This is a genomic window from Nocardiopsis sp. FR4 (assembly GCF_009830945.1).
Taxonomy (GTDB): Bacteria; Actinomycetota; Actinomycetes; order Streptosporangiales; family Streptosporangiaceae; genus Nocardiopsis.
In genome coordinates this window covers 57,102-114,761 of record NZ_VWVV01000025.1, presented here as the reverse complement: position 1 = coordinate 114,761, position 57,660 = coordinate 57,102, and the positions used below count along the sequence as shown (strand labels likewise).

52 protein-coding genes (1 of these 52 cut by a window edge) are annotated in these 57,660 nt (G+C 73.0%); 25 read left to right on the top strand and 27 right to left on the bottom strand.

The features are described from left to right. The 5 genes from FYW95_RS20750 to FYW95_RS20730 form a co-directional block, all read left to right on the top strand. Positions 1-132 (top strand): biotin/lipoyl-containing protein (locus tag FYW95_RS20750; RefSeq protein ID WP_159943853.1); only part of this gene is annotated, 132 nt, incomplete at its 5' end. Between the two features lie 178 nt (positions 133-310). Then, positions 311-2,002 carry an NlpC/P60 family protein gene (locus FYW95_RS20745; protein WP_159943854.1) on the top strand — a complete coding sequence of 564 codons (1,692 nt, stop codon included), beginning with the start codon at positions 311-313 and terminating at the stop codon, positions 2,000-2,002. Between the two features lie 61 nt (positions 2,003-2,063). After that, the gene (locus FYW95_RS20740) at positions 2,064-3,401 is read left to right on the top strand and encodes a BTAD domain-containing putative transcriptional regulator (RefSeq protein WP_159943855.1); all 1,338 of its coding nucleotides are present in this window, start codon (positions 2,064-2,066) and stop codon (positions 3,399-3,401) included. 543 nt (positions 3,402-3,944) lie between these two features. Next, positions 3,945-5,384, top strand: coding sequence for a dicarboxylate/amino acid:cation symporter (locus tag FYW95_RS20735; protein WP_159943856.1), 1,440 nt, complete (start codon positions 3,945-3,947; stop codon positions 5,382-5,384). Positions 5,385-5,555: 171 nt separating this feature from the next. After that, entirely contained in the window at positions 5,556-6,800 is a 1,245-nt protein-coding gene (locus tag FYW95_RS20730) for a chemotaxis protein CheA (protein WP_159943939.1), read from the top strand. Positions 6,801-6,889: 89 nt separating this feature from the next. Here the strand turns inward: FYW95_RS20730 and FYW95_RS20725 are convergent, their stop codons facing one another. The 3 genes from FYW95_RS20725 to FYW95_RS20715 all read right to left on the bottom strand — a co-directional run bounded on the left by FYW95_RS20725 (position 6,890) and on the right by FYW95_RS20715 (position 9,451). Beyond that, complete coding sequence (locus tag FYW95_RS20725) at positions 6,890-7,531, bottom strand: AAA family ATPase (protein ID WP_159943857.1); 642 nt, start codon at positions 7,529-7,531, stop codon at positions 6,890-6,892. A gap of 33 nt (positions 7,532-7,564) precedes the next feature. After that, positions 7,565-7,927, bottom strand: coding sequence for a TFIIB-type zinc ribbon-containing protein (locus FYW95_RS20720; protein WP_236567911.1), 363 nt, complete (start codon positions 7,925-7,927; stop codon positions 7,565-7,567). A 144-nt stretch (positions 7,928-8,071) separates the two neighbouring features. Further along, the gene (locus FYW95_RS20715) at positions 8,072-9,451 is read right to left on the bottom strand and encodes an NAD(P)H-quinone dehydrogenase (RefSeq protein ID WP_159943859.1); all 1,380 of its coding nucleotides are present in this window, start codon (positions 9,449-9,451) and stop codon (positions 8,072-8,074) included. Between the two features lie 165 nt (positions 9,452-9,616). Between FYW95_RS20715 and FYW95_RS20710 the strand changes: the two genes are divergently transcribed. Beyond that, positions 9,617-10,117: a gamma-glutamylcyclotransferase gene (locus FYW95_RS20710; protein WP_201294959.1), complete on the top strand. Its 501-nt coding sequence runs from the start codon at positions 9,617-9,619 to the stop codon at positions 10,115-10,117. A gap of 73 nt (positions 10,118-10,190) precedes the next feature. Next, entirely contained in the window at positions 10,191-11,012 is an 822-nt protein-coding gene (locus tag FYW95_RS20705) for a purine-nucleoside phosphorylase (protein ID WP_370462413.1), read from the top strand. Between the two features lie 531 nt (positions 11,013-11,543). On the opposite strand, the gene FYW95_RS20700 is transcribed toward FYW95_RS20705, so the two are convergent. The 5 genes from FYW95_RS20700 to FYW95_RS20680 all read right to left on the bottom strand — a co-directional run bounded on the left by FYW95_RS20700 (position 11,544) and on the right by FYW95_RS20680 (position 17,105). After that, the gene (locus FYW95_RS20700) at positions 11,544-12,191 is read right to left on the bottom strand and encodes a PH domain-containing protein (protein WP_159943862.1); all 648 of its coding nucleotides are present in this window, start codon (positions 12,189-12,191) and stop codon (positions 11,544-11,546) included. Then, complete coding sequence (locus FYW95_RS20695) at positions 12,176-13,270, bottom strand: adenosine deaminase (RefSeq protein ID WP_159943863.1); 1,095 nt, start codon at positions 13,268-13,270, stop codon at positions 12,176-12,178. Before FYW95_RS20695 ends, FYW95_RS20700 begins: the two co-directional genes overlap by 16 nt. Before the next feature lie 102 nt (positions 13,271-13,372). Continuing rightward, entirely contained in the window at positions 13,373-14,611 is a 1,239-nt protein-coding gene (locus FYW95_RS20690) for a M20 family metallopeptidase (RefSeq protein WP_159943864.1), read from the bottom strand. Positions 14,612-14,635: 24 nt separating this feature from the next. Next, entirely contained in the window at positions 14,636-15,808 is a 1,173-nt protein-coding gene (locus FYW95_RS20685) for a glutamate--cysteine ligase (RefSeq protein WP_159943865.1), read from the bottom strand. 184 nt (positions 15,809-15,992) lie between these two features. After that, a complete protein-coding gene (locus FYW95_RS20680) occupies positions 15,993-17,105 on the bottom strand; it encodes a YihY/virulence factor BrkB family protein (protein ID WP_159943866.1) in 1,113 nt (370 codons plus the stop codon). Between the two features lie 144 nt (positions 17,106-17,249). On the opposite strand from FYW95_RS20680, the gene FYW95_RS20675 reads away from it, so the two are divergent. Beyond that, complete coding sequence (locus FYW95_RS20675) at positions 17,250-18,371, top strand: galactokinase family protein (protein ID WP_159943867.1); 1,122 nt, start codon at positions 17,250-17,252, stop codon at positions 18,369-18,371. A gap of 151 nt (positions 18,372-18,522) precedes the next feature. After that, positions 18,523-19,785: an LCP family protein gene (locus tag FYW95_RS20670; RefSeq protein ID WP_159943868.1), complete on the top strand. Its 1,263-nt coding sequence runs from the start codon at positions 18,523-18,525 to the stop codon at positions 19,783-19,785. A gap of 516 nt (positions 19,786-20,301) precedes the next feature. Here FYW95_RS20670 and FYW95_RS20665 read toward each other — a convergent pair. Both FYW95_RS20665 and FYW95_RS20660 read right to left on the bottom strand, forming a co-directional pair. Further along, positions 20,302-21,519 carry an NADP-dependent isocitrate dehydrogenase gene (locus FYW95_RS20665; RefSeq protein WP_159943869.1) on the bottom strand — a complete coding sequence of 406 codons (1,218 nt, stop codon included), beginning with the start codon at positions 21,517-21,519 and terminating at the stop codon, positions 20,302-20,304. 189 nt (positions 21,520-21,708) lie between these two features. Then, positions 21,709-22,134 carry a DUF3017 domain-containing protein gene (locus FYW95_RS20660; RefSeq protein WP_159943870.1) on the bottom strand — a complete coding sequence of 142 codons (426 nt, stop codon included), beginning with the start codon at positions 22,132-22,134 and terminating at the stop codon, positions 21,709-21,711. A gap of 523 nt (positions 22,135-22,657) precedes the next feature. On the opposite strand from FYW95_RS20660, the gene FYW95_RS20655 reads away from it, so the two are divergent. Then, on the top strand, positions 22,658-23,263 hold the full coding sequence (locus FYW95_RS20655; RefSeq protein ID WP_159943871.1) for an FHA domain-containing protein: 606 nt from the start codon (positions 22,658-22,660) through the stop codon (positions 23,261-23,263). Positions 23,264-23,403: 140 nt separating this feature from the next. On the opposite strand, the gene FYW95_RS20650 is transcribed toward FYW95_RS20655, so the two are convergent. Then, positions 23,404-23,553, bottom strand: coding sequence for a hypothetical protein (locus FYW95_RS20650; RefSeq protein ID WP_159943872.1), 150 nt, complete (start codon positions 23,551-23,553; stop codon positions 23,404-23,406). Positions 23,554-23,849: 296 nt separating this feature from the next. Between FYW95_RS20650 and FYW95_RS28410 the strand changes: the two genes are divergently transcribed. Beyond that, the gene (locus tag FYW95_RS28410; RefSeq protein ID WP_236567912.1) at positions 23,850-24,098 is read left to right on the top strand and encodes an RNA polymerase sigma factor; all 249 of its coding nucleotides are present in this window, start codon (positions 23,850-23,852) and stop codon (positions 24,096-24,098) included. A 302-nt stretch (positions 24,099-24,400) separates the two neighbouring features. Here FYW95_RS28410 and FYW95_RS20640 read toward each other — a convergent pair whose 3' ends face one another. From FYW95_RS20640 to purN, 3 genes are read right to left on the bottom strand one after another with little or no spacing between them, the layout of a single operon-like run. After that, complete coding sequence (locus FYW95_RS20640) at positions 24,401-25,258, bottom strand: bifunctional methylenetetrahydrofolate dehydrogenase/methenyltetrahydrofolate cyclohydrolase (protein WP_159943873.1); 858 nt, start codon at positions 25,256-25,258, stop codon at positions 24,401-24,403. Between the two features lie 14 nt (positions 25,259-25,272). After that, the gene (gene purH / locus FYW95_RS20635) at positions 25,273-26,841 is read right to left on the bottom strand and encodes a bifunctional phosphoribosylaminoimidazolecarboxamide formyltransferase/IMP cyclohydrolase (protein ID WP_160050661.1); all 1,569 of its coding nucleotides are present in this window, start codon (positions 26,839-26,841) and stop codon (positions 25,273-25,275) included. Continuing rightward, a complete protein-coding gene (purN, locus tag FYW95_RS20630) occupies positions 26,838-27,473 on the bottom strand; it encodes a phosphoribosylglycinamide formyltransferase (RefSeq protein WP_159943940.1) in 636 nt (211 codons plus the stop codon). The genes purH and purN overlap by 4 nt, the downstream gene beginning before the upstream one ends. Positions 27,474-27,921: 448 nt before the next feature. Here purN and FYW95_RS20625 point away from each other — a divergent pair, with 448 nt between their 5' ends. From FYW95_RS20625 to FYW95_RS20590, 8 genes are all read left to right on the top strand, one after another. Next, entirely contained in the window at positions 27,922-28,314 is a 393-nt protein-coding gene (locus FYW95_RS20625; RefSeq protein WP_159943875.1) for a DUF4190 domain-containing protein, read from the top strand. A 173-nt stretch (positions 28,315-28,487) separates the two neighbouring features. After that, a complete protein-coding gene (locus FYW95_RS20620; RefSeq protein WP_159943876.1) occupies positions 28,488-30,551 on the top strand; it encodes a lipopolysaccharide biosynthesis protein in 2,064 nt (687 codons plus the stop codon). Beyond that, a complete protein-coding gene (locus tag FYW95_RS20615; protein ID WP_370462411.1) occupies positions 30,551-31,981 on the top strand; it encodes an O-antigen ligase family protein in 1,431 nt (476 codons plus the stop codon). The genes FYW95_RS20620 and FYW95_RS20615 overlap by 1 nt, the downstream gene beginning before the upstream one ends. Continuing rightward, on the top strand, positions 31,978-33,201 hold the full coding sequence (locus tag FYW95_RS20610) for an aminoglycoside phosphotransferase family protein (RefSeq protein ID WP_159943877.1): 1,224 nt from the start codon (positions 31,978-31,980) through the stop codon (positions 33,199-33,201). Before FYW95_RS20615 ends, FYW95_RS20610 begins: the two co-directional genes overlap by 4 nt. A 104-nt stretch (positions 33,202-33,305) precedes the next feature. Next, positions 33,306-34,181: a sulfotransferase domain-containing protein gene (locus tag FYW95_RS20605; RefSeq protein ID WP_160050660.1), complete on the top strand. Its 876-nt coding sequence runs from the start codon at positions 33,306-33,308 to the stop codon at positions 34,179-34,181. Beyond that, the gene (locus FYW95_RS20600) at positions 34,151-35,875 is read left to right on the top strand and encodes a lipopolysaccharide biosynthesis protein (protein WP_236567913.1); all 1,725 of its coding nucleotides are present in this window, start codon (positions 34,151-34,153) and stop codon (positions 35,873-35,875) included. Before FYW95_RS20605 ends, FYW95_RS20600 begins: the two co-directional genes overlap by 31 nt. A gap of 147 nt (positions 35,876-36,022) precedes the next feature. Then, entirely contained in the window at positions 36,023-36,481 is a 459-nt protein-coding gene (locus FYW95_RS20595) for a glycosyltransferase family 28 protein (RefSeq protein ID WP_159943879.1), read from the top strand. Then, positions 36,478-38,046 (top strand): glycosyltransferase, encoded by a 1,569-nt coding sequence (locus tag FYW95_RS20590; RefSeq protein ID WP_159943880.1) that lies wholly within the window; start codon positions 36,478-36,480, stop codon positions 38,044-38,046. The genes FYW95_RS20595 and FYW95_RS20590 overlap by 4 nt, the downstream gene beginning before the upstream one ends. Before the next feature lie 3 nt (positions 38,047-38,049). On the opposite strand, the gene FYW95_RS20585 is transcribed toward FYW95_RS20590, so the two are convergent. Next, entirely contained in the window at positions 38,050-39,192 is a 1,143-nt protein-coding gene (locus FYW95_RS20585; RefSeq protein ID WP_236572264.1) for a glycoside hydrolase family 26 protein, read from the bottom strand. Positions 39,193-39,329: 137 nt separating this feature from the next. Continuing rightward, a complete protein-coding gene (locus tag FYW95_RS20580; protein ID WP_159943943.1) occupies positions 39,330-40,220 on the bottom strand; it encodes a sulfotransferase in 891 nt (296 codons plus the stop codon). 144 nt (positions 40,221-40,364) lie between these two features. On the opposite strand from FYW95_RS20580, the gene FYW95_RS20575 reads away from it, so the two are divergent. Continuing rightward, positions 40,365-40,556 carry a hypothetical protein gene (locus FYW95_RS20575; protein ID WP_160050658.1) on the top strand — a complete coding sequence of 64 codons (192 nt, stop codon included), beginning with the start codon at positions 40,365-40,367 and terminating at the stop codon, positions 40,554-40,556. 179 nt (positions 40,557-40,735) lie between these two features. Here the strand turns inward: FYW95_RS20575 and cysN are convergent, their stop codons facing one another. The 7 genes from cysN to FYW95_RS20540 form a co-directional block, all read right to left on the bottom strand. Further along, a complete protein-coding gene (cysN, locus tag FYW95_RS20570; RefSeq protein WP_159943882.1) occupies positions 40,736-42,004 on the bottom strand; it encodes a sulfate adenylyltransferase subunit CysN in 1,269 nt (422 codons plus the stop codon). A gap of 107 nt (positions 42,005-42,111) precedes the next feature. Next, on the bottom strand, positions 42,112-43,044 hold the full coding sequence (gene cysD, locus FYW95_RS20565; RefSeq protein ID WP_159943883.1) for a sulfate adenylyltransferase subunit CysD: 933 nt from the start codon (positions 43,042-43,044) through the stop codon (positions 42,112-42,114). 47 nt (positions 43,045-43,091) lie between these two features. Then, positions 43,092-43,883, bottom strand: a complete 792-nt coding sequence (locus FYW95_RS20560; RefSeq protein WP_159943884.1) for a 3'(2'),5'-bisphosphate nucleotidase CysQ — start codon at positions 43,881-43,883, stop codon at positions 43,092-43,094. A gap of 3 nt (positions 43,884-43,886) precedes the next feature. Further along, positions 43,887-45,269, bottom strand: coding sequence for a sugar transferase (locus tag FYW95_RS20555; RefSeq protein WP_236567922.1), 1,383 nt, complete (start codon positions 45,267-45,269; stop codon positions 43,887-43,889). A 529-nt stretch (positions 45,270-45,798) separates the two neighbouring features. Then, a complete protein-coding gene (locus tag FYW95_RS20550; RefSeq protein ID WP_160050656.1) occupies positions 45,799-47,115 on the bottom strand; it encodes an SGNH/GDSL hydrolase family protein in 1,317 nt (438 codons plus the stop codon). Positions 47,116-47,135: 20 nt separating this feature from the next. Continuing rightward, the gene (locus tag FYW95_RS20545) at positions 47,136-47,894 is read right to left on the bottom strand and encodes a polysaccharide deacetylase family protein (RefSeq protein ID WP_160050655.1); all 759 of its coding nucleotides are present in this window, start codon (positions 47,892-47,894) and stop codon (positions 47,136-47,138) included. Positions 47,895-48,021: 127 nt separating this feature from the next. Then, positions 48,022-49,038 (bottom strand): LacI family DNA-binding transcriptional regulator, encoded by a 1,017-nt coding sequence (locus FYW95_RS20540; protein WP_159943888.1) that lies wholly within the window; start codon positions 49,036-49,038, stop codon positions 48,022-48,024. Positions 49,039-49,201: 163 nt separating this feature from the next. Between FYW95_RS20540 and FYW95_RS20535 the strand changes: the two genes are divergently transcribed. Next, positions 49,202-50,341, top strand: a complete 1,140-nt coding sequence (locus FYW95_RS20535) for an endo-1,4-beta-xylanase (RefSeq protein WP_159943889.1) — start codon at positions 49,202-49,204, stop codon at positions 50,339-50,341. A gap of 97 nt (positions 50,342-50,438) precedes the next feature. Here the strand turns inward: FYW95_RS20535 and pth are convergent, their stop codons facing one another. The 4 genes from pth to glmU form a co-directional block, all read right to left on the bottom strand. Further along, positions 50,439-51,086 carry an aminoacyl-tRNA hydrolase gene (gene pth, locus FYW95_RS20530; RefSeq protein WP_159943890.1) on the bottom strand — a complete coding sequence of 216 codons (648 nt, stop codon included), beginning with the start codon at positions 51,084-51,086 and terminating at the stop codon, positions 50,439-50,441. 95 nt (positions 51,087-51,181) lie between these two features. Then, entirely contained in the window at positions 51,182-51,805 is a 624-nt protein-coding gene (locus tag FYW95_RS20525) for a 50S ribosomal protein L25/general stress protein Ctc (RefSeq protein WP_159943891.1), read from the bottom strand. 398 nt (positions 51,806-52,203) lie between these two features. Then, positions 52,204-53,172 (bottom strand): ribose-phosphate diphosphokinase, encoded by a 969-nt coding sequence (locus FYW95_RS20520; RefSeq protein ID WP_159943892.1) that lies wholly within the window; start codon positions 53,170-53,172, stop codon positions 52,204-52,206. Positions 53,173-53,189: 17 nt separating this feature from the next. Next, positions 53,190-54,650 carry a bifunctional UDP-N-acetylglucosamine diphosphorylase/glucosamine-1-phosphate N-acetyltransferase GlmU gene (glmU, locus tag FYW95_RS20515; RefSeq protein ID WP_159943893.1) on the bottom strand — a complete coding sequence of 487 codons (1,461 nt, stop codon included), beginning with the start codon at positions 54,648-54,650 and terminating at the stop codon, positions 53,190-53,192. A 655-nt stretch (positions 54,651-55,305) separates the two neighbouring features. On the opposite strand from glmU, the gene FYW95_RS20510 reads away from it, so the two are divergent. The 4 genes from FYW95_RS20510 to FYW95_RS20495 form a co-directional block, all read left to right on the top strand. Next, positions 55,306-56,268, top strand: a complete 963-nt coding sequence (locus FYW95_RS20510) for an acyl-CoA desaturase (RefSeq protein WP_159943894.1) — start codon at positions 55,306-55,308, stop codon at positions 56,266-56,268. Positions 56,269-56,282: 14 nt separating this feature from the next. Then, on the top strand, positions 56,283-56,939 hold the full coding sequence (locus tag FYW95_RS20505; RefSeq protein ID WP_201294957.1) for a TetR/AcrR family transcriptional regulator: 657 nt from the start codon (positions 56,283-56,285) through the stop codon (positions 56,937-56,939). Between the two features lie 83 nt (positions 56,940-57,022). Beyond that, positions 57,023-57,526, top strand: a complete 504-nt coding sequence (locus FYW95_RS20500; RefSeq protein WP_159943895.1) for a MarR family winged helix-turn-helix transcriptional regulator — start codon at positions 57,023-57,025, stop codon at positions 57,524-57,526. Between the two features lie 94 nt (positions 57,527-57,620). Further along, positions 57,621-57,660 carry the start of a GDSL-type esterase/lipase family protein gene (locus FYW95_RS20495; RefSeq protein WP_159943945.1) on the top strand. The gene runs 884 nt beyond the window's last position, so only the first 40 of its 924 coding nucleotides appear in the window; its start codon is at positions 57,621-57,623; the stop codon falls past the right edge of the window.

Genomic DNA, 57,660 nt, shown 5'->3' with positions numbered 1-57,660 from the left:
GTCGTGATCGAGGCGATGAAGATGGAGCAGCCGCTGAACGCGCACAAGGCCGGGACGGTGACCGGGCTGAAGATCGCCGCGGGCGAGACCGTGGGCAACGGCGCGGTGGTCTGCGAGATCAAGGACGCCTAGCGTCCGGGCCGGGCGGTCCAGGCCGCACGCCCACGGAGGGGGAGGCGCCGGTGCGGCGCCTCCCCCTCCGTGTTCCCCGCGCCCCGGGCCGCCCCCGGCGGCGGCCGCGACCTCGCGCTTCACCGCCCGCGCTCCCGGGCACAGGTTTCGTGAAGGCGCCTCCTCCATCCTGGCACCCATGTTCAACCACAGCAGATCCCCCGGCGGCACCGGAGACGCGGTGCCGCACCCCCTGCGGCGGACCTCCCGGATACTCGCCGCGCTGGCCGCGCTCGCCACCGCGCTCGTGCTGACCGTCACCGTGCAGGCGCCCGCGGAGGCCGCCATCGGATTCCCCGCCACCGCCGACCTCAACGGCCGCTCGGGCAAGTCCCTGACCGCGCCCGTGGTCAGGGTGGACATGTACCTCAGCGGACAGACCGTCAACGTGGTCTGCCAGGACCGCGGCGAACTCGCCTACGGCTCCTACATCTGGGACAGGACCACCGACGGCGTGTGGGTCCCCGACACCTACGTGAGGACCGGTTACAGCGGCTTCCACCCGAGCCTCCCCCGGTGCTCCGACATGGGCGGCGACGGCCGGACCTTCACCGCCAAGGCGGACCTGAACGGGCGCAGCTCCCCCTCGCTCAGCGCGCGCGTCGTCCAGGAGGACATGTACCGCAGCGGGCAGTCCCTCAACGTGGTCTGCCAGACCACGGGCGGCAACGCCTACGGGTCCACCATCTGGGACAAGACGAGCGACAACGTCTACGTCCCCGACCACTACGTCCAGACCGGTTACAGCGGCTTCCACCCGAGCCTCCCCCGGTGCCAGGACGGGGCCCCCGGTTCCCAGGGTTTCACCGCGAAGGTGGACCTGGCCGGGCGCGACGCCAGGAGCACCTCGGCCACCGAGGTCAAGACCTACCCCGCGGGCAGCGCCGTGAGCATCGTCTGCCAGGCGATCGGTGAGAACGCCTACGGCTCCAACATCTGGGACAAGACCAGCGACGGCCTCTGGGTCGCGGACCACTACGTGAAGACCGGGTACTCCACCTTCCACCCCGACCTGCCGCGCTGCGACGACGGCGGCTCCGGCGGCGGGGGCGGGAACTACACCGCGAAGGTGGACCTGGCCGGGCGCGACGCCAAGAAGACCTCGGCCACCGAGGTCAAGACCTACGCCGCGGGCAGCACGATCGACATCGTCTGCCAGGCCTACGGGGGCTACGCCTACGGCTCCTACATCTGGGACAAGACCAGCGACGGCCTGTGGGTGGCCGACCACTACGTCAAGACGGGCACCGACGGCTTCATCTCCGGCATGCCCCGGTGCGACAACGACCAGCCGACCCAGCCCGACGGCGGCACGGCCCCCGAGCCCGGGGACTGCAGCATGGGCCACGGGCGCATCAACGGCCCGCGCGGCTCCACCGCGGGCACCCGCCAGGAGAGGATCGACCGGGTGGTCAGCACGGCGCGCGCGATGACCGGGCGGGGCTACGAGTACTCCTGGGGCGCCGGCGGCAAGGGCGGCGTGGCCTGCGGCAGCGGGGCGATCAGCCCCGGCGGCTACAACGACTACAACCGCCTGGGCTTCGACTGCTCGGGGCTGACGCTGTACGCGTTCTGGAAGGGCGCGGGCATCGACATCGGCTCCTACACGACCGCGCAGTACCACAGCTCCTACGGCACCAAGATCCCCTTCGACCAGCGCCAGCCGGGCGACCTGATCTTCTGGGGGGCCAACGCCTCGGCGCACGTGGCCATCTACATCGGCGACGATCAGATGATCGAGGCGGCGCCGCCGCGCAACGGCAACAGCGTGCACGTCACCAGCGTCTACCAGGGCAACCAGCGCATGCCCTACGTGGTCCGCTACATCTAGACGGCTCTGACTGTTTCGTCCACGCCGAAGACCCTCTGTCCGCTGTGGCAGGATCTTCGGCGTGGACTTCCTCGTACTCGGCCCCCTGCGAGTGACGCACGGTGACGCCTCCGTGTCCCCCGGCCCCGCCAAGGACCGGGTCTTCCTCGGCGAGATGCTGGCGCACGCGGGCACCAGGGTCTCCGTGGCGCACCTGACCTCCGCCCTGTGGCCGGAGCGCCCGCCCGCCAACCCCGCCAACGCCGTCCAGGTCCGCGTCTCGCGCCTGAGGGCGATGCTGCGCTCCGTGGGCGGTCCGGAGGAGGTCCGCGAGATCCTGCGGACCGACTCGGGGGGCTACCTGCTCGCCCGCGGCCCGGGGGACCTGGAGCGGCTGAGGGAGACGGTCCGCTCGGCCGGGGAGTCCCCCGAGGCGCGTCGCGCGCTGGGGGAGGCCCTGGCGCTGTGGCGGGACGAGCCCTTCGCCGACGTACCGGACACCCCCTGCGTCGTGGCCGAGCGCGAGCGGGTCCGCGGTCTGCGGCTCACCGCGCTGGAGCTCTACACCGACCTGTGCCTGCGTGAGGGGGACCCGGGGGCCACCCTCGCCCTGGACCTGGTCGAACAGGCCGCGCTGCATCCCCTGCGGGAGTCCCTGCACGAGCGCCTCATCCGCCTCCTGCACGCCACCGGCCGGTCGGCGGAGGCCCTGGAGGCCTACGAGGGGCTGCGCCGGACCCTCGCCGAGGAACTGGGCTGCGACCCCGGGTCCAGGCTCCAGGAGCTGCACCAGCGGATCCTGCGGGAGCAGTACGCGGCGGCGCCGGAGGGCTCCGCGGCGCCAGCACGGGGCACCGGCGCCGGGGAGGCCCCCTCCCCTCCCCAGCACGCGTCGCCGCCCCCGCGCGCCCCGGAGCCCGCGCGGAGCAGGACCGGCCGGAGCGGCTCCCTCGGCGGCGCGGTCGTGGGCGCGTTCCTGAGCCTGGCGGTGCTGGCGCAGGCCGACGGTCCGGTGGAGCAGGGCCCCACGGCGGCCGAGGGCTCCGTCCGCCCCGTGCCGGGGGACAACTCCCGCTTCGACGGCGACATCACCTTCCCCGACGGAAGCCTGGTCGAACCGGGGCTGGAGTTCGTCAAGGTCTGGCAGATCAGCAACACGGGCTCGGTCCCGTGGCACGAGCGGTACCTGACCGCGCAGGAGGAGAGGCGCGTCGGCTCCTGCAACACCCCCGAACGCGTTCCCGTCCCGCCAGCCGCCCCCGGGGAGTCGGTGCTGGTGAGCGTCACCGTCACCGCCGCCTCGGAGCCGGGACAGTGCAAGGTGGTGTGGAAGATGACCGACGCGGACGGCAGGTTCTACTTCCCCCAGCTGAAGGGGATCTTCTTCGACGTCACGGTCACCGGGGAGGACGGACTCTGACCGGGGAGCGGGCCGCCGGGCCCCGGGCCCGCTCGGAGGAAACGGATGCCCGCTCGGAGCCCTCAGTGGCGTGGCAGCCTGGTCAGGTCGACGTCCAAGGCACAGGGGGGCACTGGCCGTGAGGCGTTTGCGGTACACGGTGAGGCCGCCGTACACGCCTCGAACGGGGTCGGGCTCGGACGTGATCCTCACCGCACCCGCCGGGGGGAAGACGCACCACAGTGCCCGTGTGGTGGACGATGTGGCGCCAGGGACAGGAAGTTGTCGGCGTTCACGTATGGAATAGGTAAGAAACGAACGTTATTGTCCTTGATCGTGACGAACATCTGGGGACTGACGCGACGGTGGCACATCGACCTGTGCCGCCGCGGCTGTCAGGCGTGTAGCTAGGTCCACGCGCGCCCGTCCGGGCAGCGCGCCGCACACCCTTTCCCGTCACCTTCCCCGGTGATAGCCCGACATTCCCCGAGCCGGAGCCCCGCGGAGCCGACCGCGCTCCGCGCGCCCCCTCCGGCTGCCTTCACCACCTCTGGAGTCCCTTCCGTGTCCGCACAGAGCACAGGTGCGCCCACAAGGCGCAGAACCCTCCGTTTCCCGTTCGCGGCCCAGGTCCTCACCGGTCTGGTCCTCGGCGTCCTGCTGGGCGTCGTCGCCCTCCAGATCGGCCCGGTCGGCGACGGTGAGCCCAACTGGCTCGCCGTCACCCTCCAGACCATCGGCTCGACCTTCGTCACGCTGCTGCGGACGATCGTGCCGCCGCTGATCGTCCTGGCCGTCATCTCCTCCATCGCCAACCTGCGCAACGTGACCAACGCGGCGCGGCTGGCCTGGAAGACCCTGCTGTGGTTCGCCGGCACCGCCCTGATCGCGGTGGCCATCGGCATCACCCTGGGCCTGGTCCTCCGGCCCGGCGTCAACAGCGCCGTGGACGCCTCCACCGCCGCCGAGCCCTCCGGCACCGGTTCCTGGATGGCCTTCATCGAGAGCATCGTCCCGGCCAACTTCCTGGGCCTGGGCGCCAGCGCCTCCGCCGCCGACGACGGCTCCCTCAGCGCCTCGCTGGAGTTCAACGTCCTCCAGCTGATCGTCATCGCCATCGTGCTGGGCATCGCGGCGGTCAAGGTCGGCAAGGCCGCCGAGCCCTTCATCGCCTTCGCCGACTCCGCCCTGCAGGTCGTGCTCAAGGCCCTGTGGTGGGTCATCCGCCTGGCCCCGATCGGCACCGTGGGCCTGCTGGGCAACGCCGTGTACAGCTACGGCTGGACCACGATCGGCGCCCTCGGCAAGTACGCGCTGACCGTCTACATCGGCCTGGCGCTGGTGCTGTTCGTCGTCTACCCGCTGCTCACCCGCCTCAACGGCCTGTCCCCGGTGAAGTACTTCAGCGGCGTGTGGCCCGCGGTGCAGCTGGCCTTCGTCTCCCGCTCCTCGATGGGCACCCTGCCCGTCACCCAGCGGGTCACCGAGCAGAACCTGGGCGTTCCGCGCTACTACTCCGCGTTCGCCGTGCCGTTCGGCGCCACCACCAAGATGGACGGCTGCGCCGCCGTCTACCCGGCGATCTCGGCGATCTTCATCGCCCAGTTCTTCCCGGGGATCAGCCTCGGCCCGACCGACTACCTGCTGATCGTCTTCGTGTCGGTGATCGGCTCGGCCGCGACCGCCGGGACCACCGGCGCGACCGTCATGCTGACCCTGACCCTGTCCACGCTGGGCCTGCCCCTGGAGGGCGTGGGCCTGCTGCTGGCCGTCGACCCGATCCTGGACATGGGCCGCACCGCGGTCAACGTCGCCGGCCAGGCGCTGGTCCCGGCCATCGTCGCCAAGCGCGAGGGCATCATGGACCTGGCCCGCTACGACGCGCCGCGCGACGCCTCCGGGTTCGTTCCCCTGGACGAGCCGCACGCCGACGCCGGAACCGAGGCCGCCGCCGAGGACCCGGACACCGCCAAGGTGCCCGCCACGGCCCCCGGCAGGGGCTGAGGCACCGCCCCCCGCCCGGCGCGGCGGCCCGTCGGAACCCTCCGGCGGGCCGCCGCGCCGTAGGGTGGCGGTGAGATCGCGCACACCGGGAACCACGCGGGGCACCCGTTCGTCCTTGTGGTGAGGGAGGCGAGAGGAACCATCATGCTGCGCCGCTTGGTAACACCCACTGTGCTGACCGCCGGGATCACGGCGGCGGTGCTGAGCGCCGCGGCGGCGCCCGCCGCGGCCGACACCCAGCCCCAACTACCGGACACCCAGGACGTCGTCGACGAGCTCCAGGGCGACGGCGTCTACATCGAACCGAGCATCGACCAGATCCCGGCCTCGGACGAGGGGGCCCTGGAGGCGGCCTCCGCGGGCTCCGACGTTCCCGTGTACTACGTGATCATCCCGTCGGGCAACGCCACCTCGGAAGCCGGTGTCGAAGCCTTCATGGACCCCGTCATGGCGGAGGTCGGCGACGGAGTGTACGGCGTGCTCTCCGGCTCCGACCGCTTCTTCGTCACCTCCCCGAACGTCGAGGAGACCGGTGCGATCCGCGAGACCGCACTGGCCAACGGGAACCAGAACCCGATCGACACCCTCGTGGCCGTTCCCGAGGCGGTCGACCAGGTGGAGCAGTCCGAGCAGGCGGGCGCGACCTCCGGCCTGGTACTGCTGGCCCTGCTGCTGGTGATCGTCGCCGCGGGCGGCTGGTTCGTCTACAACAGCCGCAAGAAGCGCGAGGCCGAGAAGGCCAAGCAGCTCCAGGAGATCAAGCAGATGGCCACCGAGGACGTCGTCCGCCTCGGCGAGGACGTCGCCCGCCTGGAGATCGACGTGTCCAAGGTCGACGACGCCACCCGCGAGGACTACTCCCGGGCCATGGACGCCTACGACCAGGCCAAGTCCCTGCTGGACACCATCCGCGAGCCCGAGCAGGTCAGGATGGTCACCGGTGCCCTGGAGGACGGCCGCTACTACATGACCGCCACCCGGGCCCGCATGAACGGCGACCCGGTGCCCGAGCGACGCGGCCCCTGTTTCTTCAACCCGCAGCACGGCCCGTCCGTGGAGGACGTGGTCTGGGCCCCGCCGGGCGGCGCGCCGCGCTCGGTCACCGCATGCGCGACCTGCGCCCAGGCGGTGCGCACCGGCGGCCAGCCGGACGTGCGCCTGGTCGAGGTGGACGGCGAGCGCCGCCCGTACTACGACGCCGGTCCGGCCTACTCGCCCTACGCCAGCGGCTACTTCGGCATGAACATGATGATGGGCATGTTCACCGGGATGATGATGGGCTCCATGATGGGGTCGATGATGGGCATGGGCATGGGCATGGGCGCCGGGGACGTCGGCGCCGAGGGCGACTTCGGCGGCGGGGAGGACTTCGGCGGCGGAGGCGACTTCGGGGACTTCGGCGGCTTCGACTTCTGATCCCGCGTACGCGAAGGGCCCCGGGCGACCGCCCGGGGCCCTTCGCGCGGGTGGAGCAGGCGGGGCGCGGCGGGACCGCGCGGCCCCGCTCAGGAGGCGGCCGCCTCCGCGTGCCGCTCCCCGATCCACCGCGCCACGGCCTCGGCGGTCTCCCGGGGCTCGGCGAGGGTGGTGTCGACCAGGGTGACCGGGGGCCGCAGGCGCGGGGCCTCCTCGGCCAGCCAGGCGGCGAACTCCAGGTTCTCCCGGATCCGCTCCTCGTCCCACTCGCGCCAGGCGGGCCGGGCCCGCAGCCGCTCGGCCAGGGCCCGCGGCTCACAGGTCAGCGCGAGGTAGTGGATGCCGGTGAACAGGGCGCGCTCGGGCAGCGGCTCGAACTCCGGGGGCACCACGGTCCCGCACAGCACGACGGGCCGCCCGCTCTGCTGGACCATGGCCGCCGTACGCAGCCAGGTGGACCGGAACAGCCGGTGGTGGTCGGCGGGATCGCGGAGCCCGCCGACCCACAGGAGGTCCTGTTCGAGGACCACGAAGCGGTCCCGGAGCCGTTCCAGCAGCATTCCGGCGATGGTGGACTTGCCGGTGCCGCTGGGCCCGGAGACGCAGTACAGCGGCAGGCGCAGGAACGGCCGGGTGCGGCCGCAGGACGCGCAGCGCAGCACCGAGGCCCCCGCGGCGGTGTCGGGGGTCTCGTCCAGCTCCCCGCAGTGGACGCAGATCAGCGGGTGCACGGGTGTCCTTGACGGGGTGGGTTCAGGGCCGGATCAGTCGAAGAGTTGTTCCAGGAAGCCCTTGCGGCGGCCGCGGTAGGGACGGGGCGAGTCCCGGTAACCGCCGCCGTAGCCGCGCGGCGAGTCCGGGTAGCCGCCCCGGTAGCCGTGGGGCGAGTCGGGGTAGCCGCCGCGGGGGTAGCCCGGAGCCGCCGGCGGCGCCTGCTGGGGGTAGGCGGGCGGCGGGGCCTGCTGCGGGTACGCGGGCCGGGGGGCCTGGGGGTCCGGGGGCGGAACGGAGCCGTAGTGGCGCTGTTCGGCCTCCATGATGCGTTCCAGCTCGCCGCGGTCGAGGAAGATGCCCTGGCATCCGTCACACCGGTCGATGTGGACGCCCTGGCGGTCGAACGTGCGCATGGTGCTTTGACACTTGGGACAGATCACGAAAAGACGTTACTCGATTCACGTCGGATTCGGGTAAGGGGCGGGGGCACACGGGGTCGCGGGGCCCACCGCGAGCGCCTTGGCCGAGCGCTCGGCGGGCCCCGGGCCGGGCGGGGCCTACTCCGGGGAGGCCAGCATCAGGGAGCGGGCCGCCTCGGTGACGCTGCCCGACAGCGACGGGTACACCGAGAAGGTGTGCGCGAGGTCGTCCACGGTCAGGCGCTGCTGGACGGCGATGGACACGCCCAGGATGAGCTCGCTGGCGCGCGGGCCGACGATGACCCCGCCCAGCACGATGCCCGTGTGCTGGCGGCAGATCAGCTTGACGAAGCCGTCCTTGACCTCGTTCATCTTGGCGCGGGGGTTGGTGTTGAGCGGCAGGGTGACCGACCGGCCGTCGATGCGGCCGCTGCGCACGTCGTCCTCGCTGGCGCCCACCGACGCCAGTTCGGGGTGGGTGAACACGGTGGAGGCCACGGTGGAGAGCTTGAGGGGGGCGACCGCCTCGCCGAGCGCGTGCCACATGGCGATGCGGCCCTGCATGGCGGCCACGGAGGCCAGCATGTTCACCCCGGTGCAGTCGCCCGCGGCGTAGACGCCGGGGACGGTGGTGCGCGAGACCCGGTCCACCTCGACGAACCCGCCGCCGCCCAGGCGGACCCCGGCCTCCTCCAGGCCCAGGCCCTCGGTGTTGGGGATCATGCCGACCGTCATCAGGCAGTGGCTGCCCTCCACGGTGCGCCCGTCGGAGAGGGTGACGAGCACCCCGTCCCCGGTGCGCTCGACCGACTCGGCGCGCGTGCGGTTGAGGACGGTCATGCCTCGGCGCATGAAGACCTCCTCCAGCACCTCGGCGGCGTCGGGGTCCTGGGTGGGCATGACCCGGTCCCGCGAGGAGACCAGGGTGACGTTGGAGCCCAGGGACTGGTAGGCGCTGGCGAACTCGGCGCCGGTGACGCCGGAGCCGACCACGATGAGCTTCTCGGGCAGCTTCTCCATGTCGTAGAGGTGGCGCCAGGTGAGGATCCGCTCGCCGTCGGGTTTGGCGGAGGCCAGTTCGCGGGGGTGGGCGCCCGTGGCGATGAGGACGACGTCGGCGCGCAGGCGCTGCTCGCCCACGGCGACGATGTGCGGGTCGACCAGGCGGGCCTCGCCGCTGATCACCTCCACGCCCTCCTTGACCAGGCGGGCCCGGGTGTCCTCGGACTGCGCTCTGGCCAGGCGCTTGATCCGGGAGTTCATCTGGTCGGTGTCCACCTCGACCGCGGCCTTGTCGTGCGCGTCCGGGATGTGGATGCCGAGGTCCTCGGACTCGCGTACGTACGTGGTGCGGGTGGACGTGGCGATCAGGCTCTTGGAGGGAACGCAGTCGGTCAGGACGCAGGCGCCGCCGATTCCGTCGCGTTCCACCACCGTCACGTCGGCGCCCAGCTGCGCTGCGACCAGCGCCGCCTCGTAGCCCCCGGGCCCGCCACCGATGATCACGACCTTCGTCACGCTGCCTCACTCCCTCTGCGGCTGGGCCGCCACGCGCGTTTCGCGTCCGGGCGATATGCGGGCATGGCGGGGCACCACCTGGTTTTCTCGCTTCCTCCCATTGTCGACCATGCCGACCGGCGGAAATAGCAGGCACCCCGCACCAAGCGGTCTACCATGTTGCCCGTGTCCATCTACGCGGCGTACGGAACCAATCTCGACCCCGGTCAGATGGCCCGGCGGGCCCCCCGCTCACCCCTGCTGACCACGGGTTGGCTGGAGGGATGGCGGCTGACCTTCGGGGAGGGGCTGCCGGTACCCGGGGGCGCGCTGGCGACCCTGGCCGAGGATCCCGGGCAGCGGGTCTTCGTGGCGCTGTACGACCTCATGGAATGGGACGAACCCCACCTGGACTCCTGGGAGGGCGCCGCGGAGGCGCCGCGCGGCGGGCGGGGGTCCTGGGCGGCGGCGGGCAGCGGCCGCTCCTACCGGAAGATGACCGTGCGCGCGCGGACCGCCGACCGGGGCACGGTGGTGGCGTGGGCCTACGTGCTGGACGGCTACGAGGGCGGCAGGCCCTCGGCGCTGCAGCTGGGCCAGCTGGCGGTGGCCGCCGAGAAGGCGGGTGCGCCCGCGTGGTACGTCTCCGACCTGCTCTCCCGGGACTGTCTGCCCACCGACCTCTGAGAACGGGGATCCGGACACACGGGTCCGCGCCTACGGGGCGTTCCGGCTGACCGCGGGTAGCATCCGTCGTGTGATGGAACGAGAGCAGCGGCCGAGGACGACCAGTGGCGCCAAGGAGCTGGCGGCCAGCGCGGCGCACGAGCTCCTCTCCCGCACGGGTGCCGACAGCTTCGACGCGCTGGTGGTGCTCGGCTCCGGGTGGACGGGGGCGGTGGACACGCTGGGCTCGTACGACATCGAGTTCGACGTCACCGAACTGCCCGGCTTCCGCGCGCCCTCGGCGGAGGGGCACTCCCCCAAGGTCCGCAGCATGTGGGTGGGCGACAAGCGCGTGGTGGTGTTCATGGGTCGGATCCACCTCTACGAGGGCTACGACCCGCTGGAGGTCACCCACGCCGTGCGCACGGGCCTGGCGGCGGGTGCCACGATCGCCGTGCTGACGGGCTCGGCCGGATCGCTGCGCACCGACTTCTCACCGGGACAGCCCGTGGTCGTGCGGGACCACATCAACCTGACCGCGCGCTCCCCGCTCACCGGTCCCTCGTTCGTGGACCTGTCCTCGGCCTACAGCCCCCGGCTGCGCCAGGTGGTCCGCGAGGTGGACGTGACCCTCACCGAGGGCGTGTACGTGGCGACGGTCGGGCCGCAGACGCAGACCCCGTCGGAGTTGAAGGTGCTGCGCCAGGCGGGCGCGGACCTGGTGGGGCACTCGGTGGCCCTGGAGACCGTGGCCGCGGTGGAGATGGGCGCCGAGGTGCTGGGGCTGGCGATGGTCAGCAACGACGCCGTGGGGGCGGTGTTCGAGCCCTTCGAGGCCGAGCGCGCCCTGGAGGTCGTCACACAGCGCGCCCGCCGGGTGGGCGAACTCCTCAACCGGGTGCTCACCCAGGCCTGAACCGGCTTCCCCAGGGCGTCCGGGGAGACGGGAGCCCCGTCGGTGCCGTGGGCACGCACCCGGTGCGCCGGATCGGGTCCGGCGTCGGGAGGGAGGGCTTCGCCCCCGGGGCCCGTGCGCGTGACCGCTCGTGAGCGGTGGTGTGTTGGGGCGCCTCCGGCCGGACCGTGTCGGTACCGGCGTGGCGAGCGTACACCCCGAGGCCAGGGGTGGACGGTACCGGCCGCGGTCCGGCCGGAGGCAGTGCTTGCCCCGGTGCCCCGCGTCGCGCGGAATCCCCGCAGATCCCGTTGGACTCGCGACCCGGGCACCTTTCTTCTCTTCTTCCCGTTATTCAGTTGAACCGCGCGCGTCACCCTCGGGGACCCTCCGGGCGGATGGCCATCCGCGCGAAACCCGTCCGACCCGAACCGCCCCCTTAGGTATGCCTTACCTAATCAGAAGTCCGGGTGCGCGTCAACCCCCTCGCCCGGAAACACCGGACCCGGCCGCGCACGGCGGGCCGGGTCGGATCCGGGAGCGGGGAGGTCCTCAGACCAGCAGGAGCACCGCCACGACGAACACCGCGGTCGCGGTCAGGACCACGATCACCTCCAGCGGGACCATGGTCTGCGGCTCGTCCCCGGCGCCCAGGGCGGCCGGTCCGGCCTCGTCCGCGTCGCGGACCGGGCCGCTGAGCGGCCGGGCCTTGTACCGCTCGGCGTCCCGGCGCAGCTGCCGGGCGACCAGGTCCACCGGCCGCATGGCGGCGGGGTTGTCGTCGTCCTCCCCCGGGTCCGCGTAGCCCGCGTCCCGGCGCATGTTGTCCCGGACCCGGTGGCGCTTGGTCTCGCGCAGCGGCCAGGACCGCACGATCCGCCCCGGGGTGTGCACCCGCAGGACGTCGGTGACGTCCACCCAGACCACCGCGGTCCAGGGCACGAAGGTCTCGCGCAGCGGGTTGACCATCCGCAGGCCGCGCTCGGTGGAGACCACGCGCGGGCGCAGCCAGGCCAGGTGGACCACGGAGACCGAGGCGACCAGCACGGCCGCCGCGATCCAGGCCTCGCGGCCCTCCCCCCGCCAGAGGACGTCCAGCAGCAGGAGCGCGGCCACGACGATCCACACGATCGCCGCCACCCGGGTGAAGGTGGAGTAGTGGGTGGTGGGGCGGGGTCTGTCCATCAGGCGGTCGCCCACTTCAACTGCGCGAAGCCCGGTTTGATGATGCCGTTGATCAGCGCCAGGCGCTCGTCGAAGGGCAGGAAGGCCGACTTCATGGCGTTGACCGTGAACCACTGCAGGTCGTCCCAGCCGTAGCCGAAGGCCGCGGAGAGCCTGGCGAACTCCTCCGACAGGCTGGTCCCGCTCTGGAGGCGGTTGTCGGTGTTGACCGTGACCCGGAAGCGCAGGTCGCGCAGGAGCCCGATGGGGTGCTCGGCGATCGACTCGGCCGCACCGGTCTGCACGTTGGAGCTGGGGCACATCTCCAGTGGTACCCGCTTGTCGCGCACGTACTGGGCCAGGCGGCCCAGCCGGGGGGCGCCGTCGCCGGTGGTGATGTCGTCGATGATGCGCACGCCGTGGCCCAGGCGGTCGCACCCGCACCACTGCAGGGCCTCCCAGATGGACGGCAGGCCGAAGGCCTCGCCCGCGTGGATGGTGAAGTGGAAGTTCTCCCGGCGCAGGTACTCGAAGGCGTCCAGGTGGCGGGTGGGCGGGTTGCCCGCCTCGGCGCCGGCGATGTCGAACCCGGACACGCCCGCGTCCCGGTAGCGCACCGCCAGCTCGGCGATCTCCGAGGAGCGCGCGGCGTGCCGCATGGCGGTGACCAGCTGGCCGGTACGGATGGCGTGCCCCTGGTCCGCCGCGCGCTTGCACCCCAGTTCCAGGCCCTCCTGGACGGCCTCGACGACCTCCTCCAGGGTGAGCCCCGCCTCCAGGTGCTGCTCGGGGGCGTAGCGCTGCTCGGCGTAGACCACGCCGTCGGCGGCCAGGTCCTCGACCGCCTCCGCGGCCACCCGGACGAGGGCGTCCCGGGTCTGCATGACCGCCGTGGTGTGCGCGAAGGTCTCCAGGTAGCGCTCCAGGGAGCCGGAGTCGGAGGCCTCGCGGAACCACCGGCCCAGCTCCTCCGGGTCGTAGGTGGGCAGGCCGGTGTAGCCGGTCTCCCTGGCCAGTTCCACGACGGTGGCCGGGCGCAGACCGCCGTCGAGGTGGTCGTGCAGGAGCACCTTCGGCGCCCGTCGGATCTGCTCAACTGTGAGTGGCTGGTTCATGGACTCAGGATGCCACCGGCCGGAGGGGAGGCCCGCCAGGTCACGGCGAAGTTGCCCGGAATCCGGCAGATTCGGACCGGCCGCACGCGGCCGCCCGGACGTTCAGGCCAGTGCCTCCTCGCTGTCCATCCGGTCCCCGGAGCCCCGCAGCTGCGCCAGCGCGGTCAGGGCGGTGGTGGCCATGAAGCGGGTGCCCGTGCCGATGGCGCGCTCGTCCACGTCGAAGGTGCCCCGGTGCAGGTCCAGCATGGGACCCGTCCAGTCCGGGGAGTGGGTGCCCAGGCGGGCCAGCGCGCCGGGCACGTTCTCCAGGTACCAGGCGAAGTCCTCGCCGCCCAGGCTCTGCGGGGTGGGGGCCACCGCCTCCGGGCCCAGGGCCGAGGTGACCGCCTCGCGCATGATGTCCACGCTGCCCGCCTCGTTGATGGTGGGCGGCACGCCCCTGCGGTAGGTCACCTCCGCCTCGGCCCCGTAGGCGGAGGCCACCGACTCCACCAGGCCCTTGACGATGTCGGGGGCCGCGTGCCAGGCCTCGTCGTCCAGGCAGCGCACGGTGCCCTCGGCCACGGCGTCGTCGGGGATGACGTTGGGCGCCGACCCCGCGCTGATCCGCCCCCACACCAGGCTGAACCCGGCCCGGGGGTCGATGCGCCGGGACAGCGCGGCGGGCAGCTCGGTGACGACCTTGCCCAGCGCGTAGACGAGGTCGGAGGTCAGGTGGGGGCGGGCGGTGTGCCCGCCCGGGCCCGACAGGCGGACCATGAGCTGGTCGCAGGCGGCGGTGATGCCGCCGGTGCGCAGCCCGACCCGGCCGGCCATCAGGCGGGGGTCGCAGTGCAGGGCGAAGACGCGGTCCACGCCCTTCATGGCACCGGCGTTGAGCACCTCCACGGCGCCGCCGGGGAGTTCCTCGGCGGGCTGGAAGACGAGCCGGACCCGGCCGGGCAGGGCCCCGGCCCTGTCCAGCTGGGCGAGGAAGATCCCCGCCCCCAGCACGACCGTGGTGTGCACGTCGTGCCCGCAGGCGTGGGCGACCCCCGGCACGGTGGACCGGTAGGGGACGTCCTTCTCGTCGGTCAGGGGGAGCGCGTCGATGTCGGCGCGCAGGGCGACCAGGGGACCTTCGCCGGAACCGACGTCGCAGACCAGGCCGGTCCCCTGGGGCAGTTCCTGCGGTTGCAGGCCGGCGGCGCGCAGGCGCTCGGCGATCCGGCCCGTGGTGCGGTGCTCGGCGAAGGCGAGTTCGGGGTGCATGTGGAGGTCCCGGCGGAAGCCGCTCAGATCCCGCCCATGGCGCGCCAGGAAGGCGGTCAACTGTTCCGGCAGGTCACGTCCCTGCATGCGAGGGTCCCCTCTTCTCCACGTCTACCGCGCGCCGGCTCCGTCGCCGACGCCGACCCGTGCGCGGGCGGGACCGCCGTGCAGCTCGGCGGCGAGCATGTCCACGACGTCGTCGAGGGAGCCGCCCTCGGCGATGACCGCGCGCTGCCGCTCGTAGGAGGCACCCTTGTCCAGGATCTCGGAGATCAGGTCCAGGTCCTCGGCGCAGCCCAGGCGGGCCGCGACCGGTTTCAGCTCGCGGACCAGCTCGTACAGGTCGTCCCGCAGCGGAACGGTGGTTCCGTGCGAGTCCGTGATGACACGAGCGTCGAGTCCGTAGCGGGTGGCCCGCCACTTGTTGTCCTTCACCACCCAGGACGGCGGGCTGGGCAGACCGTACCCGCGGTCGAGCTGGTGATCGAACAGCTCCACCAGGCTCTGGGAGAGCGCCGCGGCCATTCCCACCTCGCGCAGGGTGGGAATCCCGTCGAACATCCGGATCTCGACGGTGCCGAAATCCGGGTGCGGACGGATGTCCCACCACACTTCCTTGATAGAGGCGATGGTACCCGCCTTGAGAAGCGTTTCGAGGTATTCCTCGAAAGCGGCCCAGTGCGGCAGGTTCGGCGGCGGCCCCGAGGTCGGGAGGGTTCCGAAGATCACGGAACGGGAGGAGGCCAGCCCGGTGTCCTGGCCGCCCCAGTAGGGGCTGGAGGCGGTCAGGGCGAGGAAGTGGGGCAGGTACCGGGCCAGGGCGTTGACCATGGGGATGGCCTTGTCCCTGCCGCGCACCCCCACGTGGACGTGGACACCGCAGGTCAGGATGCGCCGGACCAGCCACTGCATGTTCTCGATGAGCTCCCCGTAGCGCTTGCCGGGGCTGATCTCCTGGTCCCGCCAGTCGTCGATGGGATGGGTTCCGGAGCAGATCAGCGTGGTCCCCCAGGGCGCCAGCACCTCGCGCATCCGGTCGATGCTGGCGCTCAGGTCGCCCCTGGCCTCCTCGACCGTCTCGCAGATCCCGGTCACGACCTCGACCTGGGACTGCATGAGCTCGTGGCGCAGCGGGGGCGCATCGACGTCCGAGCTGAGTTCGGGCAGTTCGGAGAGGAGCTTCTGTGCCTGCTGCCTCAGGTGACGACTGCGCTGGTCGACGAGTTGGAGTTCCCACTCCACGCCGATCGTCGCACGCTCGGACGCGTTGAATGCGATTGCCATCTGCCCTCCGAAGGGGGTGTTTGTCGGCTTTTGTGACCGACGCACCGTCGTGTCCCGGAGGAACCGGTCGACCGGGACAGGGGAGGACTACCCCTCACGCCCCGTACACATACGGGGCAAGCGCCACGCAAAAGGCGAATTCCGTGGAAAGAATTTCTGTTTGCGCTCACATGGCGGAACCGGTTCACCTGGACCCGCCGCGGCGGCGCAGCACCCACTCCGCGGCCCCCGCGGCGCCCGCCGCCCCCAGCAGGGACAGCGCCCCGGCGAGCGCGCGCCGCGCCGTCCGGCGCTCGGCCAGCACCCGCTCGGGCGCGCGGGAGGCCGCCGGGCGCGGGCGCGTCCAGTCCATCCCGTTCTCCTCCCGCGAGGGCAGGGAGCCGGTGTAGGGCGGCGGCAGCGGCAGCCACGTGGCCGTCCACGCAGCGCTGAACATGACCAGGCGCATCACCAGGTTGATCCACACCAGAAGCCCAACCAGGACCGCGAAGGAGGCGTAGACCGGGTTGCCGAGCGTCCCGGCCAGCAGCAGCGCGGCGGTGGCCTTGAGGACCTCGAAGCCCACCGCGCCGAGCAGGGCGCCCCGCCACATCATCCGGGCCGGTCGGCCGCTGCCCGACAGGAGCGTGAAAGCCAGCACGAAGATCGCCATGTTGACGCTCACGGCGATCACCAGGGCCAGCAGGCGCAGGGCCAGGTCGGCCGCCAGGGACCCCTCCAGGCCCACCAGCGACAGGAGCCACTGCGTGGCCGCCTGCGCGACGCTGGTGACGGCCACGGTGAGGAGCAGGGCCGCGCCCAGGCCCAGCATGAGGAGCAGGTCCACGGCCTTGCGCAGCAGGAGGTTGGGGCCCTCCCGCAGGTTCTTGAGCCAGATGGAGTGCAGGGCCTCGCGCAGCGCCGCGACGGAGTTCAGGCCCGCGTAGAGCAGGCCGAGCGCGCCGAGGACGCTCGCGCCCACGCGTACCCTGGCGATCTGCTCGACGGGGAGCTGGTCGGACAGGCCGGGCAGCACGTCGTCCAGGGCCTGCTGGAGGTAGTCCCCCACCTCCACCTGCACGGCCGCCAGGTAGCCGACCGCGGCGAAGCCCAGGGCGAGCAGCGGGAAGAAGGCCAGGAAGGTGAAGTAGGTGACCGCCCCGGCGAGCTGGTTGCCGTTGCGGTCGGCGTAGCGCTCGTAGGCGCGCACCAGGTGGTCGACGGCGGGTCTGCGCCTGCGCAGCCCCCAGTAGGCGTCCATGGACAGGTTCCGGTAGTGCCGGGCCGTGTCCCTGAACCGGTCCAGCACCGTGGCCACGTGTCCCCTCCTCCTGCCGTCCGCTGTTGCCTGTCCTGCCCCGAAGACGGTCGGGTAATCGCCCCCGCGGCGGGGGTGGTCCCCGGCACACTCCGGCCTTGGGCACACTGGGAAGGGCAGAGTCGTCCGGGGAGGGAGACACCGGTGGGGGGCGCGGGGGCGCGGCTGCGTGCCGTGTTGGGTGTGCGGTCGTCGGGTCCGTTGGGGGCGTGGCCCGACCGGGCCCCGGACGCGGACGCGCTGGTGCGGGCGTTCGGGGAACGGTTCGGCGAGCCGCCCGCCGGGGTGTGGCACGCGCCGGGGCGGCTGGCGCTCATGGGCGAGCACACCGCGGCCAGCGGCGGCGTCGGACTGTACGCCGCCCTGCCGTGGGGCGTGACGGCGGCCCTGGCCACCGTGGCGGCCCCCGGTGTGCGGGTGGCCGCGCCCGGCGGTCCGCTGCGCCCCCGGGAGGCGGCCGCGCGCGCCGTGGCGGAGGCCGTGGCCGAGGCGCGCCGCACGGGGGCCCTGGACGCCGGCACGGGGGTCCGGGTCCTGCTGGACGCGGACCTGCCCGAGCGCGCCTCCCTCGGCCACTCCGCCGCCGCGGGCACCGCCGTGGCGCTGGCCCTGGCCGACCTGGACGGCGGGCCCCCTCCGGAGGGGGCCACGGTGGACCAGCGGGTGGCGCTGGCGGCCAGGCCCGGGTGCGTGGTCCGGGTCAACCTGAGGACCATGCGCACCACCGTACTGCCCTTCGACCTGGCCGAGGCCGGGCTGCGGCTGGTCGTGGTGGACACCGGCGCCCTGCCCCCGCGCGACCTGCGCGCGGTGCGCTCGGCCGAGCTCAGGCGCGCGCAGGAGACCCTGGGCCCGCTGCGCGCCGTGCGGGACCTGCCCGGCTCGCTGCGGCGGCTGCCGGACCCCGCGCTGCGCCGCCGGGTGGAGTACGCGGTCACCGAGGTGCACCGGATCAACGCGGCGGTCGGGCTGCTGCGCTCCGGCCGGGCCGCGGAGACCGGGCCCATCCTCTCCGCCTCCCACCTGTCCCTGCGCCGCTTCGGGCTGCCCACCCCGGAGGCGGACCTGGCCGCGGAGACCGCCGCCCGGGCCGGGGCGCGCGGCGTGCGGATGTCGGGCTGGGCGGGGACCGTGCTGGCCCTGGCCGCCGAGGAGCGGGTGGACGGGATCCGGGAGGCGCTCGCCGAGGAGTTCCGCGCCCGGGGCTGGGTGCCGCCGAGGGTGCGCGCCGCCCTGCCCTCCGCCGGTGCCCACCGCCTGCGCTGAGCAGGGCGCCCGCCGGATCGCGCCGGTCGGGGCGCCGGGCCCGGCCGGAGGCGGTCGGCGCGAACCCCGCTACCCTTTTCGCGATCCCACGGGGTGGAAGTAGCGACGAGCGACGAGGCGTCCCCCCGGCGCTGAGCAGATAGGCGATGCGATGCCCAACCGAAACGACCACGGGGAGGCCGGCCGGACCGGTGAACACGACAGACAGGGCGTGTTCAGGCGCGGCGGTGCTCCGGGCGTACCCGACGAGTTCGAGAAACTCTACCGCTCGCGTGAGTCCGAGCAGCGGGTGGTCGGCGAGACCCGCCGCCTCCCGCCCGCCGGGGAGGCCCCCCCGCCGCGGTCGGGCCGGCCCCGGCGGCGCACCCACAGCGCGGGCCGCGAGTACGACGGCCGGGGCATCCAGCGCCGCCGCAAGGAGGAGCGCCGCAGGCGGCGCAACACCGTCCTGGTGACCCTGCTGGTCCTGCTCCTGGTGCTCCCCACCGGGCTCTACCTGTGGGCCGACGCGCGCCTGGTGCGGGTGGACGCCCTGCTGGACTACGAGGGCCGCCCGGACGACCAGCCCGGCACGACCTACATGATCGTGGGCTCCGACAGCCGGGACGGACTGGACGACGAGCAGATCCGGGAGCTGGCCACCGGCCGGGCCGAGGGCCGCCGGACCGACACCATCATGGTCCTCTACCTCCCCGACGACGGCGGCGAGCCCACCATCGTCAGCGTCCCCCGCGACTCCTACGTGCCCCTGGCCGTCCCCGGCTACGCGGACAACAAGATCAACGCCGCCTTCGCCGACGCCGTGTGCGGGACCAACGAGGCGGGCGAGGAGGTCTGCGGCGGCCCGGCTCCCCTGGTGGAGACCTTCGAGCGCGCCTCGGGCGTGCACGTGGACCACTACGTGGAGATCGGCATGGGCGGCTTCGTGAACCTGGTGGACGCGGTCGGCGGCGTCGAGCTGTGCCCCGAGGAGCCCATGGTCGACCCCAAGGCCGGTCTGGACATCGAGGCGGGCTGCCAGGAGATGGACGGCGGCACCGCCCTGGGGTACGTGCGCACCCGCGCCACCCCCCGCGCCGACCTGGACCGCATCGCGCGCCAGCGCGAGTTCTTCTCCGCCCTCGTCCAGGAGGCCAGCGCGCCCTCCACCCTGCTCAACCCGTTCAAGTCCGTGCCGCTGGTGCTCGCGGGAACGGACACGTTCATGGTGGACGAGGGCGACCGCCTGCGGCACCTGGCCACCATGCTGCTGGCGATGCGCGGGGGCACGCAGACCACCGCGATCCCGGTGGGCGGCACGCCCACCCTGGCCGGGGTCGGCTCGGTCGTGGTCTGGGACGAGGTCCGCTCCGAGGAGATGTTCGCCGCCATGCGCGCCGGTGAGCCGATCCCCGAGACCGCCTTCCAGGAGTAGGGCACGCGGGACCCCGTTCCCCGGGAAGCGGGGTCCCGGGAAAGGCGAAGGGCCCGTCGCCGAGGCGACGGGCCCTTCTTCGTGACGTTCCGTACTGTGCGCGCCTACCCCCCAGCGGGCGCACGGCCGGCACGTCGGTCCTTGTGGCAGAGGGGCGGAAAACCCGCTCTGGCCTGCCGGTTCTCACCGGCACGACTCCACAATAGGTCAAAGTTCGCTTGGGGTGCGAATCCTGGCCACGTGGCCTATGTCGCACCGGGAGGCCGCACCGGCTGTCCGGCAGTGCCATCCTCCCATCATCACCCCCCGGATGTACGCCGAACACGGGAAACGTGCTGGAAAACTTCACGTGTCACGATCCCCCAGATCCTGCCAAAGGGCACTTTTCGGACATCCCACCGCTGCGGGCGTCCGGACACGACGACGCCCGGGCGGTCCCTCGGGACCGCCCGGGCGTGGCGCACCTCTCACCGCCCTCCGACACCCGGGGTGACCGGCTCGGAACGGCGGCCCGGGTCAGGCCAGGCGCTTGGCGAGGTTCTCGTCCAGGGCGGCGAGGAACTGCTCGGTGGTGAGCCACTCCTGCTCGCCGCCGACCAGCAGCGCGAGGTCCTTGGTCATCTGGCCGCCCTCGACGGTCTTGATGACGACGTCCTCCAGGGTGTTGGCGAACTCGACGACCTTGGGGGTGTTGTCGAGCTTGCCCCGGTGCTCCAGACCGCGGGTCCACGCGAAGATGGAGGCGATCGGGTTGGTGGAGGTGGGCTTGCCCTGCTGGTGCTGGCGGTAGTGGCGGGTCACCGTGCCGTGGGCGGCCTCGGCCTCGACCGTGCGGCCGTCGGCGGTGCGCAGGACCGAGGTCATCAGGCCCAGCGAACCGAAGCCCTGCGCGACGGTGTCGGACTGCACGTCGCCGTCGTAGTTCTTGCAGGCCCAGACGTAGCCGCCCTCCCACTTGAGCGCCGCGGCGACCATGTCGTCGATCAGGCGGTGCTCGTAGGTGAGGTTGGCGGCCTCGAAGCGCTCCTTGAACTCGGTGTCGTAGATCTCCTGGAACACGTCCTTGAACATGCCGTCGTAGGCCTTGAGGATCGTGTTCTTGGTGGACATGTAGACCGGGTAGTTGCGGTCCAGGCCGTAGTTCAGGCTCGCGCGCGCGAAGTCCTCGATGGACTTGCGGAAGTTGTACATGCCCATCGCGACGCCGCCCGCCTCGGGGAAGTTCGCGACGTCGAACTCGACCGGCTCGCTGCCGTCGGCCGGGGTGTAGGTCATGGTGACCGTGCCGGGGCCGGGGACCTTGAAGTCGGTGGCCTTGTACTGGTCGCCGTGGGCGTGGCGGCCGATGATGATCGGCTTGGTCCAGCCCGGGACCAGGCGGGGCACGTTCTCGCAGATGATGGGCTCGCGGAAGACGACGCCGCCGAGGATGTTGCGGATCGTGCCGTTGGGCGAGCGCCACATCTTCTTGAGGCCGAACTCCTCGACCCGGGCCTCGTCCGGGGTGATGGTGGCGCACTTGACGCCGACCCCGTGCTCCTTGATGGCGTTGGCCGCGTCGACGGTGATCTGGTCGTCGGTGCGGTCGCGCTCCTCGATGCCCAGGTCGTAGTACTTCAGGTCGACGTCGAGGTAGGGCAGGATCAGACGGTCCTTGATGAAGGACCAGATGATCCGGGTCATCTCGTCGCCGTCAAGCTCGACTACGGGGTTCTCGACCTTGATCTTGGCCATGGCTGTGTGGCTGTCCCTTCAGTCTTCGCTACCGCCTCGTGCGACGCGGCACGGCGGCCGGTTCGTGGCCGGAGCCGGTCCGCGCGCGGCGATCAGCGGCAATCACCTGGTCCGCCCCGGGGTCCGTGCTCCCCGGGGAGGCGGTGCTTGTCAGTGTCGCGGTATCTCGACGTCAAGCTTATTCGACGCCTAGGAGGAGAGTTGCGGCGCCACCCATGCCAGGACGATCAGCAGGACCGCCAGGGTGACCAGGGTCAGCAGGTCGATCCAGCGGCGGCGCACGGCCAGGATGCCGACCCAGTCCTCGGGCAGCAGGAGCCGGAAGGCCGCCGCCAGCAGCAACGCGCCCGCGATGATGGCCGGACCCCGCTTGAAGTAGGCCGCGGCCACGACCACGGTCCCCGCCGCGAGCGCCGACAGCACGAGGAAGTAGGGCACCTGGGCGAGCCAGTACGGCACCTCAGGCCGCGCCGCCTCCGGGCCGCCGTCCGCGGCCTCGCCGGGTCCCTCGGCCTCCTCGCGGCCCTCCCCGCCGGGGGCCGCCTCCTCGGGCGCCCTCTCCTCCGGCGCGCCCTCGTCCGCGTCCGCCAAATCCGTCCGCCCCGCCTTGTCCACCGCGTCCCGACCCGTTCGGTTGAGAATTGTCTGGCCGCCTCGCGGCTCTTGCACGTCATCCCCGGGAACTGGCCCAGACCGGCCACCCGCTGGAGCCAGGGGTGTCCGAAACCGAACAGCGCCGTGGGAGGCTCACTTCCCCCAGGTGTTCGGTGGTGCCGCGCGGGAAGCGAGGCTTCCCGTCCGGGTGAGACGCGCCCATTGTAGTGATCCGCGCAGCCGAAGCCCCAGGGCTCACGGAAACGGTCCGCTGCCTGCCCGGACCCCTTGGGGACCGTTTCCCGCTTGCGGTTCGGTCACAGAGACGTATTCACCCGCCTTGTCCGTCTAACTCCGGAGTAAGAGCGTAGAACGCCGACCAGCCGGGTAACCAAGCTGGAGATGAGTGCCACGGTGAGCGAGGACCACCCCCATGAAGCCCACTCAACGCGCAGACCGAGCCATCGTCCCCCGACAACCGTCCCTGCACCACCGTCGTTCGCACCCCCACCGGCAGCGCCACCCCACCCCGGGAGGATTCACCGTGGACGGCCCCTACCTCCGGGTCGAAGAGACCGGGGACACCCGCCAGCTCACCGGTGAGGTCACCACGGTCGGCCGCGGTGAGGGCGCCGACATCCGCCTCGACGACCCGAGCGTCTCCCAACTGCACGCCGAACTGGTCCGCCGCGGCCCCTACGTCTACGTGGTCGACCTGGGCCTGTCCCGCAACGGCACGCGGGTGAACGGCCGGCCCATCGCCCGCCGGGTCCTGGAGGAGGGCGACGTGGTGACCTTCGGCACCGCCCGGTGCCGGATCGGCGGCCTGCCCCAGGAGCAGATCAGCCCCGACGTCGAGCTGCGCCGCGGCGCCGCCCCCGAGCTCACCCGCAGAGAACTGGACGTGCTCACCGCCCTGTGCCAGCCCGCGCTGTCGGAGGAGGCCTTCGTCGCCCCGGCCACCGCCCGCGACATCGCCGAGGCGCTGGTGGTCACCGAGGCGGCGGTCAAACAGCACCTGCTGCGGCTCTACCAGAAGTTCCGCATTCCCGAGGGGCAGAACCGCCGGACCCGGCTGGCCAACGAGGTCGTGGCGCTGGGCCTGGTCCGGCCGATGCCGATGAACGGTTCGAGCCGCAAGGCCAGCTGAGCTGCGGTGCCCCCGCGTGCGCGGGTGGACCGCCGTCAGCCGGCGGAAGCCGCACCCGGCCCCCGCCCGCGGCCCGGCCCCGGACGCGGCGAAGGCCCGCACGCTCCCGGTGAGGGAGGGTGCGGGCCTTCGCCGCCGCCTCACTTCAGGAGGCTGAGCAGATCGAGTTCGCTGAATACGGGCAGCGTCTGGAAGAAGTCGTTGACGGAAGCGGCGGCGGGGCTGGCGGCGGCCAGCGACCCCACCAGCGACAGGGCCAGGACGGCCAGGATCCGGCTGGTGCTCTTCATGGCAGACTCATCACTTTCAGTAGTTATTTACTACTTTCAGTTACTGAGAGTGCCCGGGGACGGTGGCCGCGAAACCCCCACCGCGTCGTCCCGGTGACGTGGGAACGCCACGCCGCACCCGGGAGGGACCCCCTCCGCGCCCGCCGTCGGCCTCCCCCGCCCGACGCGCGGTTCCGCCGCGGAACCGGAGCGCGCACCGGCGCCCGGACGGCGGTTGCCGGGCATGTTCTCGTGCCCCGACCTCACACACGCCTCCCGCGCCGACATAGGTAGGTGAGGGGACGGGAGGTACGCCTATGAGGCGCGGCACGGCCGGGGACCACTCCGATCAGCGCGCCTTCAACGCCCTGTTCGAGGAGCACTACGACAGCGTCTACCGGTACGCGCGACGCAGGGTCGGCCCCGACCACGCCGACGACGTGGCCTCGGAGGCCTTCGTCGTGGCCTGGCGGAGGAAGAGGGGGCACCTGGAACCGGGGCGGGAGCTGCCCTGGCTGTACGCCTGCGCGGGGCGCGGCGCCAGGACCTGGTCGCGGACTCGCTGAGACAGGAGCCCGGGCTTGCCCGGGCGCATCCCGACGACGCCGACCGGGTGATCGAGCGCACCGGGGCCCTGGCGGCCCTGGCACGGCTGACCGAGATCGAACACGAACTCGTGATGCTCGTGACCTGGGAGGGACTCGACAGCCGCCAGGCCGCCGAGGTCGTGGGGTGCACCCGCGTCACCGCCCGGGGGCGCCTGCACCGCGCCCGCCGGAAAGGGCCGCGGTGCGACGGCCGCACACGGTCTTCCGCCGTGTGCGGCCGTCGGCGGTCCCGCCCCGGGGGCCGGTCCGCCGCCGCGGGCCTAGCTGGCGGCGGCCTGGCGCTCGGCGGCCTCGACCACGTTGACCAGCAGCATCGCCCGGGTCATCGGGCCCACGCCCCCGGGGTTGGGGGACAGGTACCCGGCCACCTCGGCCACGTCCGGTACGACGTCGCCGACCAGGCCGGACTCGGTGCGCGAGACGCCCACGTCCAGCACGGCGGCGCCCGGCCTGACCATCTCCTTGGTGATCAGCCCCGGCACACCGGCGCCGGCGACGATGATGTCGGCACGGCGGGTGTGCTCGGCGAGGTCACGGGTGCCGGTGTGGCACAGGGTGACGGTGGCGTTCTCCGACCGGCGGGTCAGCAGCAGGCCCAGGGGGCGGCCCACCGTCACGCCGCGCCCGACCACGACCACCTCGGCGCCCTTGAGGGGCACGTCGTAGCGGGTGAGCAGCTCCACGATGCCGCGCGGGGTGCACGGCAGCGGGGCCTCCTGCATCAGCACGAGCCTGCCCAGGTTGGAGGGCTGGAGGCCGTCGGCGTCCTTGGCCGGGTCGATCAGGCCGAGCACCCGGTTCTCGTCCAGCCCCCGGGGCAGCGGCAGCTGCACGATGTAGCCGGTGCAGGCGGGGTCCTCGTTGAGCTCGCGCACGGCCCGCTCCACGTCCTCCTGCGTGGCGTCGGCGGGCAGGTCGCGGCGGATGCTCGCGATGCCCACCTGCGCGCAGTCGCGGTGCTTGCCGCGCACGTAGGAGTGGCTGCCCGGGTCGTCGCCGACCAGGACCGTGCCCAGGCCCGGGGTGATCCCCTGCTCGCGCAGCCGCGCCACCCGGGAGGTGAGCTCCTCGCGGATGGACGTGGCGACGGCCTTGCCGTCCAGAACGATCGCGCTCATCTGTTGCTCCTCGCTCAGTGGAAGAAGTGCCGGGTGCCGGTGAGGTACATGGTCACGCCCGCGGCCTTGGCCGCGGCGACGACCTCCTCGTCGCGCACGGAGCCGCCCGGCTGCACGACGGCGCGGACCCCGGCTTCGGTGAGGATCTGGAGTCCGTCGGCGAAGGGGAAGAAGGCGTCGCTGGCGGCCACGGAGCCGCCCACCCGCTCGCCCGCGCGGCTGACCGCCAGGCGCGCGGAGTCGACCCGGTTGACCTGGCCCATGCCCACGCCCACGGTGGCGCCGTCGGCGGCCAGCAGGATGGCGTTGGACTTGACCGCGCGCACGGCCCGCCAGGCGAAGGCGAGGTCGGCGAGGACGGCCTCGTCGGCGGGTTCCCCGGTGGCCAGGGTCCAGGAGGCGGGGTCGTCGCCGGGGGCGTCGATGGCGTCGCGGGACTGCACCAGGAGGCCGCCGCTGATCTGGCGCTCCTCCGTGCGCGCCCCGGCTTCGGGGCCCCGGGCCACGAGCAGGCGGATGTTCTTCTTGCGGGTGAGGACCTCCACGGCGTCGGGGTCGAAGGCCGGGGCCACGACGACCTCGGTGAAGATCTCCGCGATCTGCCCGGCCAGCCCGGCGCCCACGGGGCGGTTGGTGGCGATGACCCCGCCGAAGGCCGACACCGGGTCGCAGGCGTGCGCCTTGCGGTGGGCCTCGGCGTTGTCGGCGCCGACGGCGATCCCGCAGGGGTTGGCGTGCTTGATGATGGCCACGCACGGCTCGTCGAAGTCGTGGGCGGCGCGCAGGGCGGCGTCGGCGTCCACGTAGTTGTTGTAGGACATGGCCTTGCCGTGCAGCTGCTCGGCTCCGGCCAGGCCGGTGGCGGGGGCGCCCGCGGGAGTGTACAGCGCCGCCTTCTGGTGCGGGTTCTCGCCGTAGCGGAGCACGTCCCGGCGGTTGTGGGCCACCCCGAGGAAGTCGGGCCAGCCCGTCTCGGCGGCCTGCTCGTCGGGGGCGTAGGTCCCGGAGAACCAGCCCGCGACGGCCGCGTCGTAGGCGGCGGTGTGCTGGAAGGCCAGCCCGGCCAGGCGCTTGCGCTGCTCCAGGGTGAACCCGCCGTCGCGGACGGCCTCCAGGGTGGCGTCGTAGGCGGCCGGGTCGACCACGATCGCCACGCTGCCGTGGTTCTTGGCCGAGGCGCGCACCATGGCGGGGCCGCCGATGTCGATCTTCTCGATGCAGTCGGCCTCGGAGGCGCCGGAGGCGACCGTGTCCCGGAAGGGGTAGAGGTTGACCACGACCAGGTCGAAGGGGGCGATGCCCAGTTCCTGGATCCGGGCCATGTGCTCGGGGTTGCGCTGGTCGGCGAGGAGCCCGGCGTGCACGGAGGGGTGCAGGGTCTTGACCCGGCCCTCCATGATCTCGGGGAAGCCGGTGACGTCCTCGACGGGGGTGACGGGGATGTCGGCCTCGCGCAGCCGCGCGGCGGTGGAGCCGGTGGAGACGATCTCCACCCCGGCCTCGGCCAGGCCGATGCCCAGCTCCTCCAGACCGGTCTTGTCGTAGACGCTGATCAACGCACGCCTGATGGCCTGCTGGGTCACCGGTTCTCCTTCGTTTCGGTCGCGTCGGCGACGCTGTGCTCGGTGCGGCCGAACCGCACGTGCCTGCCGTCGATGGTCCAGCCCTCGCGGGCGAGCCTGCCGACCGTGTCGACCAGCATCCTCCGCTCCACGGCCTTGATGCGCTCGTGGAGGCTGGACTCGTCATCGTCGTCCTCGACGGGGACGGCCACCTGGTCGATGATCGGCCCGGAGTCGACGCCCTCGTCGAGGAAGTGGATGGTGGTGCCGGTGATGCGGACACCGTGGGCGAGCGCGTCACGGACGGCGTGCGCGCCGGGGAAGGAGGGCAGCAGCGCGGGGTGGATGTTGACCGCCGGGTGGCTGCCGATCACCGCGGGGCCCAGGATGCGCATGAAGCCGGCGGAGACCACCAGGTCGGGGTGGTGCTCGCGGATGCGCTCGGCCATGGCGGCGTTCCACCGCGAGCGGTCGGCGAAGGAGCGGAAGGGAACGACGAACGTGGGCACCCCGGCCCGCTCGGCCAGTGCGATACCGCCGGTCCCCTCGCGGTCGGCCCCGACGGCGACGACGCTGGCCCCGTACCCGGGGTCCCTGGACGCCTCCAGCAGGGCGGCCATGTTGCTGCCCGTGCCCGATATGAGGACCACCACTCGCGCGGACAATGCTTCTCCCATTGTGTAGAGAACGGTGCGGGATCCCTCTCCCGCGTCCGGGGGCGCCGGGGGACGGCGCAGCATCCGGTTCTTCGCGTACACCCGGTATGCGCACCGGGCTCGTGCCGGGACGTACCGCGGGCGTCGCTGAGAGCGACCCGCTCGTCCCCCGCGGTACCGCTCCCGGGGGAGGTCGCGCGCCCCGGGGGCGTGCGCCTCGGGGGCCGGCACGGGTGACGAACGGGCTGGCGGGCCCCGCGGAGCCCGCCCGCGCCCCCACCCTATCGGGCCAGGTAGCGTCTACCCACGGGGAGTGCGCGTTGGGACGGCGTGTGACGGGCGTCTCGACGGCCCCCGGACCATCCCCGCCACGACGGCCGGGTAGCCTCCGCGCAGGCGGAAGCGGACCTCGGCGCCCCGGCGGGCGCCCCCGAAGGAGTGAACCTTGACCGACAACAGCCCGGAGCCGCGGACCGACGGGCGGCCGTCCAGAGTCGAACGGGGCGGCCTGTGGGGCCTGTTCTTCGGCGCGGCGGGTCTGCTGCTGCCCCCGTACGGGGTCGTGCTGTCCGTGTTCGGCGTCGTGCAGGGCTTCCGCGCCCGCCGGACCGCGCGGGAGAACCGGACCGAGGCGCCGGGCGCGCTGCTGAGCGTGGTCGTGGGCGTGCTGGGCATCGTGGTGTCGGTGGCGCTGGCCTCGGTGGCCGTGGTCTACCGGGAGGAGCTGACGCGGTACCGCGACTGCTCCGCCCGGGCGCACACGGTGTCCAGCCAGAAGGTGTGCGACGAGGAGTGGACCTCCTCCACCGGCCTGCCGATCACGGCGACCTCGGGCTGAGGCCCGCGCGGCGCTGACGGCTCCGAGGGGGCGGCGGGGGCGCCCCGCCGCCCCCTCGGCGTTCCGCCCCTGCCGGGAGTCGGCGGTTTCCCGCATCGGACACCCCAAGGCACTACACTTAGTATGCAATCAATTACTAAAAGTGCTATCTCTGTCTGTGCGGAGAGGAACCGATGGACACCGACACCCCCGCCCCGGCCGGTCCGGCACTCAGGGAGTACACGGCGCTGCTGCGCCGACGCTGGCGGCTGGTCGGCGCCGGTGTCCTGGGCGGACTGGTCCTGGGCGGCGCCGCGGTACTCGCCCTGCCCGCCTCCTACACCTCCGTCACCGCCGTCCAGGTCCAGCCCACCGGCCTGGGCGAGTTCACCGGCGAGCGCTCCGGACGGCTGACCGGGGACGTCAACCTGGACACCGAGGCCCAGATCCTGGTCTCGGACGAGGTCTCCTCCGTCGTGGCCGGGGCACTGGCGGAGGGGGGCCGCGCGCCCGCGACCGAGGAGCTGCGCGAGCGCGTGGAGGTGAGCGTCCCGCCCAACAGCAACGTGCTGGAGATCGCCTTCTCCGCGCCCACCCCGGAGGCGGCCCGGGCGGGCGCCCGGGGGTACGCCGAGGCCTACCTCGAACTGCGCCGGGCCCAGGTGGACGATCTGGCCGCCAGCCGTCTGGAGGCGCTGCGCGCCGAGCAGGAGAACCTCTACGAGGCCCTGGCCGAGTCCGCCGCCGAGGACCCCTTCTCCCCCGGCACGAGCGCGCGGGTGGACGCGCTGCGCCAGGAGATCACCGAGCTGGGCAACGGGATCAGCCCGCTCAGCGCGCTGCGGGAGACGGTCCGGCCCGGCCGGGTGATCACCCCGGCCGACCTGCCCGAGGATCCCAGCGGACCGGTGCCCGCCCTGTGGCTGGTCGGCGGCGCCGCGCTCGGGCTGCTGGCGGGCCTGCTGGCCGCCGTGTCCCGCGACCGGCTCGACCCGCGCCTGCACGACACCGAGGACACCGCCCGGGTCTCGGGCCTGCCGGTGCTGCTCGACCTGTCCGAGCGGAAGCGCCGGGGCGGTCGCCGTCCCGGGCTGCTGGACGAGGACGACCGCGCGGGGCAGCGGGTCAACGAGTTCACACACCTGGTGCGCGCCCGCCTGACCGGAGCGCCCGCGGACCGGCCCGCCGCGCCCGACCCCCTGGCGGAGGCCCTCGGTGAGGGGGCGGCGGCCGGGCACGTGCTGCTGGTCGCCCCCACCACGCCGGGCCGCGCGGGCTCGGCGGCGGCCGTGAACCTGGCCGCGGCCCTGGCCCGGACGGGTTCGGAGACGCTGCTCGTGTGCGCGGACCCGCGCACCGACACCGTGGGCGAGCTGCTGGGCCTGCCGGAGGGCCCGGGCCTGGCCGAGGCGCTGCTCGACGGAGAGGACCCCGCGGACCTGGAGGTGCGGCCCGACGCGGTGCCCCGCCTGCGGGTGCTGCGCTACGGGTCCCCGGGCATGAACGCGCCGGTGCAGGGCACCGCCATGCCGGAGCTGGTCCGGCTGCTGCGCGCGCGGGCCGAGTACGTGGTGCTGGCCGCCGCCTCCGTGGGCGAGCGCGCCGACGTGCACGCCCTGGCCGCTTCGTCGGACGTGCTGCTGCCGGTGGTGGAGCTGGGTCTGACCCGCCGGACCGACCTGGCCGCGCTGCTCACCCTGGCCGAACGGTTCGGCGTCCCCGCACCGGGCACGGCCGTGCTGCCGTGCCAGCCGCTGGCCGCCCCCGCGCCGGTGCCGACCGCCGAGGGGTCCGGGACGAACCGCGGGTACGGACCGGCGGGCGCGGCGGGCGCCCCGGCGGCGTCGGAGGCCGCGGAGCCGGAGGGGACCGGTGCGGCCGCGGGTGTCACGGAGGTCGGGGAGTCCCGGGAGGACACCGCGAAGGCCGCCCCGCACGACGAGGACGCCGATGCGGCCGTGGTGGACGGGGCCGCTCCCGGTGACGGGGGCACCGACGGCTCGGGCTCCGCCCTCCGCGAGGGGGAGGACGGCGGGTCCGCCGCGATCGCGGCGGACGGCACCGGCTCCCCGGCGGAGGAGGGCGCGGAAGGCGCCGACACCGCTGACACCGACAGCCCCGGCGCCATGGGCGCGGCGGCTCCGGAGGCCCTTCCGGGCGGGGAGGACGCGCGGGCCCCGGAGGCCGCCGCGGACGGCGGGGGTTCCGACGGGGAGGCCTCCGTGCCCGCGGAGACCGCCTCCGGGGCACGGAACTGATGGCCTGGGGCGTGCCCGGGCCCGGCGCCCGGACCGCGCACCCCTGGACGGCCGCCACGATCCCCTGGACGGCCGGGCGGCCGCCGGTGGCGGACCGCTCCCCCGCCACCGGCCGGCCGCTGGTGTGGCTGCTGGCCGGGTATCCGCTGTGGTGGGCCCTGGGCATGGGCCAGTTCGCCTACTGGCTGTTCGCGGTGCCCATGGCGGCCGAGCTGGTGCGGCGCCACCGGGCCGGGGGGCTCCGGGTGCCGCCGGGGTTCTGGCTGTGGGCGCTGTTCCTGGTGTGGGCGGTCCTGGGGTTGTCGCTGGTCCCGCTGGAGGTTCCGGGCACGGTGCCCGACAGCGGCGGGTACGGCGGCGCCCTGCTGCGGACCGCCAACTACCTGGTCCTGACCGTCCTGCTGCTCTACGTCGGCAACCTCTCCGAGCGGGAGCTGCCCACCCGCGTGGTGGTGCGCGCGCTGGCCCTGCTGTGCCTGGCCACGGTCGCCGGAGGCTACCTGGGCGTGTTCGCGCCCCGGTTCGAGTTCACGGCGCCGTTGGAGTACCTGCTGCCCGGGCCGCTGGCCTCCGACGCCTACGTGCAGGCCCTCGTGCATCCGGCGTCCTCACAGATCATGGACATCTTCGGGTACGAGTCGGCCCGCCCCAAGGCCCCCTGGGAGTACACCAACACCTGGGGCTACATGCTCTCCCTGCTGTTGGTGTGGCTGGTGGTGGCCTGGGTGGCCCAGGGGTCCGGCTGGGTGCGCTGGGGGGCGCTGGCCGCCGCCGCGCTGTCGGTGGTCCCCGTCGTCCACTCGCTGAACCGGGCCCTGTGGGCGGGACTGGCGCTGTCCCTGGTCTACGCCGCCGTGGCGGGGCTGCGCCGGGGCCGGGTGGTCCTGGTGGCCTCCTGCGCCGTCGCGGTGCTGGCCGCGGTACTGGTGCTGGCCGCGTCCCCGCTGGCCGACGTGGTGCGGGCCCGGGCCGAGGCCCCGCACAGCGACGACGGGCGGGCCGCGACCAACGCGGCCTCGGTGCGGGCCGCCGAGCTTTCACCGGTCACGGGCTGGGGCACCACCCGGGAGAGCCGGGGCAGCTCGGAGTCGGTCGCGGTCGGCCCCACCCCGGAGTGCCCCGGCTGCGGCCAGCACGTCATCGGCAACGCGGGCCAGCTGTGGATGACCCTGATCGCCAGCGGGTGGCTGGGCACCGCGTTCATGCTCGCCTTCTTCGCCGGGCTCGTGTGGCGCTACCGGTCGGCGCGCTCCCTGGTGGGGCAGGGCGCGCTGCTGACCGTGCTGCTGCTGTTCTGGTACATGTTCTTCTACGTCGCGCTGATGTCCCCGCTGGCCGTCACCATGATCGCCGCCGCCCTGCTCTGGCGGGACGAGGAACCGGTGCTGCGGCGGCGCGGGGCCGCGCGCACCCGCGGGGGGCCCCGGTGAACGGCGAGACGACCTACCTGACGGACCTGGCCGCGGTCCTGTGGCCGTGCGGCGGCCTGCTCGGGCCGGGCGACCGGGGCATGCGGCGCACGGCCCGCCGCGACCGGGGAAAGCAGTACCTGCCGGTGCCGAGCGCCCGCAACCCCCGGGTGATCCTGCCCGCGCACGACCGGGCGGCGGCCATCCGGGGCATCACCTCCTTCGCCCAGGGGCACTCGCTCCGGGAGAGGGCCCGCACCCTGCTGCTGACCGGCGCGTTCGCCAGCGGCCTGGCCCCCCTGCTGCTGCGCGACCGGCTGTACGTGGGGGCGGGGCCCGGAATCGAGCACGCGCTCACGTCGGCGCTGGACCGCGACCTGGCCATCGCCATCCACGTGGGCCCGCCCCGGGCCAACCGCAAACCGGTGCTCCTGCTGCTCACCCCCGGCGGGCGGACGATCGGCTACGCCAAGGTGGCCGTCAACGACCTGACCGCGCGCCTGGTGCGCTCGGAGACGCGGGCCCTGCGCCACCTGGCCGAGGCGCGCCTGCGGGACGTGACCGTCCCCCGGCTGCTGCACTCGGGCGAGTGGAACGGGCACCCCCTGCTGGTGCAGGAGGCCCTGCCGGTCGGCGACCAGACCGACCGCCCCACCCGCCGCCAGCTGCTGCGCTGCGTGACGCAGATCGTCGGCCTGGCCCGGGTGCGGCGGCGCAGACTCTCCGAGAGCCCCTACCGGCGGTCGCTGGAGGAGCGGATCGTGCGGCTGGGCACGCGCCCGGAGGTGGGACCGCTGCGCGCGGCGCTGCGCCGCCTGCCGGACGTGTACGTGCCCTTCGGGGCCTGGCACGGCGACCTGACCCGCTGGAACATCGCCAGCACCGCGCGGCGCGCGTTCGTGTGGGACTGGGAGCGGCTGGCGCTGGACGCCCCCGCGGGCTTCGACGCGCTGCACTACGACCTCAACGAGTGCGTGCAGGACGGGGTCCACCCCGGCGTGCACCGGTGGCTGGAGAGCGGTTCGCGGCTGCTGTGCGACCCGCTCGTGGCCGAGACCGGCGTGCGGCCGCACACGGTGTCCACGGTGATGGCCCTGTACCTGATCGACCTGGCCACCCGGTACCTGCACGACCGCCAGGACGAGAGCGGCGGCCACCTGGCCGCCGTGGACGACTGGCTGTTGCCCGCCCTGGAGGGGCTCCAGGACAGGGCGGCCCACGAGGCCGCCCTCGGGGCCTGACCGGCCCCGGGCGGGGACCGGCGGACCGCGCCGGGAGAACCGCCGACACCGGCCGCCGCGCCCGGGGGCCGGACCGACCGCACCCGCGAGACGAGGACCACGCCATGCCCACCCGTTCCGCCCTGTTCTCCCGCCTGTCCGTCCCCACGCGGCGGGCCCTGCTGCCCCTGGCGGACGGCCTGGGCCGGGCCACCAGCGGGGCCCGGGCGCTGCCCGACATCCTCATCTGCGGGGCGCAGCGCGCGGGCACGACGTCGCTGTTCAAGGCGCTGTGCCGGCACCCGGCGGTCACCGGCCCCACACTGCGCAAGGGGGTGCACTTCTTCGACACCGACTACGACCGCGGCCTGGACTGGTACCGGGCGCACTTCCCGACCCGCGCGGCACTGCGGGCGCGCGGGGGGCGCCCCCGGACACGGGTGGTCGAGTCCAGCCCGTACTACCTGTTCCACCCCCTGGCCGCCGAGCGGATCGCCCGCGACCTGCCGGACGTGCGGGTGGTGGTGGTCCTGCGCGACCCGGTGGAGCGGGCCTACTCCGCGCACGCGCACGAGCGCGCGCGGGGATTCGAGACCGAGGACTTCGCGCGGGCCCTGGAGTTGGAGCCGCGGCGGCTGGCCGGTGAGGAGGAGCGGATCCTGGCCGACCCCGGGTACCGCTCCCATTCCCACCAGCACCACGGGTACGTGGCGCGCGGCCGCTACGTGGACCAGCTGGTGCGGTTGGAGAAGCACCTGGGGCGCGACCGCCTGCACGTGGTGGACCACGCCGACCTGTTCGACGGCACCGCCGAGGCGCTGGCCGGGATCGAGCGGTTCCTCGGGCTGCCGCCGGGGCCGGGGAACGCGCCCGGGCGGCACAACGCGCGCGCCCGGTCGCGGATGCCGGAGGGGTTGCGCGCGGAGCTGACCGCCGTGTTCGCCGACAGCGACCGCCTCCTCGCCGCCTGGTGGGGGCGCACGCCCTCGTGGCGGGCGTGAGCGCGGTGGCGGAGGGGTCGGGGCTGCGCCGGGTGCTGCGCGGCGGCGCGGTCAACATGGCGGGCGCGGCGGTCGGCGCCGCGCTGAACCTCGCGCTGATCGTGGCGGTCACCCGGGCCTTCTCCCAGGAGACGGCGGGACTGCTGTTCGCGGCGACGTCGGTGTTCCTCCTCGCGGCGGCGGTGGCCAACCTGGGCGCCCCGGACGGGCTGGTGTACTTCATCGCCCGGATGCGCGTGCTGGGCGGGCGGGGGGGCGTGCCCCGGCTGCTGCGGCTGGCCTCGGGCCCGGCGGTGCTGGCGGCGTGCGCGGCGGCGGTGCTGCTGCTGGTCCTCGCCGGTCCGCTGGGAGGGGCGCTGGGCGGCGGGGACGCGGAGGTCTACCTGCGGCTGCTGGCCCTGTTCCTGCCGTTCGCGGTGCTGACCGAGACGGCGCTGGCCGCGACCCGGGCCCACCACGACATGTCCGGAACCGTGCTGGTGGACAAGGTGGGACGACCGTTGGCGCAGGTGGCGCTGGTGGGAACGGTCGCGGTCACCGGCTCGGCGGGGCTGCTGGCCCTGGCGTGGGCGGGGCCGTACCTGCCCGCCGCGCTGCTGGCCTGGTGCTGGCTGGGCGGGGTCCTGCGCAGGACCGCCGCCGAGGCCGCGCGGAACGAGGGGGGCCCGGCGGGCGCGGAGCCCGAACGCCCCGCACCACCCCGCGCGCCGGGAACGGCGGCCGGGGCTCCCCGGAGTGCCGCGGCCCCGGGCGGCGCCCCGGTGGGAACGGTCCCGGAGCGGGCGTCGCCAGGTGTCGTCAGTGCGACCGAAACCGTAGCCGTCGAGATCAAGGAGAACAAAGGGTTTTCCGGGACCCCGGGGGATCTGGTGGCCGAGGGGCCGGTGGACGCCCGGACGTTCTGGTCGTTCGCGCTACCCCGCGCGGCGGCCGGGGTCGCCCAGATGGGCGTGCAGCGGGGCGGCGTGGTGCTGGTGGCGCTGTTGGGCGGGCTGACCGGCGCGGCGGTGTTCACGGCGGCCACCCGGATCATGGTGGTCGGCCAGTTCGGCACGCAGGCGGTGCTGTACGCGGCGCAGCCCCGGTTCGCCGAACAGCTGGCGGCCGACGACCACGAGGGTGTGCGCTCCCTGTACCAGGCGGGGGCGGCGTGGCTGGTGTGCCTGCTGTGGCCGCTTTACCTGTCGGTGCTGGTGTTCGCCCCGGAGGTGATGCGGCTGTTCGGTCCGGACTACGCGACCGGGGTGACCGCGCTGGTCGTGGTGTGCTCCGGACAGCTGCTGGCCGCCGCGCTCGGGATGGGCGACGTGGTCCTGGCGATGACCGGGCGCACCCGGCTCAACCTGCTGAACAACGTGCTGTCGTTGGCGGTCAACGTCCTGGTGTGCGTGGCCCTGGTGCCCGTGGCCGGGGCGGCGGGGGCGGCCCTGGCCCTGGTGGCCGCGATGCTGGTGCGCAAGGTGTCGCCGCTGTGGCAGCTGCGGTCCAGCGTGGCGCTGCACCCCTTCCACCGGCCGGTGGCGGTCGCCGCGGCCAGCACCCTGGTGTGGTTCGGCGCGCTCCCGCTGGCGGTGGGCGCGGCGTCCGGCGGCGGGATCGCGGCCCTGGCCGCGGCGGTGGCCGCGGGCACTCTGGGACACCTGGGAACGGTGTGGTCACTGCGCCGCACGTTGGCTCTGAGCACGCGCCGCTGAGACCCGCCGCACACCGCGTTCCGCGCCCGGGGGCGGAGGCGGGGGCGGGGGATCGTCCGCATCGCTTCGGCGGAACCGGGGGCGGACTTTCCGGAACGCCTGCGGCGATCCCACCGTGACTACACAGAGTTATGAAAGGATGACGTCATGTCTTCTCGACCGGTCCTCCTGGTGGCCTCCAGCGGAGGGCACCTGGCCCAACTGCGCTCCCTGCGCCCCTGGTGGCGGGACCAGGAGCGGGTCTGGGTGACCTTCCGCACCCCCGACGCCGAGTCCGTCCTGGACGGCGAGCGCGTCCGGTGGGCCTTCCATCCCACCACCCGCCACCTGGGCAACCTGGTGCGCAACACCTGGCTGGCGGTCGGCGTCCTGCGCCGCTGGCGCCCCCGCGTGGTGGTCACCACCGGGGCCGGTGTGGCCCTGCCGTTCTTCGTGCTGGCCTGGATGCTGCGGATCCCCACCGTCTACATCGAGGTCTACGACCGCATCGACACGCCCACGCTCACCGCCCGCCTGTGCCGTCCCTTCACCCGGCTGTTCCTCGCCCAGTGGGAGGAACAGCGCGCCTTCATGCCGACCGCCATCACGGTAGGACCGCTGCTTTGACCGAACAGATCACCCGCCCCGCCCCGCGCCCCGACGACAGCGGCCACCCCGACGTGGTGGTCAGCCTCGGCACCGACCACCACTCCTTCGACCGGCTGGTCCGCTGGGTCGACGAGTGCGCCCGGCACCGGCCCGGCCTGCGCTTCCTGGTCCAGCACGGGCACAGCTCGCCGCCCTCCGTGGCCGCGGGCACCCCGTTCCTGCCCGGCGAGGAGCTGGGCGGTCGCATGCGGGGGGCGCGGGTGGTCATCACGCACGGGGGTCCGGGCACGATCGTCCAGGCCCGCGCGGCGGGCCGCCTGCCGATCGTGGTCCCGCGCGACCCCGAGCTGGGCGAGCACGTCGACGACCACCAGCTCCTGTTCGTGCGGCGGCTGGAGGAGGCGGGCCGGGTGCGCGCCTGCGCCACCCCGCAGGAGCTGGTCGCGCTGGTGGACCGGGCGCTCGCCGAGCCCGGGGAGTTCCGGGTGCCGCCGGGCGACGACGACCGCGCCGAGCGGGCCGCGCTGCGCGCCGGGGAGCTCATCGAGCTGCTCGCGGGTCCCGGGACCACGGGGAGCCTCGCCGAGCGGCCCGCGGCGGCGGGGGCCGCCGTCTCCCCGGCCGCTCCGGCGGCCGGCCCGGACCGGGCCCCCGAGGCCGACCGGACCCCCGCGGCCTGGCCCGAGGTGACCGTGGTGGTCCCCACCCGGGACCGGCCCGAGCTGCTGCGCCGCACCCTGCGCGCGATCGCCGAACAGGACTACCCCGGCCGGATCACCACCATCGTGGTCTTCGACAACGACCAGCCCGACCCCTCGCTGGCGCGGGCGGAGGGGCGGCGCCCCGTGCGGGTGGTGACCAACACGCTGACACCCGGGCTGGCCGGGGCGCGCAACACCGGGCTGCTCGCGGCCGACACCGACCTGGTCGCCTTCTGCGACGACGACGACACCTGGCTGGCCGGCAAGCTCCGGGCGCAGGTGCGGGTCATGCTCGACGAGCCGGGTACCGAGATGGTGTGCTGCGGCATCCGGGTGGTCTACGACCGGGCCGAGTCGGTGCGCACCCTGGACCGCACCAGCGTCACCTTCGGCGACCTGCTGGGGTCGCGGCTCACCGAGCTCCACCCCTCCACGTTCCTCATCCGGCGCCGCGCCATGATCGGCGGGTGCGGGACGGTCAGCGAGGAGATCCCCGGCAGCTACGCCGAGGACTACGAGCTCCTGCTGCGCCTGGCCCGGCGCGGCCCCATCCGCAACATCCCCGAGCCGGGCGTGCGCGTGCTCTGGCACCGCCGCTCGCACTTCTCCGGCCGCTGGCGGACCATCGCCACCGCTCTGCGCTGGCTCCTGGACCGCTATCCCGAGTTCGCGCTGGTACCCCGGGGCTACGCGCGGGTGGCGGGGCAGATCGCCTTCGCCGAGGCGGCGGCCGGGAACCGCGGCGCCGCCCTGCGGTGGATCGCCGCCACGGTCCGCCACCGCCCCGCCGAGGCCCGCGCCCACCTGGCGCTGATGGTGGTGTGCGGGGTGCCCGCGGGATGGATCATGCGGGCGCTGCACCTGCGCGGCCGGGGCCTGTGAGCCTCACCGCCGCGTTCCGAGCCGCCGGGCGTCCTCGATGAGGTCGCGCACGTGGTCGGGCAGGTTGACGTAGGGGTCGCGTCCGGCCTCCGTGAAGCCCTGGCGGGCGTACCGGTCGGCCTGGATCCGGAAGTCGCAGCTCGGGGAGACCTTGTTGTCCCACACCTTGACCGCGCGCACGCGCTCGTAGCGGCGCAGCACCTCGGGGATCGCGGTGTACCACTCGCGGGTCTCCCGGGCGCCGATGTGGGTGGTGCCCATCTCGCCGATCATCACGGGCTTGTCCGGGTCGATGCCGTGCTTGGGCCCCTCGCTCTGCACCCACTCGTAGGCCGGGCGCAGGGACTCCTCGAAGGAGACCACGTGCTTCCAGTGGGGCTGGGTGTCGCAGTTGGTCATGTTGTACGCCTCCCAGCTGAGCCAGTCGACGTAGTCGTTGCCCGGCCACAGGCCCGGCAGCCGGTCGAGGTTGCCCTCCCAGCCGGTCACGTTCCACACCCAGACGGCGTTGTCGGCGCCCTCCTCGCGGTACAGGTCCACGATGTGCCGCCAGGCGCGCACGAACTCCTCGGGGGTGCCGCGCCTGTTGTAGCGCTTGTTGGCGTCGGCCTCGTGGTCGAAGGTGACGAAGTAGGGCACCTCCAGCCCCGCGATGGTGCGCGCCTGGGCGCGCAGGGTGTGGTCGAACTCACCGTTGATGATGGACCGGTAGGCGATGTCCGGACGGCCGGAGCGGGTGAACCGGCGGGCTTCGATGTTGGTGTGCACGAACCGGCCCTCGGCGACCATCCGGAGTTCGCGCCGGCCGGGGATGTCGGCCTGGTCGACGCCCCGCCAGGTGTAGACGATGTCCATGCGCCGGTTGACCGCCTGTTCCAGCGGCTCGACCCGGTCCTGGTAGGGGCTGGCCCCCCACCAGACGCCGCACGAGGGTTCGAGGATCTCCGAGACCGCGCACGCGTCCCCGCCGGGAGCGGAGGGACCGGAAGGAGTGCTGGGACCCGAGGTGCCCGGGATGTCGGGGAAGGGCCACCCGGTCTCGACCGGCCAGATCGGCACGTCCCGTCGTGGCGCGGCCGAGGCGGCGGGCACGTCGCCCGCACCGACCAGTGTCAGGACGAGGGCCATCGCCCCCGTCGTCGCCATTGCCCGTACCGGTCCCCTGTCCACGGCAAACGCCTCCTAGACCCGCATGTTATGACTCTCAGTGTTCACATGAACACCATAGGTCACTTACAAGGCAGAGAACAGGCACGACCTGGCATAACGGACAAGAGCGGCCTTCAGTAGCCGTAACGCCTCCGGGACGGCGTGGTCACGGCGGCCACCAGGCGTCGGCGCCAGGGGGGCATCGCCTCGTGCCACCCGTGGTCGGCGCGCACCCCGACCGGCCCGTCGGTGAACCGCATCGGGTTCCCCGAGACGGCGTGTCCCGGGGACAGCTCCAGCCCTCCCCCCGTCACGTCCGGGGGGAGGGCCGTGTACCCGGCGAACTCGGCGATGCGGGCGAACTCCCCGTCCGGGTCGGCGACGAAGTCCTCGTAGCGCACCCGCAGGGTCGGGGTGCCGCGCTCGGCCAAGGCGTCCAGGCAGGCGTTCTGCGCCATCCAGTGCACCGCGGCCCGGCCCGCCGAGTAGCGGGCCATCTCCGGTTCGCTGCTGAGCGGGGAGGCGTCCGGGCGGGCCACCCGCCGGGCCCAGGAGTGGGCCACCGCGCGCGGGTCGCGCACCACGTGCAGCAGGCGCATCCGGGCACCGTAGCGCCAGCGCAGGCACGCGGCCAGGGAGGCGTGCTTGCTGGCGTCGACGATCACGTGCGCCCCGCTGACCAGGGACACCGCCGAGTACAGGCGGTGGTAGAGCTCGGTGTAGCGCTCGCACCGGGAGGCCAGCAGGCCCTCGCGCGCCCCGTTGAGCAGCACCGGGAGGAAGCGGGTGCGGTCGACGCCGTCCTTGAGCCGCAGGACCTGCGCGGCGTCCAGGCGGTGCCAGCCGCCGAAGGCCTCCTTGCCCACGTCGGCCCAGAAGCCGCAGTCGGAGAAGGGCTGGCCGCAGCCGCACCGCTCGTCCTCCACCAGACCGCGCCGCCACAGGTGCACCGTCTCGCCGACGGAGCAGAACCCGGGCAGCTCGCCGAGGAGCCGCTCGATCAGGGTCGAGCCGGAGCGGCCCATGCCGCCGACGAACACCAGTCGATAACCGTCATCCACACGACCAGGCTATTACTTTCGGTCATGACGCAAAGCCGCAACGTCACAATCCGTAGGGCATGTTCCGCGAGGACGCGGAGAGGGGGCCGGCGCCGCGAACGAGCGGGGATGCCCGAGACGCCGGAGGCGGCCAGCCCGTTGACGGCCGTGTCCAGGGTCGGCGAGGCCGGGCCCGCCCGGTCGATGCGGTCCAGGCCCCAGGCGAGCGCGGTGCGGGCGGTGCCGACCCGCTCGACGCGGGCGACGCCGTCCCTGGTGCTCGGCTCGCGCGCCTCGGCCTCGCCGAGGTCGGCCGAGTAGCCGCGCAGGGCCTCCTCGTAGACGTGGTCGACCCGGTCCTCGGCGATGCCGAGCGAGGCCGGGGTCGCCGAGGCCGTGCCGAGCGTGTCCTCCAGGACGACGAACCAGGCGTCGCCCGCGGCGGCGTCGCCGGTGGCGCGGAGGGGGCCGGCTCCCCGGCCGCGGCCGGGGTGTGCCGGTCAGTCGGTCTTGACGACCATCCCCGCGCCGACCGTGGCGTTGGTGGACTCGTCGATGAGGATGAACCCGCCCGTCTGGCGGTTCTTGACGTACTCGTCCACGAACAGGGGCTGGGTGGCGCGCAGGCGCACCCGGCCTATCTCGTTCAGCGCCAGGTGGTCGGCCTGCTCGTCGCGGTGGAGCGTGTTGACGTCCAGGCGGTACCGCAGGTCCTTGACCATGACCTTGGCGGTGCGGGTGGTGTGCTTGATGAGGAGCTTGGAGCGCGGCGTGAGCTTGCGCGCGTCCGTCATCCAGCAGACCATCGCCTCCAGGTCCTGGGTGGCCGCCGGGGTGTTGTGGGGACGGCAGATCATGTCGCCCCGGGAGATGTCGATCTCGTCCTCCAGCAGGAGGGTGACCGACATCGGCGAGTAGGCCTCGGCCACCTCTCCGTCCGCGGTGAGGACCTTGGCGATCCGCGTGCCCAGCCCGGAGGGCAGGTGGACGACCTCGTCACCCGGCTTGAGGACGCCGCCCGCGAGCTGGCCCGCGTAGCCGCGGTAGTCGTGCAGTTCGGGGTCGGCCGACTTGTGCGGCCGGATCACGTACTGCACGGGGAAGCGCGCGTCGATCAGGTTGCGGTCGGAGGCGATGTGCACGTTCTCCAGGTGGTGCAGCAGGGAGGGCCCGCTGTACCAGGGCATGTTCTCCGAGCGGCTCACCACGTTGTCGCCGTGCAGGGCCGAGATCGGCACGAAGGTCAGGTCGCGCGCGTCGAGCTTGGCGGCGAAGTCGGTGAACTCGGCCTTGATCTCCTCGAAGCGGTCCTGGGAGTAGTCCACCAGGTCCATCTTGTTGACCGCCAGCACCAGGTGCGGCACCTGGAGCAGGGTGGTGAGGAAGGCGTGCCGCCGGCTCTGCTCCTGCAGGCCCTTGCGGGCGTCCACCAGGATGATCGCGAGGTCAGAGGTGGAGGCGCCGGTGACCATGTTCCGGGTGTACTGGATGTGCCCGGGGGTGTCGGCGATGATGAAGGTGCGCTTGGGCGTGGCGAAGTAGCGGTACGCCACGTCGATGGTGATGCCCTGCTCGCGCTCGGCGCGCAGGCCGTCGGTGAGCAGCGCCAGGTTGGTCTGCTCCTCGCCGCGCGCGACGCTGGTGCGCTCCACGGCGTCGAGCTGGTCCTCGAAGATCGACTTGGAGTCGAACAGCAGTCGGCCGATCAGAGTGCTCTTGCCGTCGTCGACGGAGCCCGCCGTCGCGAACCGCAGGATGTCGTTGCTCATGCTTACCTGGTCCAATGTGGAGTGGGTCCTCGGGCGGGTGCGCGGGCTGGGGCGCCGGTGCCCCGCGGGCGCGGGGCGGTGCGGGAGCGGTGGCCGCGGGGCGGCGGCTAGAAGTAGCCCTCGCGCTTGCGGTCCTCCATGGCGGCCTCGCTCGTGCGGTCGTCGGCCCGCGTCTGTCCGCGCTCGGTGACCCGGGTCGCGGCGATCTCGGTGATGATGTCGTCGATCTCCACCGCCGTGGACTTGACCGCTCCGGTGCAGGTCAGGTCGCCCACCGTGCGGTAGCGGACGGTCTCGGTGAAGGGGACCTCGGTCTCGTCCCGGTTGATGATGGGCGAGTTGGCGAGCAGGATGCCGTCGCGCTCGAAGACCTCGCGCTCGTGGGCGAAGTAGATGGAGGGCAGCTCCAGGCGCTCGCGCTTGATGTAGGCCCACACGTCCAGCTCGGTCCAGTTGGAGATCGGGAAGACCCGGATGTGCTCCCCCCGCTCGATGCGGGTGTTGAACACGCTCCACAGCTCGGGGCGCTGGTTCTTGGGGTCCCACTGGCCGAACTCGTCGCGGAAGGAGAAGACCCGCTCCTTGGCGCGGGCCTTCTCCTCGTCGCGGCGGGCACCGCCGAAGGCCGCGTCGAACCCGTGCTCCTCGATGGCCTCCAGCAGGGCGGCGGTCTGCAGGCGGTTGCGGCTGGCCCAGCGGCCGGTCGGCTCGGTGACCTTGCCCGCGTCGATCTGCTCCTGCACCGAGGCCACGACCAGGCGGACGCCCGCCTCGGCGACGCGGCGGTCGCGGAACTCGATGACCTCGGGGAAGTTGTGGCCGGTGTCCACGTGCATGACCGGGAACGGGATGGCACCGGGCCAGAACGCCTTCTCGGCGAGGCGGAGCATGACGATGGAGTCCTTGCCCCCGGAGAAGAGCAGCACCGGCCGCTCGAACTCCGCGGCCACCTCGCGCATGATGAAGATCGCCTCGGCCTCCAGGACGTCCAGCTGGGAGAGCTGGTAGCGTCCGGGGGCCTGTTGACTCGCCTGACCCATGAACCCGCCTTCGTAGTACCGACAGGGCCGACGGCGGGGGAGTTCGGTCAGCCCCCCGTGTGCGGACCCGCGCTGTCCAGGTCCGCGCCGTCGCGGATGCTTGCCAACAACATACCCGACAATTCCGGTCGGCATACAAGGACATCCGGGAGGAGCGGGTCGGCCTGGTTGTAACGCAGGTCGGCGCCGTCGATCCGGGAGGTGTGCAGGCCAGCGGCCCGGGCCACCGCCACGGGGGCGGCGCTGTCCCACTCGTACTGCCCGCCCGCGTGCACGTAGATGTCGGCGATGCCGAGCAGCACGGCGCAGATCTTGGCGCCCGCCGAGCCCATCGGAACCACCTCGGCGCCGAGCTGGGTGGCCATGCGCTGGACGAAGGCGGGCGGCCGGGTCCGGCTCGCGGTGATGCGCAGCCGCTGCCCCGAGGGGCGCTCCTCCGGCAGCCAGGGCGGGTCGACCGTGGAGAGCGTGCTGCCCTGCGCGGGCAGCGCGACCGCGCCCGCGACCAGGTCGCCGTTCTCCCACAGGGCCACGTGCACCGCCCAGTCGGTGCGCCCGGCCTCGGCGAACTCCCGGGTGCCGTCGAGCGGGTCGATGATCCAGACCCGCCGCGCCTTCAGCCGCGAGGGATCGTCGGCCCCCTCCTCCGAGAGCACCGCGTCGCTGGGCCGCAGCCGCCCCAGGGAGGAGAACAGGAACTCGTGGGAGGTGCGGTCGCCCAGGGTGCGCAGCACGTCGGGCTCGTCGAAGCCGTGCCGGGCGCGCAGGCGCAGCAGCAGCTGCCCCGCCTCGTTCGCCAGGTCGCGGGCCACCTCATGATCGTTTCGGATGTTCTTCACCGGCTAGTATGCTCCCGCCCCACGGATCACCGCTGACCACGTCTTCCACAGGATCTGGATGTCCAACGTCAGCGACCAGTTTTCCACGTACCGCAGATCGAGACGGACCGATTCCTCCCAGGAGAGATCGGAACGGCCGCTGACCTGCCACAGGCCCGTCATACCCGGCTTGACCACGAGCCTGCGGCGGACGTCGTCGCCGTACCGGGCGACCTCCTCCGGAAGCGGGGGCCGGGGTCCGACGAGCGACATCTCCCCACGTACCACGTTGACGAGCTGGGGAAGCTCGTCGAGCGAGTAGCGGCGCAGCCATGCCCCCACGGGGGTCACCCTGGGATCGCGACGCATCTTGAACAGCACACCGTCGTGCTCGTTGCGGGGCTGGAGCATCGTCTTCAACGCCTCGGCCCCGACCACCATCGTACGAAACTTGTAGACGGTGAACTCGCTCCCACCCCGCCCCACGCGTGTCTGGGTGAAGAGGGCGGGTCCGCCGCCCTCCAGACGGATCAGGACCCAGAGCACCAGGAACAACGGGGACAGCGCGACCAGCGCCAGTGCGGCGGCGCAGCGGTCGAAGGCCCCCTTGAGAACGCGGCGCGCGCCCGCCAGCTCGGGGTGCTCCACGTGCAGCAGGGGCAGTCCGGCCACCGGGCGGATGGAGGTGCGCGGCCCGGCCACGTCCATGAGCGCGGAGGCGACGATGAGGTCGGTGCCGCTCTTCTCCAGCCGCCAGGCCAGCCGGCGCAGCTCGGCCCCGCCCATCTCCGGGCAGGCCAGGACCGCGACGGTGTCGGCGCCCACGAGGGCGGCGGCGTCGGCGGCGTCGGCGAAGGCGCCCAGGACGGGGCAGCCCTCCACCTCGTCGGGGCCCTCCTCCGGCGCGGCCTCCGCGTGGGGCAGGCACACGCCCACGACGCGCATGCCGTGGTAGGCCTCGCCCCGGAAGCGGCGGATGAGGTCGCGCGCGGCCACGCGGTAGCCGACGACCACGACGTCGCTCATGCACAGGCCGGAGCGGCGGCGCCGGTGCAGGGCCTTGCGGCGCGCGTAGCGCAGCCCGAGGCTGAGCAGCGGGACCAGCGGCAGGGCCACGAGGGCGTAGCCGCGCGCCAGGTCGAACCCGACGGCGTAGGCGCCGACGGCCACCGTCACGCCCAGCACGAGTCCGGCGGTGGCCACGCGCCGGTACTCCTCGGTCCCCACGCCGAGGAAGCGGCGGGCGTAGCCGCCGCCGAGGTAGACGAACAGGGCCCACACCGGGGGCAGCAGGAGGCAGAGGTACAGGTAGGGGAGGGTGGTGGCCGCACCGAGCGCGGAGTGGAAGCGCGCGGCCGCGCCGGTGAGGGTCGCGGTGAGCGCGGCGGCCAGGTCGAGGCAGACCAGGCTGGCGACGTAGGGGCGGACCCAGGCTCCGGTCCTCGGTACCGCGAACCCGGGGCCGCCGTGACGGGTGCCGCCGACGACCCGGCTGGCGGCGGCGGAGACCGCGGGGATCTGCGCCGTTTCTTCACGGACGGTCTTCACTCGGCTGGTTGTGACCACGTATCCCCCAAGACCACGGCTCTACAAGCCTCACCTTCGTTTTTCTCGCCACCAGCGCCGTGGGACTCAGACTCTGAGTGCGTGAGCGGGGCGCGCGCTTCGGGCACGGAGATGGACTGACAACATGAACAGTAACCAAAAGTAGTGGAAAAGTCGCGCAGCGTTGACGTTTGCGGGTCAAGAAGACCCGGTCACCACAAAAATGTGTCTCTGCCGAGATCGGGCCTGCCCGAAAAACAGTGATCTGTTACGGACACGGATTGTTGGATAAATCGTCTGACCGAAACCTCGTCCCACAGCCCCCTCCCGCCAGCGGCCCGGAGCAGACGCCCCCCGAGCGGGCCGCGCTGGCCGCCCCCGTGGGCCACCGCTATCCGCGGCCCCCGGCTCGGGGACGGAACAGCCGGGCGGGCACCGCCCGGGCCATGGCCGCCATACCGTCGTCGTTGGGGTGCAGGCCGTCACCGCTGTCGTAGTCGGGCCGCAGGCGCAGGGGGTCCTCCGGGTCGCGCAGCGCCGCGTCGAAGTCGATCACCGAGTCGTACTCCCCGCCGGTGCGGATCCACTCGTTGACCGTCCGCCGCTTGGCCTCGTTCTCCTCCGAGAAGAAGCCCAGGGTGTCGCCCCTGAAGGGCAGGATGGTCCCGCCGTGGATCCGCAGCCCCGCGGCGTGCGCGCGGGCGACCAGTTGGCGGTGGGCGCCGATGACCTCCTCGGCCGTGACGGCCTCGGAGGCGGGCGCCGCCGTGCCGGGGTGGCCCAGGTCGTTCACCCCGAGCAGGACGACGACGTGCGCCGCGCCCGGCTGGGCCAGCACGTCGCGGTCGAAGCGGCGCAGCGCTCCCTGGCCGAAGAAGGCGGCGAAGTCCTCCGCGCCGCTCCCCTCAGGCGGGTTGGGGTCGTGCAGCAGCCGGTTGCCCGCCACGCCCAGGTTGAGCACCCCCGTGTGCGCCAGGCGCTCGGCCAGCAGGTCGGGCCACCGGTGGTTGGCGTTGACCTCGGTCTCGGCGCCGTTGGTGATGGAGTCGCCCAGGGCCACGACCGCGTCGGCCGCCCTGCTGCGGGCGCGCACGCTGACCCCCGACAGGAAGTACCACTGGGTGGGGGCCTCGGTGGCCTCGACGCCCCTGTCGGCGGTGACGTTGCCCGCGGCCACCGCGTTCTCCTGGTAGGCGAAGGCGTGCAGCGTGGTCACGGGGGTCTCGTCGGGCAGGTGGAGGCTCACGACAAGGTCGGAGCGGGCGGGCAGCCGCAGCGGCACCGGATCGCTGAGCAGCGGCGCCCCAGCCGGGACGGTCACCGAGGCGTTCCCGCCGAAGGTGACCGGGCGGTCGGTGGCGGGGTTGATGTCGGTGCCCGCGGAGCCCGCGCGCAGGGCCACCCGGACCTCGCCGACGCGCAGCGGCGTCTCGCCGAACTCGTTGGTCAGGCGCAGGCGCACCTGGTCGCCGCCGACGCTGACGCGGACCACCTGGCGGACGGTCTGGTCGCGGAGTACCGGCGTCGCCGTGGGCGGGGTCGCGGTCGGCACGCAGGCCCAGGTGCCGACCCAGCGCGTCCCGGGCGCGTGGGCCGCCGGGGGCCGGGAGGCCGCGGCGGCGGTACCGGGAGCGGCTCCCGCGGTGAGCAGGGCCAGCGCCCCGGCGGTGACCGCGGAGCGGCGACGCATGGCGGGTGTGGGGATCATGTCGTCTCCTCGGTCCGCAGCTACCTGCCGCGCCGGGCAGGCAGGGTGAAGTGCCAGCCGTCGGCCTTCAGGGCCGGGACGACCCGGGCCACCGCCTCGACCGTCTGGCCGCGGTCGCCCCCGCCGTCGTGCAGGAGCACCACCGAGCGGGGCGCGACGCCCTCCTCCAGGCGCCGGACGAGTTCGTCGGTGCCGGGCGGCGCCCAGTCCTCGACGACCAGGCTCCAGCCCAGCGGCTGCATCCCGAGGTCGGCGGCGACCCCGGGGGTCTGGCCCCAGGAGCCGTAGGGAGCGCGGAAGTAGGGGATCCGGGCGTGCGGGACCGCCTCGCGGATCGCCGCGTTGGTCTCCAGCAGGTCGGCCCGGACCTCCTCCGGCGACCAGTCGCCCATGTCGTCGTGGTGCATGGTGTGGTTGCACAGGGTGTGCCCCTCGGCCGCGATCCGCCGGACGAGGCCGGGGTGCTGGCGCACGTGGTCGCCCCACAGGCAGAAGACGGCCCTGGCCCGGTGCTCGCGCAGCACGGCCAGCAGGCGGGGGGTGTTGCGGGGGTCGGGCCCGTCGTCGAAGGTCAGGGCCACGGACCGTCCGCCCCGCCGGGTGGACTCGACGATGTCGGGGGTGGCGGAGGAGGGCGAGGACAGGGACGGCCGGGCCGGGTTCCGGCCGTCCTGGGTGACGGCGTGCGCGGGGGCCGCGACGCCGAGGGCGAGCCCGAGGGCGCACAGGGCGGTGAGCAGGCGGCCGGGGCTTCGGGAGTGTACGCGGGGGGTCGTCACACGGGCCTCCTGGGACCGGGGATGAGTCCGGAAGTTTCCGGAAAGTCAAGGCAGCCTAAGGAGCTCTGCGCCGCGGTGTCAACGGGGGTCCGTGGGGATCGCGGCGCCGCGGCCGCCCGGGCCCGGGTCAGGGCGGCGGCGCGGTGCTGTCCCGCACCACGAGTTCGGTGGCCAGCTCCACCCGGGGGCTCTCGATCGTCTCGCGCCGCACGAGGCGCTGCACGGTGCGCACGGCGAGCCTGCCCATGTCGGACAGCGGCTGTCGCACCGTGGTCAGCGAGGGCGAGGACCAGCTCGCCTCGGGCAGGTCGTCGAAGCCCACCACGCTGACGTCCCCGGGCACCCGCAGCCCGCGCCTGCGCAGCGCCTCGTAGACGCCCAGGGCCATCTGGTCGCTGGCCGCGAACACGGCCGTGGGCGGCTCCTCCAGGTCGAACAACCGCTCCCCGGCGCGGAAGCCGGACTCGTAGCCGAACTCCCCGGGCACCACCAGCGCGTCGTCCACCGCCAGACCCGCGGTCTCCAGGCCCGCCCGGTAGCCGTCGAGCCTGGCGCGGCTGCACCACAGCTCGGGGCGGCCCGCGACGAAGGCGATGCGCCGGTGGCCGAGGTGGATCAGGTGCTCGGTGGCGCTCAGGCCCCCGGCCCAGTTGGTGGCGCCGATCGTGGGCGTGGCCAGGTCGGGGACGCCGACCGGGTCGACGACCACGGCGGGCAGGTGCAGCTCCCGCAGCTCCGCCCGCAGGCTGGGGTCCAGGTCGGTGGTCACCAGGATCGCGCCGTCGCTGGCCCGCGAGCGGACGTTCTCCAGCCACTGGCGGGCCGAGCTGGCCCGGCGGTGGATGGCCGAGACCACGATGCCGGTGCCCTGCGCGTGCGCGGCGTCCTCCACGCCGCGGATGATCTCGACCGCCCAGGGGCTGTCCAGGTCGTTGAAGACCAGGTCGAGCAGGCCGATCCGCTCCCGGGCGCGGCTGCCCCGGCGCCGGTATCCGTGCTCCCGGATGAGGGTCTCGATGCGCTCGCGCGTGGCGGGTGCGACGTCGCCCCGCCCGTTGAGCACGCGCGAGACCGTCGGCGCGGACACGCCTGCCTCGGCGGCGATCGCGGAGATGGTGACGTCTCGTGACGGGCTGTCGGCCACTGATCCTCCCTTGGACTTCCCCAGAGTACGAGCACGGGGGCGGGACTGCACCGGAAGAACGGCCCGACCTTGACGCGTCGCACGTCAACACCCTAGTGTCCGTTGCCCACAGGTTGCGGAATTTTCCGGAAGTTCCGTCCACGCGAGAAGTGGAGCTCCCCCCATGAGACCGGTCCGCCTGATCACCGCCGCGCTCACCGCTGCGGCCCTGTCGGCCGCACTCGCCGCCCCGGCGGCGGCCGCGCCCGCACCGGCGCACAAGCCCCCGCAGCACTCCAAGCCCGCCAAGCCCGGAACGCTGCGCTGGGCCGCCCCCGAGGGCTTCGTCATCGGCACCGCCGTGGCGGGCGGCGGCCACCACGAGGAGCAGGACTACCCCGACCCCTTCACCTCGGACAGGAAGTACCGCAGGATCCTGGCCGCCCAGTTCAGCTCGGTCTCCCCCGAGAACCAGATGAAGTGGGAGTACATCCACCCCGAGCGGGACGAGTACAACTTCGGCATGGCCGACGCCATCGTGGAGTTCGCCGAGCGCAACGGCCAGGACGTGCGCGGGCACACCCTGCTCTGGCACAGCCAGAACCCCGAGTGGCTGGAGGAGGGCGACTTCTCCAAGGGGGAGCTGCGCGAGATCCTGCACGACCACATCACGACCGTCGCCGGGCGCTACGCCGGCCGGATCGACCAGTGGGACGTGGCCAACGAGATCTTCGACGAGTCCGGCCAGCTGCGCACCGAGGACAACATCTGGCTCCGCGAGCTGGGCCCGGAGATCATCGCCGACGCCTTCCGCTGGGCCCACGAGGCCGACCCGTCGGCGGAGCTGTACTTCAACGACTACGGCGTGGAGGACGTCAACGCCAAGAGCGACGCCTACTACGCCCTGATCCAGGACCTGCTCGCCGAGGGGGTGCCCGTGCACGGGTTCTCCGCGCAGGTGCACCTGAGCACGCAGTACGGTTTCCCCGGCAGCCTGGAGCAGAACCTCCAGCGCTTCGACGACCTGGGCCTGGGCACCGCCCTGACCGAGGTGGACGTGCGCATGCGGCTGCCCGAGAGCGGGCGGCCGACCGCCGAGCAGCTGGAGCAGCAGGCCGACTACTACGAGCGGGCGCTCTCGGCGTGCCTGGCCGTGGAGGGCTGCGACTCCTTCACCATCTGGGGCTTCACCGACAAGTACTCGTGGGTGCCCGTGTTCTTCGAGGGTGAGGGCTCGGCCAACGTCATGGACGAGCGGTTCCGGCCCAAGCCCGCCTACTTCGCCCTGCGGTCCACCCTGCTGGAGGCCCGCTGGGGGAGGTAGCCGCGCCCACCAGGCCCGTCGGCGGTCGTTCCGCCGGCGGGCCCGGCCGTGTCGGGGCGACCCCCGCCCCGCTGTGAGCCCCCGCCCGCCGGACGGCTCAGGCGGCGGTGTGGAAGATGTTCTGCGCGCGGCCCAGGCCCTCGCTGAGGACCGTACGGACCGCGTCGGCGGCCCGCTCCACGTTGAGGTCGAGTTCGGCGCGCTCGGTGGAGGAGAAGTCCTTGAGCACGTACGCGGCCGGATCCATCCGGCCCGGCGGACGGCCCACCCCGAAGCGCACCCGGACGTAGTCGGGGCTGGAGAGCGACGCGGTCAGCGACTTGAGGCCGTTGTGCCCGCCCGAGCCGCCGCCCCTCTTGAGCTTGAGCGCGCCGTAGTCGATGTCCAGCTCGTCGTGCACCACGACGATCCGCTCCACCGGCACCTTGTAGAAGCGGGCCAGCCCGGACACCGGGCCGCCCGACAGGTTCATGAAGCTGCGGGGCTTGGCCAGCACCGCCGAGACCCCGCCCAGACGGGTCTCCACCACCTCGGCGTGCGCCTTGTGCGCCTTCCAGCGCTCGCCCCCGGCGAGCGCCTCCACCACCATGAAACCGGCGTTGTGCCTGTTCCCGGCGTACTTGGGGCCGGGGTTGCCCAGTCCCACGACGAGCCAGCGCTCCGTCTCGGTCATGTCCTCGTTCTTCCCGCCCCCGGCGCCGGCCCCGCCCGCGCCGCCGAACAGTCGGCTCCACCAGTTCCCCATGGGGCACGACCCTACCGAGGCCGCCCCCGGCACGACGAACGCGCGGCCCCGTCGGGGACCGCGCGTCGTCTCGGGCGCGCGAACCGCGCGCCGTCCTACTCGGAGGCGGACTCGGCCTCGATCTTCTCGGCGGTGGACTGGCCCTCGGCCGGGACCTCCTCCTCCGTCGCCTCCTCCTCGGCCACGCGCGGCGCGGAGACGGTCAGCAGGATGGTCTCGGGGTCGGTGGCCAGGGTGGTGCCGGGGGGCAGGGTGAGGTCGGCGGCGGTCTTGGTGTCGCCCACCTCCAGGCCCTCGACGTCGAACTCCACGCTCTCGGGGATGTGGGTGGCCTCGGTCTCGGCGGCCACGGTGACGAGCTCCTGGGTGAGCACGCCGGGCGCCTTGACCTCACCGGTCAGGTGCACCGGGATCTCGACCTCGACCTTCTCGCCCTTGGAGACGACCAGCAGGTCGACGTGCTCCAGGAAGCCCTTGATGGCGTCGCGCTGGACGCTCTTGGGCAGGGCCAGGTTGTCCTTGTCCAGACCCTCCAGACGGATCAGGACGTTGGGGGTCTTCAGGGCGAGCATGAGCTCGTGGCCCGGCAGGTTCAGGTGACGGGGCTCGGTGCCGTGGCCGTAGAGGACGGCCGGCACCTTACCCGCGCGGCGGGCGCGACGAGAGGCGCCCTTGCCGAATTCCGTGCGGGGCTCGGCAGCGATACGTACCTCGGACACGACAAAACTCCTCGGGTTCAACCCCGCAGCACGGGGAACACGACTCCAGTAGTACGAACGATTCCCGCCCTCGGCGGAGAATGCGGCGGGGTCTCCCCACGGGTTGGGGACGCGACCGCCCTGGTTCCAGGCGTGCCCGGCGAGCCGCCACCGGACCCGCCCGACCCGGGAACGCTCGTCGCGCACCCCTGCCCGAGCTTCCACGCGCAGCCGTGTTCGGCTCCGCCTGGGCACGGGGACACTCGGCCAAGTCTACTGCTTCCGCCGACGACTCCGAACACGTCCCGTGCCCGCGGCGGGGTTCCGGACACTCCGAACGGACGTCCGGAACGTCCCGGTACGCGCGTGCGGCCCGGATCCGCTTCCACGGACCCGGGCCACGACGCCCGCGGGCGGGCCTACTCGAAGAGGCTCGTCACCGAACCGTCGGTGAAGACCTCGCTGATGGCGCGGGCCACCAGCGGGGCGATCGACAGCTGGGTGAGCTTGTCGAAGGAGCGCTCCCCGGGAACGGGCAGCGAGTTGGTGATGACCACCTCGGAGATGCGGGAGCTCTGCAGGCGCTCGGCCGCCGGACCGGACAGCACACCGTGTGTGGCGGCCACCACGACCTTGGCCGCGCCCTGCTCGAACAGCGCCTCGGAGGCCTTGACGATGGTGCCGCCGGTGTCGATCATGTCGTCGACCAGCACGCAGGTGCGGCCCCTGACCTCACCGACGACCTCGTGCACCCGCACCTGGTTGGCCACGTCCGGGTCGCGGCGCTTGTGGATGATGGCCAGCGGGGCGCCCAGGCGGTCGGCCCAGCGGTCGGCGGTGCGCACGCGGCCCGCGTCCGGGGAGACCACGGTGATGTCGGAGAGGTCGACCCGGTTGGCGATGTGGTCGGCCAGGATCGGCAGGGCGAACAGGTGGTCCACCGGACCGTCGAAGAAGCCCTGGATCTGGTCGGTGTGCAGGTCCACCGCCATCATGCGGTCCGCGCCCGCGGTGCGGAACAGGTCGGTCATCAGGCGGGCCGAGATGGGCTCGCGGCCGCGGTGCTTCTTGTCCTGGCGGGCGTACCCGAAGAACGGCGTGACCACGGTGATGCGCTTGGCCGAGGCCCGCTTGAGCGCGTCCACCATGATCAGCTGCTCCATGATGGCCTCGTTGATCGGGTCCGCGTGGCACTGGATCACGAAGGCGTCCGAGCCGCGCACCGACTCCAGGTAGCGGACGAAGATCTCACCGTTGGCGAAGGTGTCGAACCGGGTGGGGACCACGTCGATCCCCAGTTCCTTCGCGACCTCCTCGGCCAGGCTCGGGTGCGTGCGCCCCGAGAAGAGCATCAGGTTCTTCTGGCCGGTGGCCTTCATCCCGGTCACGTGTTTCTCCCCCACAGTCACTGCTTGTCGTCGGCTCTGTGCCGGTCGGCTTTCTCCGCCGCCTCGGCGGAGGGAGTCCCCGGGCGCTTGCGCCGGGTCCAGCCCTCCACGTTGCGCTGCCGGTGTCCCTCGGAGACGGCCAGCGCGCCGGGCGGCACGTCGTCCCGGACCACGGTCCCCGCCCCGGAGTAGGCGCCGTCGCCCACGCGGACCGGGGCGACGATGGTGTTGTCGCTGCCGATCCGCACGTGGTCGCCGATGACGCTCCGGGACTTGGTGACCCCGTCGTAGTTGACGAACACCGAGGAGCAGCCGATGTTGCTGCCCACGCCGATGTCCGCGTCCCCGACGTAGGTCAGGTGCGGGATCTTGGACCCGGTGCCGACGTTGGCGTTCTTGACCTCGACGAAGGCACCGGCCTTGGTCCGGTCGGCCAGGCGGGTGCCCGGCCGCAGGTAGGTGTAGGGGCCCACGTGCGCCCCGGGGCCGATCTCGGCCCGGTCGGCGGTGGTCTCGCTCACCGTGGCGCCCTCGCCGACGACCGTGTCCCGCAGGTCCGCGCGGGGGCCGACCACGGCGTCCTCGCCGACCACGGTGGCGCCCCGGAGTCGGGTGCCGGGTTCGAGCACGGCGTCGCGGCCGATGGTCACCTGGGCGTCCACCCAGGTGGTGGCCGGATCGACCACGGTGACCCCGGCGAGCATGTGCCCGGTCAGGAGCCGGTCGTTGAGGACGCGGCGGGCCTCGGAGAGCTGGACGCGGTTGTTGACGCCCTGGACCTCGTGCCAGTCGTCGGCGATCCAGGCGCCGACGCGGTGGCCGTCGCCGCGCAGCAGCGCGACCGCGTCGGTGACGTACTCCTCGCCCTTGGCGTTGTCGGTGGACAGGCGCTGGACGACCTCGGAGAGCAGGGCGCCGTCGAAGGCGTACATGCCCGAGTTGATCTCGTCGATCGCGTGCTGTTCGGGGGTGGCGTCGGCGTGCTCGACGATCGCGGTGAAGTCGCCGTCGGGGTCGCGCACGATGCGGCCGTAGCCGTGGGGGTCGGGCACCCGCGCGGAGAGCACCGTGACGGCGTTGCCCTCCTTGTCGTGGGCGGCCACGAGCTCGGCGAGGGTGGAGCCGCGCAGCAGGGGGGTGTCACCGCAGGTGAGGACCACGGTTCCGCGGAGGGTGGTGCCCCGGGCGGCCAGGTCCTCGATCGCCATGCGGACGGCGTGCCCGGTGCCGTTCTGCTCCTCCTGGACCGCGGTGACGGCCTCGGGGGCGATCTCCTCCAGGTGCGCTCTGACCTGGTCGCGGGCATGGCCGACGACCACGACCGAGTGTTGGGGGTCGAGTTCCCGCGCCGCCGCGAGCACGTGGCCGAGCATGCTGCGCCCGTTGAGCTCGTGGAGGACCTTGGGAAGCTTCGACTTCATTCGGGTGCCCTCGCCCGCCGCGAGGACGATGACGGCAGCCGGACGGTTCACGCTCACAGAAGGAGGCCCCTCGTGATAGCTGGTGACTGAAGTGTCGGCTCACCCTTTCGGCGGCGCGACCCGCATGCCGCACGGGCGGCCGTCGGATGACCAGCGGCCGACAGGGGAAGGATACATGCGCGTCACCTGGGGCCTACGGGCGCGTGACGTCGCGGTAAGCATTCGGCGCCGCGTCGCGCCTGCGCGATCCGTGTGGGGCACGCGGCTGAGGGGGCGGGTGTGAGATGCACCGCGTCCCGCGCGCGCGGGTTCGGACACCGCCCCCGCGGGTAGGGGCACGGGTTCCCGGAGGCGGGCGCCGCCCGCTCGGAAGGAGCGGCCTGCCGCAGCGCGGATGGATACCGCTCTCGCGCGCGGGTAGCGGGTAGCGGGTAGGAAGAAGCTCCCGGACCAGGGCTCGAACCTGGACGATGGGGACCAAAACCCCACATGCTGCCGATTACATCATCCGGGAACGCGTCGGGTTGGACCGTGTCCCATCCGTACGCCAAACCAAGATAGCGCCTCCCGCACCGGGCTTGCCAAACCTACGGGTTCGTAGGTTACGGTTACGTAGGAATAGGTTGGGTAGTCGCGACGGGTGTACCCGTGCCGTCGGAGGCCGTCCTGACCTCGACGACCTTGCCTGACGGCCTGAGGATTGAGGATGATCATGACCGCTGCTCCCGAGCTACCGACCAAGAATCCCGCGACCAAACGCGAGGCTATTCCCGAGTACGAGCCGGAACTGCGCGGAAGGGCCGAGCGCTTCACCGTCTTCGCCTTCGTGTTCGTGCCGCTGATCGCCCTGCTGGCCTCGGTGCCCTTCTTCTGGGGCTGGGGCCTGACCCTCACCGACATCGCCATCGCCACGGTCTTCTACGTGATCAGCGGCCTCGGCATCACCGTCGGCTTCCACCGCCACTTCACGCACGGCTCCTTCAAGGCCAACCGCCCGCTGCGCATCGCGCTCGCCGTCGCGGGCTCCCTGGCCATCGAGGGCAGCGTCATCAAGTGGGTGGCCGACCACCGCCGCCACCACAAGTACGCCGACGCCGAGGGCGACCCGCACTCGCCGTGGCGCTTCGGCGACGACTGGAAGTCGGTGGCCAAGGGCCTGTACTACGCGCACATGGCGTGGATGTACCTGGACGACAAGAAGACCTCGCCGCGCCGCTTCGCCCCGGACCTGCTCAAGGACAAGGACGTCGTCCTGGTCGACAAGCTGTTCCTGCCGCTGGTGATCTTCTCCCTGGGCGCTCCGGCCCTCATCGGCGGCCTGGTGACCATGTCCTGGTGGGGCGCGTTCACGGCCTTCTTCTGGGCGAGCCTGATCCGCGTGGCCCTGCTGCACCACGTCACCTGGTCGATCAACTCCATCTGCCACACCATCGGCGAGGAGAACTTCGAGGTCCGCGACCGCTCCCGCAACGTGTGGTGGCTGGCCATCCCGTCCTTCGGCGAGTCCTGGCACAACCTGCACCACGCCGACCCCACCTGCGCGCGCCACGGCGTCCTCAAGGGCCAGATCGACATCTCGGCCCGGGTGATCTGGGCCTTCGAGAAGCTCGGCTGGGCCACCAAGGTCCGCTGGCCCAACAACGAGCGACTCGCCGCCAAGCGGGTCAGCCCCTAGGATCACTACTCATCATGGGAGCAGCCGACAGTGATCAGAAAGTCCGTGTGCGCCGCAAGCGCATGACGGGCAAGGAGCGTCGGCAACAGCTTGTGGAGATCGGCCGGGAGCTGTTCGCCGAACGCGGGTTCGACGCGACCTCCGTTGAGGAGATCGCCGCACGGGCCGGTGTGTCCAAACCCGTGGTCTATGAGCACTTCGGCGGCAAGGAGGGCATCTACGCGGTCGTGGTCGACCGGGAGATGCGCACCCTCCTGGGCATGATGGGCGAGGCCCTGACCGCCGACGGTGCACGGAGCAAGATCGAGAACGCGGCCCTGGCCCTGCTGCGGTACGTGGAGGAGAACACGGTGGGGTTCCGGGTGCTGACCCGGGACTCGCACGTGGCCTCCGGCACGGGGAGTTTCGCCAGTCTGATCAACGACATCGCCAGCCAGGTCGAGCACATCATGGTGGACGAGTTCACCGAGCACGGTTACGACCCGGCGTTGGCGCCCATGTACTCCCAGGCCCTGGTGGGCATGTGGGCGCTCACCGGCCAGTGGTGGCTGGAGGTGCGCAGACCCAAGCGCGAGGTGGTCGCGGCGCACCTGGTCAACCTGGCCTGGAACGGGCTGTCGAGCCTGGAGCCCAGGCCCAGGCTGCGGCCCCGCAGGCGCGGGTCCGGCTGACTTCCGGCGTCCGTTGACGCGTGGGGCGGGTGTGCACGGCATACCCGCCCCACTATCTTGATGTCAAGAGATAAGCTGTCCCCATGCGTGATGAGGTGGATGGGCTGATCGAGGCGTGGCGCGCCGAACGCCCGGATGTGGACGTGACGCCGCTGGAGGTGTTCAGCCGGGTGTCCCGGCTCGCACGCCACCTGGACCGCGCCCGGCGCACGGTCTTCACCGAGCACTCCCTGGAGCCCTGGGAGTTCGACGTGCTGGCCGAGCTGCGCCGCTCCGGACCGCCGTACGAGCTGAGCCCCGGGCGGCTCCTGCGCGCCACGCTGGTGACCTCGGGGACGATGACCAACCGGGTGGACCGGCTGGCCGCGGCCGGACTCGTGCGGCGGCGCCCCGACCCCGCCGACAAGCGCGGCGTGCTGGTCCGGCTCACCGAGCAGGGCACCGAACGCATCGACGCGGCCCTGGCCTCGCTCGTGAGCTACGAGGAGAGCCTCCTGGCCCCGATGGCCGACGGTGACCGGGAGAGGCTGGCATCGTTACTGAGATGCCTCCTGGCACCCCTCGACAGGGGCCCGGAGGGTCCGTGAGGCTGGCTGCCGAGCGGTCACACGTCCCGGGACCGCGTCCGGGCGCGAACCACATTCTCCGGGCACTGGCGGGAGATCACGCGTGAAGAGGTGGATGGCCGCGGCGGCCGTGACCGTACTGGCCTCGGGCTGCG

Bases quoted from the DNA above. Each gene is read 5' to 3' on its own strand.
- FYW95_RS20745 (WP_159943854.1), top strand. From the start codon at position 311: ATGTTCAACCACAGCAGATCCCCCGGCGGCACCGGAGACGCGGTGCCG.
- FYW95_RS20720 (WP_236567911.1), bottom strand. From the start codon at position 7,927: ATGCGCACGTTCGACCGCCAGGGCGTCCACATCGACCGGTGTGACGGA.
- FYW95_RS20705 (WP_370462413.1), top strand. From the start codon at position 10,191: ATGGAACGAGAGCAGCGGCCGAGGACGACCAGTGGCGCCAAGGAGCTG.
- FYW95_RS20695 (WP_159943863.1), bottom strand. From the start codon at position 13,270: ATGAACCAGCCACTCACAGTTGAGCAGATCCGACGGGCGCCGAAGGTG.
- FYW95_RS20690 (WP_159943864.1), bottom strand. From the start codon at position 14,611: ATGCAGGGACGTGACCTGCCGGAACAGTTGACCGCCTTCCTGGCGCGC.
- FYW95_RS20685 (WP_159943865.1), bottom strand. From the start codon at position 15,808: ATGGCAATCGCATTCAACGCGTCCGAGCGTGCGACGATCGGCGTGGAG.
- FYW95_RS20670 (WP_159943868.1), top strand. From the start codon at position 18,523: ATGCCCAACCGAAACGACCACGGGGAGGCCGGCCGGACCGGTGAACAC.
- FYW95_RS20665 (WP_159943869.1), bottom strand. From the start codon at position 21,519: ATGGCCAAGATCAAGGTCGAGAACCCCGTAGTCGAGCTTGACGGCGAC.
- FYW95_RS20650 (WP_159943872.1), bottom strand. From the start codon at position 23,553: ATGAAGAGCACCAGCCGGATCCTGGCCGTCCTGGCCCTGTCGCTGGTG.
- FYW95_RS28410 (WP_236567912.1), top strand. From the start codon at position 23,850: ATGAGGCGCGGCACGGCCGGGGACCACTCCGATCAGCGCGCCTTCAAC.
- FYW95_RS20640 (WP_159943873.1), bottom strand. From the start codon at position 25,258: ATGAGCGCGATCGTTCTGGACGGCAAGGCCGTCGCCACGTCCATCCGC.
- FYW95_RS20620 (WP_159943876.1), top strand. From the start codon at position 28,488: ATGGACACCGACACCCCCGCCCCGGCCGGTCCGGCACTCAGGGAGTAC.
- FYW95_RS20615 (WP_370462411.1), top strand. From the start codon at position 30,551: ATGGCCTGGGGCGTGCCCGGGCCCGGCGCCCGGACCGCGCACCCCTGG.
- FYW95_RS20605 (WP_160050660.1), top strand. From the start codon at position 33,306: ATGCCCACCCGTTCCGCCCTGTTCTCCCGCCTGTCCGTCCCCACGCGG.
- FYW95_RS20595 (WP_159943879.1), top strand. From the start codon at position 36,023: ATGTCTTCTCGACCGGTCCTCCTGGTGGCCTCCAGCGGAGGGCACCTG.
- FYW95_RS20585 (WP_236572264.1), bottom strand. From the start codon at position 39,192: ATGGCGACGACGGGGGCGATGGCCCTCGTCCTGACACTGGTCGGTGCG.
- FYW95_RS20580 (WP_159943943.1), bottom strand. From the start codon at position 40,220: ATGGGCCGCTCCGGCTCGACCCTGATCGAGCGGCTCCTCGGCGAGCTG.
- FYW95_RS20575 (WP_160050658.1), top strand. From the start codon at position 40,365: ATGCCCGAGACGCCGGAGGCGGCCAGCCCGTTGACGGCCGTGTCCAGG.
- cysN (WP_159943882.1), bottom strand. From the start codon at position 42,004: ATGAGCAACGACATCCTGCGGTTCGCGACGGCGGGCTCCGTCGACGAC.
- cysD (WP_159943883.1), bottom strand. From the start codon at position 43,044: ATGGGTCAGGCGAGTCAACAGGCCCCCGGACGCTACCAGCTCTCCCAG.
- FYW95_RS20550 (WP_160050656.1), bottom strand. From the start codon at position 47,115: ATGATCCCCACACCCGCCATGCGTCGCCGCTCCGCGGTCACCGCCGGG.
- FYW95_RS20535 (WP_159943889.1), top strand. From the start codon at position 49,202: ATGAGACCGGTCCGCCTGATCACCGCCGCGCTCACCGCTGCGGCCCTG.
- pth (WP_159943890.1), bottom strand. From the start codon at position 51,086: ATGGGGAACTGGTGGAGCCGACTGTTCGGCGGCGCGGGCGGGGCCGGC.
- FYW95_RS20510 (WP_159943894.1), top strand. From the start codon at position 55,306: ATGACCGCTGCTCCCGAGCTACCGACCAAGAATCCCGCGACCAAACGC.
- FYW95_RS20505 (WP_201294957.1), top strand. From the start codon at position 56,283: ATGGGAGCAGCCGACAGTGATCAGAAAGTCCGTGTGCGCCGCAAGCGC.
- FYW95_RS20500 (WP_159943895.1), top strand. From the start codon at position 57,023: ATGCGTGATGAGGTGGATGGGCTGATCGAGGCGTGGCGCGCCGAACGC.